43 protein-coding genes (1 of these 43 running past the window's edge) are annotated in these 57,671 nt (G+C 64.0%); 24 read left to right on the top strand and 19 right to left on the bottom strand.

The features are described from left to right. The 3 genes from ACX80O_RS01800 to pxpA all read right to left on the bottom strand — a co-directional run. Window positions 1-1,057, bottom strand: the 5' portion of a protein-coding gene (locus tag ACX80O_RS01800; protein ID WP_459332310.1) for an acetyl-CoA carboxylase biotin carboxylase subunit. Its footprint begins 305 nt before the window's first position; only the first 1,057 of its 1,362 coding nucleotides appear in the window; it begins with the start codon at window positions 1,055-1,057; the stop codon falls past the left edge of the window. Beyond that, window positions 1,054-1,293, bottom strand: coding sequence for an acetyl-CoA carboxylase (locus ACX80O_RS01795; RefSeq protein ID WP_459305179.1), 240 nt, complete (start codon window positions 1,291-1,293; stop codon window positions 1,054-1,056). The genes ACX80O_RS01800 and ACX80O_RS01795 overlap by 4 nt, the downstream gene beginning before the upstream one ends. 80 nt (window positions 1,294-1,373) lie before the next feature. Next, window positions 1,374-2,126 (bottom strand): 5-oxoprolinase subunit PxpA, encoded by a 753-nt coding sequence (gene pxpA / locus ACX80O_RS01790; RefSeq protein WP_459332309.1) that lies wholly within the window; start codon window positions 2,124-2,126, stop codon window positions 1,374-1,376. Window positions 2,127-2,220: 94 nt separating this feature from the next. On the opposite strand from pxpA, the gene ACX80O_RS01785 reads away from it, so the two are divergent. The 4 genes from ACX80O_RS01785 to ACX80O_RS01770 all read left to right on the top strand — a co-directional run bounded on the left by ACX80O_RS01785 (window position 2,221) and on the right by ACX80O_RS01770 (window position 6,116). Further along, window positions 2,221-3,705, top strand: coding sequence for a PucR family transcriptional regulator (locus ACX80O_RS01785; protein ID WP_459305177.1), 1,485 nt, complete (start codon window positions 2,221-2,223; stop codon window positions 3,703-3,705). A 62-nt stretch (window positions 3,706-3,767) separates the two neighbouring features. Next, window positions 3,768-4,706 (top strand): acetamidase/formamidase family protein, encoded by a 939-nt coding sequence (locus tag ACX80O_RS01780; RefSeq protein WP_459332308.1) that lies wholly within the window; start codon window positions 3,768-3,770, stop codon window positions 4,704-4,706. Window positions 4,707-4,797: 91 nt separating this feature from the next. Next, on the top strand, window positions 4,798-5,841 hold the full coding sequence (locus ACX80O_RS01775) for an iron-containing redox enzyme family protein (RefSeq protein WP_459332307.1): 1,044 nt from the start codon (window positions 4,798-4,800) through the stop codon (window positions 5,839-5,841). Then, window positions 5,838-6,116, top strand: a complete 279-nt coding sequence (locus ACX80O_RS01770) for a CDGSH iron-sulfur domain-containing protein (RefSeq protein WP_459305174.1) — start codon at window positions 5,838-5,840, stop codon at window positions 6,114-6,116. Before ACX80O_RS01775 ends, ACX80O_RS01770 begins: the two co-directional genes overlap by 4 nt. Here ACX80O_RS01770 and ACX80O_RS01765 read toward each other — a convergent pair. Together ACX80O_RS01765 and ACX80O_RS01760 are read right to left on the bottom strand one after the other, a co-directional pair. Beyond that, window positions 6,113-6,769, bottom strand: a complete 657-nt coding sequence (locus tag ACX80O_RS01765; protein ID WP_459332306.1) for a GNAT family N-acetyltransferase — start codon at window positions 6,767-6,769, stop codon at window positions 6,113-6,115. The genes ACX80O_RS01770 and ACX80O_RS01765 overlap by 4 nt on opposite strands. A gap of 105 nt (window positions 6,770-6,874) precedes the next feature. After that, window positions 6,875-7,963: an alkene reductase gene (locus ACX80O_RS01760; protein WP_459332305.1), complete on the bottom strand. Its 1,089-nt coding sequence runs from the start codon at window positions 7,961-7,963 to the stop codon at window positions 6,875-6,877. Between the two features lie 105 nt (window positions 7,964-8,068). Here ACX80O_RS01760 and ACX80O_RS01755 point away from each other — a divergent pair, with 105 nt between their 5' ends. Continuing rightward, window positions 8,069-8,401: an ArsR/SmtB family transcription factor gene (locus tag ACX80O_RS01755; protein WP_459305171.1), complete on the top strand. Its 333-nt coding sequence runs from the start codon at window positions 8,069-8,071 to the stop codon at window positions 8,399-8,401. A 48-nt stretch (window positions 8,402-8,449) separates the two neighbouring features. Here the strand turns inward: ACX80O_RS01755 and ACX80O_RS01750 are convergent, their stop codons facing one another. Both ACX80O_RS01750 and ACX80O_RS01745 read right to left on the bottom strand, forming a co-directional pair. Then, window positions 8,450-9,283, bottom strand: coding sequence for an HNH endonuclease (locus ACX80O_RS01750; RefSeq protein ID WP_459332304.1), 834 nt, complete (start codon window positions 9,281-9,283; stop codon window positions 8,450-8,452). 154 nt (window positions 9,284-9,437) lie between these two features. Next, entirely contained in the window at window positions 9,438-10,016 is a 579-nt protein-coding gene (locus ACX80O_RS01745) for a DoxX family protein (RefSeq protein ID WP_459332303.1), read from the bottom strand. 119 nt (window positions 10,017-10,135) lie between these two features. Between ACX80O_RS01745 and ACX80O_RS01740 the strand changes: the two genes are divergently transcribed. Next, window positions 10,136-12,010 carry a Na+/H+ antiporter gene (locus ACX80O_RS01740; protein ID WP_459332302.1) on the top strand — a complete coding sequence of 625 codons (1,875 nt, stop codon included), beginning with the start codon at window positions 10,136-10,138 and terminating at the stop codon, window positions 12,008-12,010. Window positions 12,011-12,119: 109 nt separating this feature from the next. On the opposite strand, the gene ACX80O_RS01735 is transcribed toward ACX80O_RS01740, so the two are convergent. Then, on the bottom strand, window positions 12,120-12,785 hold the full coding sequence (locus ACX80O_RS01735) for a class I SAM-dependent methyltransferase (protein WP_459332301.1): 666 nt from the start codon (window positions 12,783-12,785) through the stop codon (window positions 12,120-12,122). Next, entirely contained in the window at window positions 12,782-13,804 is a 1,023-nt protein-coding gene (locus ACX80O_RS01730; protein ID WP_459332300.1) for an NAD(P)/FAD-dependent oxidoreductase, read from the bottom strand. The genes ACX80O_RS01735 and ACX80O_RS01730 overlap by 4 nt, the downstream gene beginning before the upstream one ends. Before the next feature lie 66 nt (window positions 13,805-13,870). Here ACX80O_RS01730 and ACX80O_RS01725 point away from each other — a divergent pair, with 66 nt between their 5' ends. Together ACX80O_RS01725 and ACX80O_RS01720 are read left to right on the top strand one after the other, a co-directional pair. Continuing rightward, the gene (locus ACX80O_RS01725) at window positions 13,871-14,458 is read left to right on the top strand and encodes a helix-turn-helix domain-containing protein (protein WP_459332299.1); all 588 of its coding nucleotides are present in this window, start codon (window positions 13,871-13,873) and stop codon (window positions 14,456-14,458) included. Between the two features lie 180 nt (window positions 14,459-14,638). After that, the gene (locus ACX80O_RS01720; RefSeq protein WP_459332298.1) at window positions 14,639-16,543 is read left to right on the top strand and encodes an L-lactate permease; all 1,905 of its coding nucleotides are present in this window, start codon (window positions 14,639-14,641) and stop codon (window positions 16,541-16,543) included. A gap of 243 nt (window positions 16,544-16,786) precedes the next feature. On the opposite strand, the gene ACX80O_RS01715 is transcribed toward ACX80O_RS01720, so the two are convergent. Next, complete coding sequence (locus tag ACX80O_RS01715; RefSeq protein WP_459332297.1) at window positions 16,787-17,701, bottom strand: LysR family transcriptional regulator; 915 nt, start codon at window positions 17,699-17,701, stop codon at window positions 16,787-16,789. A 71-nt stretch (window positions 17,702-17,772) separates the two neighbouring features. On the opposite strand from ACX80O_RS01715, the gene hisD reads away from it, so the two are divergent. Genes hisD through ACX80O_RS01695 form a run of 4 tightly spaced genes read left to right on the top strand, consistent with a single transcriptional unit; the run spans window position 17,773 to window position 21,484 of the window. Further along, entirely contained in the window at window positions 17,773-19,119 is a 1,347-nt protein-coding gene (gene hisD / locus ACX80O_RS01710; protein WP_459332296.1) for a histidinol dehydrogenase, read from the top strand. Continuing rightward, a complete protein-coding gene (locus tag ACX80O_RS01705) occupies window positions 19,116-19,925 on the top strand; it encodes an ABC transporter substrate-binding protein (RefSeq protein WP_459305161.1) in 810 nt (269 codons plus the stop codon). The genes hisD and ACX80O_RS01705 overlap by 4 nt, the downstream gene beginning before the upstream one ends. Window positions 19,926-19,968: 43 nt before the next feature. Then, the gene (locus tag ACX80O_RS01700; RefSeq protein WP_459332437.1) at window positions 19,969-20,622 is read left to right on the top strand and encodes an amino acid ABC transporter permease; all 654 of its coding nucleotides are present in this window, start codon (window positions 19,969-19,971) and stop codon (window positions 20,620-20,622) included. Continuing rightward, window positions 20,615-21,484, top strand: a complete 870-nt coding sequence (locus ACX80O_RS01695; protein ID WP_459332295.1) for an amino acid ABC transporter ATP-binding protein — start codon at window positions 20,615-20,617, stop codon at window positions 21,482-21,484. Before ACX80O_RS01700 ends, ACX80O_RS01695 begins: the two co-directional genes overlap by 8 nt. A gap of 149 nt (window positions 21,485-21,633) precedes the next feature. Here the strand turns inward: ACX80O_RS01695 and ACX80O_RS01690 are convergent, their stop codons facing one another. Further along, on the bottom strand, window positions 21,634-22,998 hold the full coding sequence (locus ACX80O_RS01690; RefSeq protein WP_459332294.1) for an FAD-binding oxidoreductase: 1,365 nt from the start codon (window positions 22,996-22,998) through the stop codon (window positions 21,634-21,636). 321 nt (window positions 22,999-23,319) lie between these two features. Here ACX80O_RS01690 and ACX80O_RS01685 point away from each other — a divergent pair, with 321 nt between their 5' ends. Together ACX80O_RS01685 and ACX80O_RS01680 are read left to right on the top strand one after the other, a co-directional pair. Next, on the top strand, window positions 23,320-23,568 hold the full coding sequence (locus tag ACX80O_RS01685; protein WP_459305158.1) for a helix-turn-helix transcriptional regulator: 249 nt from the start codon (window positions 23,320-23,322) through the stop codon (window positions 23,566-23,568). Further along, window positions 23,565-24,785, top strand: a complete 1,221-nt coding sequence (locus ACX80O_RS01680; protein ID WP_459332293.1) for a type II toxin-antitoxin system HipA family toxin — start codon at window positions 23,565-23,567, stop codon at window positions 24,783-24,785. The genes ACX80O_RS01685 and ACX80O_RS01680 overlap by 4 nt, the downstream gene beginning before the upstream one ends. Before the next feature lie 57 nt (window positions 24,786-24,842). Here ACX80O_RS01680 and ACX80O_RS01675 read toward each other — a convergent pair whose 3' ends face one another. Genes ACX80O_RS01675 through ACX80O_RS01660 form a run of 4 tightly spaced genes read right to left on the bottom strand, consistent with a single transcriptional unit; the run spans window position 24,843 to window position 28,740 of the window. Continuing rightward, window positions 24,843-25,607 carry an SDR family NAD(P)-dependent oxidoreductase gene (locus ACX80O_RS01675; RefSeq protein WP_459332292.1) on the bottom strand — a complete coding sequence of 255 codons (765 nt, stop codon included), beginning with the start codon at window positions 25,605-25,607 and terminating at the stop codon, window positions 24,843-24,845. Beyond that, window positions 25,604-26,326 carry a FadR/GntR family transcriptional regulator gene (locus ACX80O_RS01670; RefSeq protein WP_459332291.1) on the bottom strand — a complete coding sequence of 241 codons (723 nt, stop codon included), beginning with the start codon at window positions 26,324-26,326 and terminating at the stop codon, window positions 25,604-25,606. The genes ACX80O_RS01675 and ACX80O_RS01670 overlap by 4 nt, the downstream gene beginning before the upstream one ends. Beyond that, a complete protein-coding gene (locus tag ACX80O_RS01665; RefSeq protein ID WP_459332290.1) occupies window positions 26,304-27,275 on the bottom strand; it encodes an NAD(P)-dependent oxidoreductase in 972 nt (323 codons plus the stop codon). The genes ACX80O_RS01670 and ACX80O_RS01665 overlap by 23 nt, the downstream gene beginning before the upstream one ends. Beyond that, the gene (locus ACX80O_RS01660) at window positions 27,265-28,740 is read right to left on the bottom strand and encodes a four-carbon acid sugar kinase family protein (RefSeq protein ID WP_459332289.1); all 1,476 of its coding nucleotides are present in this window, start codon (window positions 28,738-28,740) and stop codon (window positions 27,265-27,267) included. Before ACX80O_RS01660 ends, ACX80O_RS01665 begins: the two co-directional genes overlap by 11 nt. A gap of 164 nt (window positions 28,741-28,904) precedes the next feature. Between ACX80O_RS01660 and ACX80O_RS01655 the strand changes: the two genes are divergently transcribed. Further along, entirely contained in the window at window positions 28,905-30,392 is a 1,488-nt protein-coding gene (locus ACX80O_RS01655; RefSeq protein WP_459332288.1) for a GntP family permease, read from the top strand. 94 nt (window positions 30,393-30,486) lie between these two features. Here ACX80O_RS01655 and ACX80O_RS01650 read toward each other — a convergent pair whose 3' ends face one another. The 3 genes from ACX80O_RS01650 to ACX80O_RS01640 form a co-directional block, all read right to left on the bottom strand. Then, complete coding sequence (locus ACX80O_RS01650; RefSeq protein ID WP_459332287.1) at window positions 30,487-30,747, bottom strand: Txe/YoeB family addiction module toxin; 261 nt, start codon at window positions 30,745-30,747, stop codon at window positions 30,487-30,489. After that, window positions 30,744-30,986 carry a type II toxin-antitoxin system Phd/YefM family antitoxin gene (locus tag ACX80O_RS01645; protein WP_459332436.1) on the bottom strand — a complete coding sequence of 81 codons (243 nt, stop codon included), beginning with the start codon at window positions 30,984-30,986 and terminating at the stop codon, window positions 30,744-30,746. The genes ACX80O_RS01650 and ACX80O_RS01645 overlap by 4 nt, the downstream gene beginning before the upstream one ends. Before the next feature lie 138 nt (window positions 30,987-31,124). Continuing rightward, complete coding sequence (locus tag ACX80O_RS01640) at window positions 31,125-32,135, bottom strand: zinc metalloprotease (protein ID WP_459332286.1); 1,011 nt, start codon at window positions 32,133-32,135, stop codon at window positions 31,125-31,127. A 263-nt stretch (window positions 32,136-32,398) separates the two neighbouring features. On the opposite strand from ACX80O_RS01640, the gene ACX80O_RS01635 reads away from it, so the two are divergent. From ACX80O_RS01635 to ACX80O_RS01625, 3 genes are all read left to right on the top strand, one after another. Continuing rightward, entirely contained in the window at window positions 32,399-33,895 is a 1,497-nt protein-coding gene (locus tag ACX80O_RS01635; protein ID WP_459332285.1) for an S-layer homology domain-containing protein, read from the top strand. 63 nt (window positions 33,896-33,958) lie between these two features. Continuing rightward, the gene (locus tag ACX80O_RS01630; protein ID WP_459332284.1) at window positions 33,959-34,402 is read left to right on the top strand and encodes a DoxX family protein; all 444 of its coding nucleotides are present in this window, start codon (window positions 33,959-33,961) and stop codon (window positions 34,400-34,402) included. Between the two features lie 178 nt (window positions 34,403-34,580). After that, window positions 34,581-35,588 carry an HNH endonuclease gene (locus tag ACX80O_RS01625; RefSeq protein WP_459332435.1) on the top strand — a complete coding sequence of 336 codons (1,008 nt, stop codon included), beginning with the start codon at window positions 34,581-34,583 and terminating at the stop codon, window positions 35,586-35,588. A 97-nt stretch (window positions 35,589-35,685) separates the two neighbouring features. Here the strand turns inward: ACX80O_RS01625 and ACX80O_RS01620 are convergent, their stop codons facing one another. Continuing rightward, window positions 35,686-36,789 carry an EcsC family protein gene (locus tag ACX80O_RS01620; protein ID WP_459332283.1) on the bottom strand — a complete coding sequence of 368 codons (1,104 nt, stop codon included), beginning with the start codon at window positions 36,787-36,789 and terminating at the stop codon, window positions 35,686-35,688. A gap of 278 nt (window positions 36,790-37,067) precedes the next feature. Between ACX80O_RS01620 and ACX80O_RS01615 the strand changes: the two genes are divergently transcribed. The 6 genes from ACX80O_RS01615 (at window position 37,068) to ACX80O_RS01590 (ending at window position 57,592) form a co-directional block, all read left to right on the top strand. Further along, window positions 37,068-39,980 carry a helicase-related protein gene (locus ACX80O_RS01615; protein WP_459332282.1) on the top strand — a complete coding sequence of 971 codons (2,913 nt, stop codon included), beginning with the start codon at window positions 37,068-37,070 and terminating at the stop codon, window positions 39,978-39,980. Then, entirely contained in the window at window positions 39,980-44,650 is a 4,671-nt protein-coding gene (locus tag ACX80O_RS01610; protein ID WP_459332281.1) for an Eco57I restriction-modification methylase domain-containing protein, read from the top strand. Before ACX80O_RS01615 ends, ACX80O_RS01610 begins: the two co-directional genes overlap by 1 nt. A gap of 2 nt (window positions 44,651-44,652) precedes the next feature. Continuing rightward, window positions 44,653-51,057, top strand: a complete 6,405-nt coding sequence (locus tag ACX80O_RS01605) for a DEAD/DEAH box helicase (RefSeq protein WP_459332280.1) — start codon at window positions 44,653-44,655, stop codon at window positions 51,055-51,057. A 4-nt stretch (window positions 51,058-51,061) separates the two neighbouring features. After that, window positions 51,062-53,299, top strand: a complete 2,238-nt coding sequence (locus ACX80O_RS01600) for a 3'-5' exonuclease (protein WP_459332279.1) — start codon at window positions 51,062-51,064, stop codon at window positions 53,297-53,299. Window positions 53,300-53,372: 73 nt separating this feature from the next. Further along, window positions 53,373-56,417, top strand: a complete 3,045-nt coding sequence (locus ACX80O_RS01595; RefSeq protein ID WP_459332278.1) for an McrB family protein — start codon at window positions 53,373-53,375, stop codon at window positions 56,415-56,417. Window positions 56,418-56,422: 5 nt separating this feature from the next. Further along, window positions 56,423-57,592 (top strand): McrC family protein, encoded by a 1,170-nt coding sequence (locus ACX80O_RS01590; protein WP_459332277.1) that lies wholly within the window; start codon window positions 56,423-56,425, stop codon window positions 57,590-57,592. Window positions 57,593-57,671: the final 79 nt, after the last annotated feature.

The following is a 57,671-nucleotide window of genomic DNA, read 5'->3' as shown; positions in this document are numbered from 1 at the left end:
GGCTGGGCATGAACCCGTTTTCGGGGTCCTCAGCGTTGATCCGGAATTCGAAGGCGTGACCGGTGAACCTGATGTCCTCCTGCGCGAGGCGAAGTGCGCCGTCGCGTGCCACCAGGATCTGCTCACGGATCAGGTCCAGACCGGTGATCATCTCGGTAACCGGATGTTCAACCTGCAGGCGGGTGTTCATCTCGATGAACGCTGCCTCCTGGGTGTCAGGGTTGTAGAGGAATTCGACGGTGCCAAGCCCGCTGTAGTGGCATTGGCGGCCGAGCTCGATGGAGGATTTCAGGATGGTCGCCCTGACGTCGTCCGGTAGTCCGGGTGCCGGGGCTTCCTCGACGATCTTCTGCTGTCGCCGTTGGAGGGAGCAGTCGCGGTCGCCCAGGTGGATGACCCGCTCGCCGTCGCCGATGATCTGGACTTCGACGTGGCGGGCGCGGTGGACAAACTGTTCAAGGTACACGGTGGGGTCTCCGAAGGCCGCCTGGGCTTCGGCCTGGGCGATCTCCACCGTGGACAGGAGGTCCTGTGCTGCGGTGACGAGGCGGATCCCCCTGCCACCGCCGCCTGCGGAGGCCTTGACCACGAGGGGATAGCCCACCGTCTCGGCGATGCCGAGGATGTCGCTGTCCGGGGTGAGAGCGCCGTCGCTGCCGCGCAGGGTGGGCACGCCCGCTTCCTTGGCTGCCTGCCGGGCGCGGGACTTGTTGCCCATGAGCTCGATCGCAGCGGCGGACGGGCCGATCCAGGTCAGCCCGCGATCGACGACGTCCTTCGCGAAGCCGGCGTTCTCGGAGAGGAAGCCGTAGCCGGGGTGCAGTGAGTCGCACCCCGTGGCTTCGGCTGCCGCCAGGACTGCTTCCGCATTGAGGTAACTCTTTCCGGCGGGGGCCGGGCCGATGATGTGGACCTCGTCAGCCAGGTGCGCGGCGTAGGAGTCTTCATCGGGCTCGCTGGCCGCCAGCACTGTTCGGATGCCCAGCTCGCGGGCGGCCCGGATGATCCGGACAGCGATCTCTCCCCGGTTTGCGACGAGCAGCTTCTCCACGGTCATCCCTCGGTCACCGTCGCAATGACATCGCCGGGGTTGACGGTCCCCGAATCTTCGATGGCGAAGCTTTCGAGGGTCCCCGAGACGTCGCTGCGCACCTCGGAGAACTGCTTCATGATTTCGACGACGCCGACCGTCTGGCCTGCCTCGATCCGGTCGCCAACGGTAGCGTAGGGCTCCTTGTCGGGGCCAGGCTTGCGGTAGAAGATGCCGGGAAGTGGGGAAATGATGTCGGTCATGGGTCGCCTTTCAGGGCTCTGCTCGGGACTGTTGGATGGACTGCTGGATGAACTGTGGGGATCGGGTGGAAACGGTGGAGCTACCCGGAAAGGGCGGCGCGGACGGCGGCGGCGACGTCGGGGGCGTTGGGCGCGTCGGAGTGCACACAGATGCTGTGGAACTCGATCTGCAGTTCGGTGCCGTCTGACGCCTCGACGATGCCGTCCGCCACTGCACGGCGTACCCGCGCGGCGGCCTTGGCGGGGTCGGTGGGTTCGGGGCGGCGCTGGATCAGCAGCTGGCCTTCCGGACCGTAGTTGAGGTCCACATACAGCTCGCTGACGAACTGCACCCCCAGCTGGTCGCAGACCGTCTGGTGTTCGGTGCCGGCCAGACCGTAGAACGGCACGTCGTAGAGGGCGGCGACCTTGGCGGCGGCGGTCATCAGGGCGCGGTCCCTGGACAGCATTCCGTACAGCGACCCATGGGGTTTGATGTGGTTCAGGGTCGCGCCGGCGGCGGTCAGGAAGGACTGCAGTGCTCCCACCTGGTACAGCAGGATGTTCTCCACCTCGTCGGGGGTCAGCTTCATCTCGCGTCGGCCAAAGCCCACGAGGTCCGGCAGCCCGGGGTGGGCGCCGATGCCCAGTCCCCGTTCGGCGGCAGCGGCAACGGTTGCCGCCATGGTGTCTGGGTCTCCGGCATGGAATCCGCACGCCACGTTGATGACGTCGACGGTGTCCATCAGCGCCAGGTCATTGCCGAAGGAGTGCAGGCCCAGCGACTCACCCATATCCGAGTTCAGGGTGGGGGTTGACGTGCTGGTGGTGTGGGTCACAGCTGGCGAAGTCATGCGCTTCACACTAGTGGCCCCTACGGTGGCCGATATAGTGGACTTCCGCCCTCGGATAAACGGATTCGGAGGGCACTTGCACAGGTGGGCCTTGATGATTATTGCGGATCTGCTGTCCGAAGACACCTTGCAACTTCGGTTGCATACCCCCAGTTCGAGTGACCGGCTGGCACGGGAAATCAGCTGGTGCGCTCCCGCGGAAACCATCGATCCCACACCGTTCCTGAGCCGGAACGTCCTCCTCCTGACCAACGGAATTGGCTTGAATATTGAGGATGACCGCACCTGGTCGGCGTATGTGGAACGGCTGGTCTCCGTGCAGGTAGCCGCCGTCGCGTTTGGTACCGGATTTGCCCACCGCCTGATCCCGCCGGGGCTGGTGCGTGCAGCCGCAGTCCATGATCTGCCGCTGCTGGAGATTCCCAGGTCTGTTCCGTTTCTGCAGGTGCATCGCCATGTCACCAACGTGTTGCAGTCCGAGCGTTTCACGGCGATCACCAGGTCGTGGGAGCTGGCCCAGGCGTGCGCTGGTCTCGCGTCATCGGGTGCCGGACTCCCGGTCATCCTTGATGCTGCCGCTGCGGCGGTCCAGGGCGAGGTGGCAATTGTTGACGCCGTCGGTGTAGTGATCGCCAGGTCGCCGGAACGTTCAGCGTGGAGCCAGGAGGACCTGGAACGGGCAGCGTCGGCTGGGATGGACTCGATAGTTCCGTTGCCGATGGGGACCGGGGATTCTTTCCAGCTAGTGGTGCGGGACGCCGAAGTGGAACATCCCATTTCCACTCTGCTGGCGCCTGTCGCGTCGATCATTGCCGTGCAGTTGCAGTCCGCGTTGCTGACCACCACCTCCAAGCAGTCCGAGCTCGAAACGCTGCTGGGTCAGGTGTCCGACTGGAACGGAGTCGCGTTGGAGCAGTTCGCGAGGACAGTGGTATCCACCGGACTCCTCAGCGAGGAGGCAACAACCGTGATCGCCGTCCGCACGGGCCACGGCACCTTGTCGGATGCCTGGAAGACCCGGCTCATGCTGCAGTCAGTGTTCGACGTCGTCAGGGTCCAGGTGCGCGACGGCACGCTGTTCGCGTTCGCCCAGCAGCCGCGGAAAGGGAACGATCCGGGAGCGACAGCTCCGGAGTCGCTTCTTGCCTGGTTCACCGAAGAGATGCCAGACCAGGCGGTGGTGCTGAAGGGGCCGTGCGCGAGCACCGATGAGCTACGGCTCGGCGTCTACCAGTCCCAGGAATTGCTCGCGAACGTCACCAGGCCAACCCTTGCCCCCGAGTTGGCCATCAGCGCACTGATCGCGTCTACCGCCACCCATGGCGCGCGGGCTGGCGCACGGAAGCTACTGGCTCCGGTGATCGCCTACGATGCAACCCATTCCCTGGGCCTGCTCGACACTCTCGAGTGCTTTTTGGCCCACGACGCGCAACCATCCCGGGCCGCGGCGAGTCTTTACATTCATCGGAACACCCTGAGTCAGCGGATCGCCAAGCTCGAAGGACTGTTGAGATTGTCCCTGTCAACCCTTGAGGGGCAGGCGACCTGCCTGCTGGCGCTGCGGATCCTCAAGGGCTGACACCGCTCACGCCGGAACAAAGCTGACACCGCGCTCACGCCGGAACCTCGTAGGCTGAGCCAATGAGCATCCCCTTCCTTGAGCCCGGCCTGGCCACCACGACCCAGGTGTTCTCCCGCGACACCCCACCGGTGCTCACGGTCAACCCGGGGGACACCGTGCGGGTCCGCTCCCTCGACGCGTGGGGCCACCTGGAACGCCAGACCGTCCCCGGCGAAGACAAGCCGCAGCTCTTCACCGAACGGAAAGGCCACTGCCTGACCGGGCCCATCGCGGTGGCCGGTACTAAGCCTGGGGACATGTTGACCGTCACCTTCGTCTCCCTGACGCCCGATCCGTGGGGATTCACCACCGCGGGCCGCAAGGATGATGCGTTCACTCGACAGCTCGATGTCGACGGCGGTGTCCCGCACTGGTTGCTCTGGGACATTGACGTGGAGCTGGGGAAGGCGACCAACCAGCTGGGCCAGAGCGTGTCGCTCAACCCGTTCCTCGGCGTCGTCGGCGTACCGCCGAACCGTCCCGGAGACTTCACCACCACCCCGCCGCGCGCCGACGGTGGTGGCAACATCGACTGCAAGGAACTGACCGTTGGGTCCACCCTCTTCCTGCCGGTGAGCGTACCCGGTGCACTGCTGTGCGTCGGCGACGGCCATGCGGCGCAGGGGGACGGCGAGGTGGGCGGCACGGCGATCGAGTGTGGGATGACCACTGAGCTGGTGCTCGACGTCGTGGTGGCTGCCCCGCTGCGGACCATCCACGCCATCACCCCGACGGCGAGGATCACCTTCGGGTTCAACGCCGACCTCAATATCGCGACAGCCGAAGCGCTTAAGGCGATGCTCACCTGGATGCAGGACCTTTACGGCGTGGAACGCACTCAGGCTTTAGCGCTCGCAAGCACTGTTGTCGACCTGCGGATCACGCAGATTGCCAACGACACCTGGGGTGTGCACGCGGTGCTGCGCCGCGACGCGGTGCAGGAGCCGGCGGACGTCTGACCGATGCGGCGACACCCACCCCGCCAAATAGCAAGTATGCTGAGGACTAGTTCTGTCAAGTGTTTCGCTGCCCAACGATAGGGGTCCCGTCATGAAGCAACCTCAGCCTCGCGGCCCAGCGAGCACGCTGCTCCTGGACATCCTGAATGACCCGGAACGCAGCACCCCCGATACCGTGCACCCGGCCAACGATCTGACCGCAGCCGTGCACGACGCCATCGCGGCCACCCCCGATCTCGCTTTTGACGAAGACCTCCAGCTGACCCTGTTCTGCCTGTTCGAGCTGCATTACAGCGGCATCGATGGCCCGGGCGGCGACTGGGAGTGGAGTCCCGAGCTGATCGCTGTCCGGCGACTGTTGGAGCGGGCCTACGAAGCGCAGCTGCGATCAGTAGTTACCCTTCCGGAGTTGCCGGACATCACCAGTGCCGGCGTCGCCGCAGGCCTGTTCGAGCTGACGGGCGCCGACGGCGGTCCGAGTATGTCCCGGTATGTGGCCAAGCAGGCGACCAAAGACCAGGTCGGCGAGTTCCTGATCCAGAAATCCGTCTACACGCTCAAGGAAGCCGACCCGCACACCTGGGCCATTCCCCGCCTCACCGGCCGGGCCAAGGCAGCCTTGGTGGAGATTCAGGCCGACGAGTATGGCGGTGGGGTGGCCAACCGGATGCACTCAGCCCTCTACGCCCAATCAATGAGGGAAGCGGGGCTCGACGACCGCTATGGCCACTACCTCGACGCGGTCCCTGCGATCACCTTGGCGTCGTCGAACCTGATGTCAATGTTCGGCCTCAACCGCCGCCTCCGGGGTGCGATTGTTGGCCACCTGGCGTCGTACGAGATGACCTCGTCGCAGGCGAACCGGCTGTACGCGCGGGGTTTCCGGCGCCTCGGATTCAGCGACGCGACCGCCGCCTACTTCGACGAACATGTGGAGGCCGATGCCGTCCACGAGCAGATCGCCGGAAGGGATCTCGCGGGAGGGCTCATTGAAGCCGAGCCGGACCTGCTGGAGGACGTGTTCTTCGGTGCCGTCGCGGCGATGACCGTTGACACGTGGATGACTGAGCACATCCTGAACGCCTGGAACGCGGGCATCTCATCGCTGCGTTCCTCGGCTACGGTCACGGCATGAGTGCCGTAATGGACGACGACGGCGACGGTGTCGCCGAAGAGGGTGCCGGAGACGAGGTCTCCGCGGTATCGACCGGACCGCGCCAGACGATCGTCGCCTTCCCTGATGGGCCGCTGCTGGTGCGCGGGGATTTCGACATCGTCGACCCGGATGGAAATCAGCTGCGCCGCAGTCGCAAAACCGTTGCGCTCTGCCGGTGCGGGGCCTCGGTGATCAAGCCGTACTGCGACGGCAGTCACAAGCTGATTGGCTTCAAGACCGAACCCGAAAGTTAGCTCCGCTCAGGCAGTGTCAGTTCGAGGATGAAGTCATTTTCGACGCCGGCGCCCAGGCGGAACGTCTTCACGCCCACCTTGGTGAAGCCGTGCTTTTCGTAGAATCGGACGGCGCGGTGGTTTTCGTCGTTGGTTCCCAACCAGACCGCCGCCCCGCCTTTGGTCGCCGCGATCTCGAGGGTCGCCTGCATCAGGGTGGCGGCCTGACCGCGCCCGTGATGGTCCGGGTGGACATAGAACTTGCTGAGCTCGATGGTGGGGAACCTTGAGAGGGATGACCGCACCCCGGCATCAATGGGGTCGCCCTCGACGAGCATGCTGTAGGCAATGAGGCGGTCGCCGTCACGCAGGCACAGCAGCGTCTTGCCTGGATCGGCGACGTGCTCAAGGAACCGTTCCGGTGAGAGTTCGGTTGCGATGTGGTGCTCGATGTCCTCGGGTCGCGAGGAGGCAGGGCAGGCGAGCGGGAAGGTGACGGCAGCCAGCTCAGCGAGCCGCTCTGCGTCGTCGGCGGTTGCCTGGTCAATGAGGAGATCCACGGGATCCATAATTCCATGCTCGCGGGCGCTTGCTAGTGCGAGCGGGCCTGCGGCCGCACTTTGTGACGGCTCGGCTCCGGGATCGTACGTGGTGCTTTCAAAAAGTGCATGCATTGCCTGCAGTGCATGCACTTTTTGAAAGGGCTAGGTAGACATCCCGCCCGCCTTCCGCCTGCCTTCCACCGCGCGGGAGCAGCAGAGGGCAGGCGGGGTGTGGTGCTAGGAACTGGTGACGAGGGTGGGGTAATCGATGTAGCCCACCTCGGTGCCGCCGTAGAAGGTGCTGCCGTCCGCTTCGTTGAGGGGGGCGTCGGTGGCGAGCCGTTCCACGAAGTCGGGGTTGGCAATGAACATGCGGCCGAACGCAATGAGATCTGCGCCCCGTGCCAGCCACATGTCGGCGCGTTCCTTGTCAGCGGCGTCCTGGTTCTGGACGAGGGGGGACGGGTTGACGATGAGCGTTCCCTCCCACAACGCCAGAATGCGCTCGTTGACTTCGTCCTCGCGGGCTTCGATGATGTGAAGATACGCGGGGCCCAGCGGTACCAACTGCTCGAGGAGTGACGTATAGGTTTCCAGGACGTCGTCCTCGGAAATGTCATTGAAGTCGTTGCCGGGGGAGAGGCGGAAGCCCACCCGTTCGGCGCCGATGGCCTCCACGACCGCCTGCATCACTTCGACCAGGAAGCGGGTGCGGGCGACGGGAGAGCCGCCGTATTCGTCGGTGCGCTGATTAGTGCCGCTCGCGAGGAACTGGTGGGGAAGGTAACCATTCGCGCCGTGGATTTCGACGCCGTCGAATCCGGCGTCGACAGCCATGCGCGCAGCGGCGGCGTAGTCGGCGATGGTGTCGGTGATGTCCTGCAGAGTCATTGCTTGGGGGACCACGAAGTCCTGCATGCCGTCGGTGGTGAAGACCTGGCCGGCGGGGAGGACGGCAGAGGGTGCCAGCGGGGTCTGGCCGTCGGGGAGCAGGCTGGGGTGGCCGATGCGGCCGGTGTGCATGATCTGGGCGAAGATCTTACCGCCTTCAGCATGCACTGCGTCAGTGACGGAGCGCCAGCCGGCAACCTGCTCGGCGGTGTGCAGTCCGGGGGTGAAGGGATAGCCCTGGCCCAGGGCGTTAGGCTGCGTGCCCTCGGAAATGATCAATCCGGCCGACGCGCGCTGCGCGTAATAGGTGGCCATCATGTCGGTGGGGACGCCGTCGTCGTCGGCGCGGGACCGGGTCATCGGCGCCATGACGGCGCGGTTGGCGAGCTCGATGCCCCCGACGGTTGCGGTGTCAAAAAGTGTGGTGTCAGCCATAGCGATGCCTATCGGTTGATTGGTTGGTACGATAAACAACGTACAACGATGGAAGCCTTAGTACAACTTTTGTCGTACTAGATGTCGATCCGAAGGAGCTCAGCCATGAGTGCAGAACCCCTCCCGCGGCACGTGGGGCACCCGCTGGTCGAGGAGCTTCGCCTGACCGAGGTGTTGCAGGCGCTCTCGGATCCGCTTCGGCTGAGTATCGTGGCAACGCTGGCGGAATCCGGAGCCGAGCTGTCCTGTAGCGCTTTTCACCTTCCGGTAACAAAATCGACCAGCACGCACCACTTCCGGGTGCTCCGCGAGGCCGGCATTGTGTGGCAACGGTATGAAGGGACAGCACGGATGAACAGTCTGCGCAGGGAAGACCTGGACGCCGTCTTCCCGGGGCTGCTCGCGTCGGTGCTCGCGTCGGCGGATCGGCAGGACTAGGGAAGAGGTCGGTCAGCCGGATCGCACGCCCGAAAATAGGTAACGGGGTCAGCTGGGTCCCAAAATCCGGCGGGCATCAGCTTGGGCCCGTAACTCCGCCGGGCTGACAACTGCGCCCTCCAGATGCACCGACCCGCGGATGAGCCGTCGAAGCTCGGCCGGTGAATAGGGGTCGGGTGTCCGCCGGTGCGCCATCGCATGACAGTTGGGGCAGAGTGGAACCAGATCGGTGACCGGATCCAGCACATAGTCCGAAGTGAGCTGCGATCCCGGCACGATATGGTGCACCTGGATGAAGCCGGCCCCCAGCTCGCCGTAGGTCTCCTCGAAGTTGAATCCGCAGACCGAGCAACCGGTCCCGTGGTGGGCAACGCAGAGCCGGCGCGCTTCGGGATCGCGCTCGTAACGGTTCGCCACGGTCCGCGTCATCGCGCTGGCGGGGAGAGTCCCGGGGATGGGGCCCACGGGATCGGTCACCGACGGCGGGACGTAGTCTGCCCACACCGCGCGCAGCAGGTGCTCATCGGTCGCGGCGAGCGGGGTTCCGGAAGCGGGCGGGGCATCCCCGACAAGATTCGGGACCCGGCTGAGCAGCACCGACTCGGGGATGTGTTCTCCGCGGGGGAGGAGCAGGTCGACGTCGACGGTCAGGGAGGCGCCGTCGTCGTCGGCTGGCGTGGCGACGATCCCGTGACCGAGCAGACCGCGTTCGGTAGTCCCTTGCACAAGTATCCACGCGTCAGTGCCGGGAATCGCCCCGGAAGGGACAGGCCAGGTGACCGTCGCGAATCCGGTGGCGTGCAGGGTATCGAGGATCGAGGTGTAGGCGAACTGCCACCCGTCCCGCCGATCCGGATCCCAGCCGAGCACGATTGCCGTCATGGCACTCATTGTGTCATTGGCCGATCAGACCAGGGTCCGTTAAAGCGGGCGGCTGATAAAGCCAGAGTCCGTTAAAGCCGGTGGACGTTAAAGCCACTGGCCGCACACCGGTTCCCCGGTGCACGGCCAGTGAAGGTACCAAACTGGTGCTCGGTTAGGCGGGGTCGGTGGAGCCCTCGGCTACCGGAGTGGTCGCCGACTCCGACTTTGCGTCGGCCGCCAGGGTCTGGCGACGACGGTACAGCTGGATGCCGATTGCCACGGGAATGGCTGCCAATGCGGTCGCGCGCATCCATGGCCGGTCCAGGACATGCCCGGTGACCGAATCCAGCGACACCGCGCCGGCTCCGGCAATCGCGAACGACGCCGCAGCGACGCCCAGGACGGCCGGGTACTCGAACCCACCATCCGTGGCAAAGAAGCCGTTGGGGGCATGAACGCTGGCAGCGACGCCCATGGTGGTTGCTGCGGCAGCACCGGCGACCGGTGTGCCCAGGCCGACGGCGAGAGCCAGACCTGCGCCAGCCTCACCTAATCCGGCGAGGACGGCGCTGGTTTTGGCCGGGCGGAAGCCCATGGCCTCCATGCCCTTACTGGTGCCGTCGATGCCTCCGCCGCCGAACCAGCCGAACAACTTCTGCGAACCGTGGGCCACGAGGACGCCGCCCAGGGCAACCCGGAAGATGGTCTGCGCGGTGGTGGCCGCGACAGGTGTGTGTACGTGGTGCGTCATGGAATTCCTTCAGTGGGGGGTGCTGCTGCGTGCAACTCCTCTTCTACAAGGCACGAAGGGGCTGGTTTCTTCCCGCGGTCACAATTCCCGTTGATCGGCGGGACTGTCAGACTGTGAGCATGGACATCGCATTCGGTCTACTCGCCCTGGTTTTGGTGGTGTGCGCGGGTAGCGCCCTGGGCCGCCGACTCAACATCTCAGTTCCGCTGCTCCTGGTGCTGGTGGGCGTTATTGGTTCCTATCTTCCCTTCATTCCGCCGGTGGAATTGAATCCCGAGCTGGTGCTGATCGGCATCCTGCCGCCACTCCTGTATGCGGCGGCCCTGCGCACCTCGGTGGTCGACTTCCACGCCAACAAACGCAGCATCGGCCTGCTCTCCGTGGGTTATGTCATCTTCGGGACTGTCGCTATTGGGCTGCTGGTGTGGTGGCTGATTCCCGAGGTCCCCCTGCCGGCGGCGCTGGCGCTGGGCGCCGTCGTCGCACCGCCCGATGCGGTGGCGGCCACCTCCATTGCACGCCGGGTCGGGATGCCGCGACGGGTGGTCTCCATCCTTGAGGGCGAGTCGCTGGTGAACGACGCGACGGCGCTGGTGCTGCTGCGGACCTCGATTGCCGCACTCACCGGCAGCGTCACCCTGTTCGACGTCGCCACCGAGTTTCTGCTCGCGGTGGCCGGTGGGCTGGTGATCGGGGCCGCCGCCGCGTGGATCATGCTGCAGATCCGTACCCGGGTGCGCAACGTGGCAGTGAATACGTCGCTGTCGCTGGTGGCGCCCTTCGTTGCCTTTATCCCGGCCGAGGCGATCCACGCGTCGGGGGTACTCGCCGTCGTCGTTGCAGGCCTGATTCTGGGCACCAAAAGTCCGGCGATGCCGGGCGGAGCCTCCAGGGTGAGCGAACGCAGCAACTGGGCCACCGTGCAGTTCCTGCTGGAGAACTCGGTGTTCCTGCTGATCGGGTTGCAGGTGCGGTTCATCATCGAGGCGGTCAATGACGACTCGCTGGGGGCCGGCCGGATCTGGTGGACCTGCGCCGCGGTGGTGCTGGCGGTCCTGGTGCTCCGGCCCATCTGGGTGTTCCCGGCCACCTACCTGCCGCGGCTGATTCCCGCGGTGGGCAGGCGGGACCCAGCTCCCGCATGGCAGCTGCCAGCGATCGTTTCATGGGCCGGGATGCGCGGAGTGGTGACCCTCGCCGCCGTGTTCACCCTGCCCGAGGACGTACCCCACCGTCCGGTCCTGGTGCTCGCCGCGCTCAGCGTGGTGGCCGGGACGCTCGTCCTTCAGGGCTTCAGTCTGCCGTGGCTGGTGCGCAGGCTCGGCGTCCGGGGACCCGACCCGCAGGAGGACGCACTGACCCGCGCGTCCCTCATGCAGCAGTCCACCACCGCAGGGATGCAGCGGTTGGAGGCGCTCACGCTTCCCGACGACCCGCCCGAAGTGCTCGCCATGCTCCAGCGCCGCACCGAGGAACGGAACCTTGCGGCGTGGGAGCGGCTGGGCCGGCCCGAGGCCGAAGCCCGCACCCCCAGCCAGCGCTACGCCGAATTGCGGATCCAAATGCTTGAGGCCGAGCGTTCCAGGATCCTCGAACTGCGTCGCACCGGGACCTACGCGCACGAGGTGATCGACGGGGTGCTGAACCACCTGGATGTGGAGGAGTCCATCCTCGACTCAGTGCTCGACGACGACGGTCCCGGCACCGACGCCTCGACAGCCGCCGCTCCGTCGGGCGACGGAGACTGCGTGGAGCTGAGGGCAGCCCCCGACGGTGATGCCCCTGGTGACCTGCGATGCCTTGACTGCATCGCCGAGGGAACCGAACCCGTGCACCTGCGGATGTGCCTGCAGTGCGGCAGGATCGGCTGCTGCGACTCCTCGGCCGGGCTCCACGCGTCGCGCCATGCACGCGACAGCGGACACCCGGTAATCCGTAGCGTGGAACCGGGTGAGGCCTGGAAATGGTGCTACGTCCACGAACTGCTCGGGTAAGGCCGGCGCGTCCGGTCTTGATGCCCGAGCTTGGGCGCCCGGTCTAGGTGGCCGGTTTTGGTGCCCGGGCTTAGACCCCCGGTCTTGGACGTCCGGGCTAGGAGGCGGGTTACACCGTGCGGTGCGCACGCAGGACGGTGTCGTGGATGGTGAGGCTGGCGCCGTCGTGATTCTGGGTCCTCTCGCGGGACTCGGTCGCAATCTCCCACTGCGCCGGATCGAGGAGGAGGGCAATCTCTTCGGCGGTATAGAAGAGGTCCGTCCGGGGTGGCCGGTGCGCGCCCGATTCCATGTCCGTCGGATGGTGGCCCACGATCAGCAACGTGCCGCCGGGTGCCACGGCTGCCGCCAGCCGGGTGAACAGCGGTTCGCGCTCCTCCTTCGGGAGGTGCATGAACTGGGCCGAGATGAGGTCAAACGAGAACTCCGGCGGTGCCCACTGCAGCAGGTCCTGGCGGGTCCAGGTGATCCGGGCGGCCGACGCCTCATCCGTTGCAGCATGAGTAGCACCTCGGGTGAGGGCCACCTGGGAGATATCGACGGCGGTCACCGTCCAGCCGTGGCGTGCCAGCCAGATGGCGTCAGCACCTTCCCCGCTGCCGACGTCGAGCGCCGTACCCGGCGTCAGGTCAGCAACCTCGGTAACCAGCTGCGGGTTGGGTTGTCCGCTCCAGATAGAGGGGCGTTCGTTGTAGAACGCATCCCAATAGGTTTGGTCGAACTCGGGGAGTGCCTGCTCGTGGGCGTCGTGCGAATGGTGGTTGTGGGAGGTCATGAGGCGGTCACCTTCGAGGTTGAGTCGGTTGGGGAGGGGCCGGTCTGGGTGAGGCCGCGGTGCGCAGCGAGGTCGCGCTGCAGTTCCTCTTCCATGAGGTTCATGTTAATCATCGCGCCGGTCCACGAGCCATCGGCCGCCGACGCAAGCACCTGGGCCATCAGGTTCGCCGCGTTGCCCACCGCCCAGACGCCGGGAACGTTCGTGGCACCCGCGTCGCCCGTGGGGATGAAGGTCCCCAGGCCAGATTCGTGAGCGACAGTCGCAACACCGAGTCCGGCGAAAGCCTCGGCGCGCGCCGTGAAGGTGGGCCCGACCACGAGGGCGGTCAGCGGAACAGTGCGGCCGTCGTCGAGCACTACGCCGCGCAGCAAGTCCTCCTCGATGCTGAGTTCCTTGACGGTGCCCTCGACCACGCGGGTGCCGCGGGCGGCGAGCTTCTCGAGCTCCTCGCCGGTGGGTGAGGGATTGGTGTGGAGGAAGAGGGTGATGTCGTCGCTCCACTGCCGGAAGAGCAGCGCCTGATGGGACGCCATCGGGCCGGTGGCGAGGACGCCGATCCTCTGGTCGCGGACCTCCCACCCGTGGCGGAACGGGCAGTGCAGCACGTCGCGGCCCCACCGTTCGCTGATGCCCGGGATGGCGGGCAGACCGTCGACCAGGCCGGTGGCGATCAGGAGCCGGCGGCCGGTGATCACCTGGCCGCTGGTCAAGGTGACGGTGAAGTCCCCGCCGTCGCGGCCCGTGCTGACGACCTGGCCGTCGACGATGGTGCCGCCGTAGGACTCGACCTCCGCCCTGCCGATCGTGAGCAGCTCGGAGGGCTTTATGCCTTCGCGGGTGAGGAAGCCGTGGACACCCTCGGCGGGAGCGTTGCGAGGCTCGCCGCCGTCGACGACGACGACGGAGCGCCTGCAGCGTCCCAGCATTAGCCCGGCGCTCAGGCCCGCGGCGCCGCCGCCGACGATGACGACGTCGTACTTATCTGTGAATGGATGTGTGCTGGTCAGTGTGGTCATGTTTTTCATCCTGAACCCGTTCGCGATAACGTGCAAACATCTTTGCTAAATTGGCAAACTAGGGTCATGGACAAAGCAATTGACGATGCACTGGCCGCCGTCGGGCCACGCCTTAAAGCTCTGCGCCTCCGGCGGGACATTACCCTGACGGCGCTCGCCAAGGCGACAGGAATCTCCGTGAGCACCTTGTCGCGGATGGAGTCGGGGCAGCGGAAAGCCACCCTTGAACTGCTGCTACCCCTGGCGAAGGTGCACCAGGTGCCGCTGGACGAATTGGTGGGTGCGCCCGCCACCGGTGATCCGCGCGTCCATCTGCGGCCGATCGAAAACAGATGGGGAACTGTGGTGCCGTTGACGCGACGGCCGGGTGGTATCCAGGCCTACAAGCACATCCTGCCGCCCGGAAAAGCCATGGAAGAGCCAGACCAGCAAGTGCACGCAGGGTATGAGTGGCTGTACGTGCTGAATGGCAACCTGCGGTTGGTGCTCGGCGACAGGGATCTGGTGCTACCCGCAGGGGAGGCCGCCGAATTCGATACCCGGGTGCCGCACTGGTTTGGGCGGGCCGATACCGGGGCCGTCGAGTTCCTGAGCCTGTTCGGGCGCCAGGGCGAGCGGATGCACCTGCGGGCAGTGTCGGACGACGACGACTAACCTCCGGCAATTTCGGCCGCCTGCCGCTCGTCGCGCCAGAGCCGCACGCCGGCCCAACATGCCGGTGAACCATTGACTGAGCCTGTGGTCACACCTAGTGTCGTATTCACTAGAGGAAAATCTTATTCCACAAGGTGGAATTAGATTCATGCGGGAATCACAGTCAAAGGGGACTGGATCATGGACAATCTTGCTGTACTCAGCCTGTTGGCGTTGGCCCCGATTCTGGTAGTGGGGGTGCTGCTGGCGGGATTCCGCTGGCCCGCGAAGTACGCTATGCCGGTCGGCTACGTTTTGGCGGTGCTGGTGGCGCTGCTGGTCTGGAAGATGGACTTCACCGGCATCATCGCGGCGTCGCTTGAAGGGCTGATCGTCGCGGCAACCCTGCTCTACATCGTGTTCGGTGCGCTGCTGCTGCTCTCGACACTCACTGTCGGCGGCGCCATGGTAAGCATCCGGGCCGGGTTCAACAACATCTCGGCCGACCGACGGGTACAGGCGATCATCATCGGCTGGTTGTTCGGTAGCTTCATCGAGGGTGCGTCGGGCTTCGGCACGCCGGCCGCCGTCGTCGCCCCCTTGCTGCTGGCGATGGGCTTCCCGGCGATGGCCGCGGTCATGGTGGGGCTGATCATTCAGAGCACGCCGGTGAGCTTCGGCGCGGTGGGCACGCCCATCCTCGTCGGTGTGACCAACGGGCTGGGCGGCGATCCGGCGGTCGAGGAGCGCATCGCGGTCCTCGGGCTGACGATGCCTGAGTTTGTCTCGAACATCGGCTTCCAGGTCGCGGCGATCCATGCGATTGTGGGCATCCTGATTCCGCTGATCCTGGTCTGCATGTTGACCGGGTTCTTTGGGCCGGAGCGGCGATTCCGCGATGGACTGGTTGTCTGGCCGTTTGCGATCTACGCGTCGCTCGCCATGACCGTTCCCTACGTCATCGTTGCGCGTTTCCTGGGCCCGGAGTTTCCGTCGCTCTTCGGCGGGCTGCTGGGGCTCATGCTGGTCATGTTCACCTCCAGCAAGGGCTTCCTGATGCCGAAGGACACCTTCGACTTCGGGCCACGGTCCTCCTGGTCCGACCGCTGGATGGGCACCATCGAACCCTCCGAGGCAACCGACGCCCGCACCCACATGAGCATCATCAGCGCATGGTCACCCTATGTGTTGATGGCCGTCCTGCTGGTGGGCACCCGCGTGATCGCCCCGTTGAAGGAGTTCCTGACCGGTATCCAGATTCCCTTCGAGAACATCCTCGGCACCGGAATCACCACCACCGTGCAGCCGTTCTACTCGCCGGCGTTCCTGATGATCATCGCCGCCGTCTTCGGGTACCTCCTGCACCGGATGAACAAGCAGCAGATCGCCGAAACCATCAAGGTGTCCGGCAAGCAGCTTGCCGGGACCGCCGTTGCCCTGCTATTCGCGGTTCCGCTGGTGAGGGTGCTGATCCAGTCGGGTCCGGATCTCAACGCCTCGGGCCTGTCGAGCATGCCCGTAACCCTGGCCGAGGGCGCCGCCGCCATCTCGGGTGTTTCCTGGCCGGTCATCGCTCCCTTTATCGGTGCGCTGGGTGCGTTTGTTGCCGGATCCAACACCGTCTCCAACCTGACCTTCGCCCAGTTCCAGTTCTCCACGGGCGTGGCCATCGGTGTGCCACCGGAGCAGGTTGTCGCCGCTCAGGCGGTCGGCGGTGCTGGTGGTAACCCGATTGCGATCCACAACATCGTGGCTGCCGCTGCGACGGTCGGCTTGCTGGGGCGTGAGGGTGACCTGTTGCGCAAGACCATACTCGTGACCCTGTACTACTGTCTGGCGGCCGGCGCCGTTGCGTCACTGTTCATCTTCGGCTTCGGCCTGAACCTCGGCACGTTGGTGCTGGTGGCTCTGCTGATCGGGCTGGTCGTCCTGGCCCGGTGGATGATGCGCTTCCAGGGTAAGGATGCGCTGTCGCTGGTCGGCGGCGGTGATCCTCGAGACGGTTACGATGGTCGGGACAACGTCCGCAGCCGTGACGACGACGTCGATTTTCGGGGTAACGACATTGACGACATTGACGACGTCGACTCCCGAGACCGCGTCTAGACGCGACTCTCAGCTACTAGGGGCGATGTCCCCAGACGCCGGACGCCGCCCCTAACCTCAGCTCCGCGCGTAGAAAAGTGCCGAAGGTGTAGGAAAGTGGTTGGACAGCCACTTTCCTGCGGCCAACCCACTTTCTTGGGGTCCAAAGTGCAGTTCGGCCACTTTTCTGGCTTCGGGGCTGCGGCTCGGCCACTTTTCTCAGCCCGACGCGAAAGCTTGGGCCGTGCTCCAGCGGGCGGATCGCTAAACGAGGCTGGTCAGCCCGCTCTGGGCGGCGACAGCGTGCTCCGCGAAGGCGGAGAACCGACGCGTGGCGGGTGAGAGGTAGCCGTTTTTCCGTTGAATAAGGGCGATCGTGTCGTAGAGGGGCTCGGCGAAAGGGAAGCTCCGCACGTTGTCCTCGCGACGCAGCGAACTGAGGATGCCGCGGGCCATGAACGAATCTCCTGCTCCGGCCGCCACCAGGCTGTACGCCGTCTCCGCGTGTTCGACTTCCATCTGGGCCTCGATGGAAAGCCCCGCCAGAGTGGCTCGGTCCCGCAGTTGGCGGCGCGTAGGATCCATCCATCCGGCGTGTGCATCGTAGAGGACAAGTTTTGCAGCGGCCAGCTCCTGAATGCTCACCGGACCAGCATCGGCGGGCCTGGTAGAAGAAATGTAATGCACCTCGTCACGCGCAAGGTGCCGAATTTGAAGGTTGTCGCTGTCTACCGGAAGCACGACCAGGCCACACTCGATTTCCCCGCTCGCTACCGATGCGGCCACGACGTGGGAATTCAAGCCGATCATGCGCACTCTCACACCGGGATACTTCTGGTTGAACTGCACAACGAGGTCTGCGAGGTCATAGTTGGCGGCGTACCGGAGAACGCCGAAAGTTGATACGCCACCGGTCAGCGTCTGTAGCGCCCGCACGGCTTCGACTCCGTGTCGAGCTGAATTGACGCATTCGAGGGCATGAGGGCGCAGTTCCTCCGCCGCCGGCGTCGGAGAGAGGCCTTTGGAGGTTCGAAGGAACAGCGACACCCCGAGTTCCTCCTCGAGACGCGAGATCAACTCGGATGCCGATGCCTGGCTGATCCCCAATTCCCTCGCCGCAGCGCTGATGGAACGGCAGCTGTAGCCAGCGAGGAAGGCTCGCAACTGATTCAAGGTCATAGGGCAACCCTATATCTTCTATCGGCAAAGGGAGGGTTCCCCTATGTAAAAGCATGTCCTAAGCTCGCCCAATGGAACTCAACGCGCACTACGCATCCTTCATTACGGGATCATATGAATGTCTGAAGAGCGCCGCCATCGGTGGAGTACCAGCACAGCGACTCCCCAAGGTTGTCGAGACGGTATCAGAGATGCTGGCGACCATCGAGAAAGGCGGGCGCGACGCCGTCGCCGAGTACTCGCGAGTCCTGGACGGCTGGGCGGGCGGCGACATCGAGATGGACGCCGATTCCCTTCGACGGACCGGTGACGCACTGAAACCTGAACTACGGGCAGCCCTTGAGTCAGGGGCTGAACGCACCAAAAGGTTTGCGGGTCTGCAGCTCGAGCATTTGCAGGACTTCGAAACGGAGATGATGCCCGGGGTGGTGGTTGGCCAGCGATACATCCCGGTGAAGCGGGTCGGGGCGTACCTTCCCGCCGGTCGCTTCCCTATCCTCGCCAGTGCGTTTATGACTGTCGGTGTGGCGAAAACGGCTGGCGTGCCCACCGTGATCGCCTGCTCACCACCGACCTCGTCGACAGCTGGTAATCCGGCAGTGTTCTACTCGGCGTACTTATCGGGCGTCGACCGGGCGTTCGTCGTCGGCGGCGTTCAGGCACTGGCCGGCATGGCCTTCGGGCTGCTCGGCGAACAGCCAGTGGACATGCTCGTCGGTGCAGGCAACGCCTATGTCACCGAGGCGAAGCGGCAGCTTTTCGGTCGGGTCGGCATGGACCTGCTGGCAGGTCCGTCCGAGGTCGCCATCATCGCCGATGACACCGCCGACCCGGTCATTGTCGCCGCCGATCTGCTGGGGCAGGCCGAGCACGGCCCGCAGTCTCCTGCTGCACTCGTCACGACGTCGCGGGAGCTCGCCGTCGCAGTCATCGCTCAGGTTGATCGCCAGCTGATCGACCTGAGCACCCGGGATATCGCCGGGGCCGCCTGGCGGGACTACGGAACGGTTTACGTCACCGAGAACAACGCCACCGCCGTCGAGCTCATGGATATCCTCGCACCCGAGCATCTGGAGATCATCACCGCCGACGACGACTACTTCCAGAAGAACCTGACCAACTACGGATCGCTCTTCCTGGGGGAATGGTCAACGGTGGCCTATTCCGATAAGGGCATCACCGGAACCAACCATGTGCTACCTACCGGTGGTGGGGCACGATCCTCGGCTGGCCTGTCCGTGTCGCGGTTCCTGAAACCCCTGACGTTCCAGCGCATCGAGCGTGCAGCGACCATGGACCTGGCACCCCAGGTGTCCGAAATTTCCGCCTATGAGGAGATGGCAGCGCACCAACGTACCGCTGACCTCCGCATCACCCGATTTGAGACCGAAGCAGTATCAATCAAGGAGCAGGCATGAACAGCAAGCACACTAGAGCATCGTTCGTAGCGGGGGCCCTCGGGATCGCCCTCACCTTGGCAGCGTGCGGGGGAGGGTCATCCAGTGAGGGCGAGTCCGGGGGCGGGGAGGGCGAAGCCATCGAGACGATCACCATCGCCACCTCGAATGATGCACCCTTCTCGTTTACCGACGACGCCGGGGCGCTACAGGGCATCGACGGCGAAATGATCAACTGGATTGCGGAGAAGAAGGGCTGGGAGGTGGAGGTCTTCGTTTCCGAGTTCGCCACATTGATTCCGGCCATTCAGGCGGACAAGGCCGACGCCGTCGTCGACGCCATGTACATCACGGATGTCCGCAAAGAAGAGGTGAATTTCACTGACACCTGGTACCAGCAAGGTGAAGGCATGGTGGTGCCCGGCGATTCCACCATGACCAACCGTGACGATGCCAAGGGCACGGTCATCGGTGTCCAGACCGGCACCACCTTCATTGAGCTGGCAGAGTCGCTTGAGCCGAAGGAGATCAAGTACTTTGACTCGCAGGCAGCGCTGCTGACGGCGGTGGAGAACAAGCAGGTTGATGTCGTGTTTACCGACGCCGCTGTCGTCGCCTATAGCCTGGTGCAAAACCCGAACGATGCCATCAAGATCGTGGACCCGTATGAGCCTTTCTTCCCGGGCCTGATCGGCGCGGCCGTGCCGAAGGACAATCCACAGCTGCTGGAGGAACTGAACTCCGGTCTCGCCGAGCTGAAAGCCTCACCCGAATACATGGAGATCCTGACCAAATACGGGCTGACCGAAAGCAACGCCGTCGACTGACCGTTCCTGATTGCTCCACCCAAGTTGAAAGGGAGAACCGGCCATCGATTTCATCCAAGGCACGCTCAGCTACTTCCCACGACTCCTGGCAGCCTCGCCCATTGTGATCCAGCTTGCCTTGGGGGCGATGGTGCTGGCCCTCGTCCTCGGGCTGCTGCTCGCTCTCGCGCGGATCTCGAAGTCGAGGATCCTCCGGGGAATCGCACTGGTTTACGTCGAGATCATGAGGGGAACGCCGCTGCTCGTGCAGTTGGTGTATATCTTCTTCGTCTTGCCGGCAATCGGTGTGAATATCGATCCGATACCCGCGGGGATCCTCGGTCTGGGGCTGAATTATGCGGCATATCTGTCGGAGGTGTTCCGCTCGGCCATCCTGTCCGTCGAGGCAGGCCAGACGGAAGCGGCGCTGTCGCTGGGCTACACGCCGAGCAAAGCGCTGCGGAAGGTTGTTCTTCCGCAGTCGTTCATCGTGTCGCTGGGGCCGATCGGCAATTACTTCATCGCGATGGTCAAGGACACGGCCCTGACCTCGGTCATCGCCGTGACCGAGATCCTGAAAACGGCGAACATCATCAACGCCCAGACCTTCGAGACGACACAGATCTATACGGCAGCCGCGCTGCTCTACCTGTTGATCAGTCTTCCGCTATCCCGCATTGTGAGCGCACTGGAGAAGAGAGCGAGGGTCCATGTCTGAGGAAGTGATCGTCAGTGTCCGGGACGTCCACAAAACGTTCACTGTGACCAAAACCCCCGGCCTGCTGCAGCGCCTCCAGGGGAAGCGGCGGGAGGTCAACAAGATCGAGGTCCTGAAGGGCGTTGACCTGGACGTTCACAAGGGTGAGACGGTCGTCATCCTGGGTTCCAGCGGCTCCGGCAAAAGCACCCTTCTGCGCTGCATGAACAAACTCGAGACGATCGATGGCGGCCGGATTTTGGTCAATGGACACCTCGTGGGTTACGAGGAGCGTGGTGGAAAACTGGTCGATGAAAAGGCGTCGATCACCGCGAGGAAACGAACCGACCTCGGCATGGTCTTCCAGCAGTTCAACCTTTTCCTGAACAAGACCGCGTTGGGCAACGTCATGGCGCCTCTGCAGGACGTCAAAAAAATGTCCAAGAACGAGGCGCAGGAGCACGCCCTGGAAAACCTGAAACGGGTTGGATTGCTCGATCGTAAGGACAACTATCCTTCAAGGCTGTCCGGTGGCCAGAAGCAGCGCGTCGCGATCGCCCGAGCCCTCGCCATGGATCCAAGCGTCATGCTGTTCGACGAGCCGACGTCCGCCCTGGACCCGGAGCTCGTGGAGGAGGTTCTAACGGTGATCAAGCGCATTGCCGCTCAGGGCACCACGATGGTGATCGTCACGCATGAGATGCAGTTCGCGCGGGATATCGCGGACATCATTGTGGTCATGGATCAGGGCATTATCGTCGAAAAGGGCACGCCCGACGAGGTGTTCTTCAGGCCTCAGCACCCGAAGACCTACGCGCTGCTCAAGCGGTCCGGGCTGACCGTCGAACCTCCCGGAGGGAACGGCGCCGCCCCGCCTTCGTAGTAGTCGGCTCGACCCATTGTCGCGGAAAAGTACCGCAGGTGCAGGTGCAGGATCGTGGTTCGGCAACCACTTTCCTGCGGCTCCGGCACTTTCCTGGCGCCGGCCGGGCACCCCGTGGGGCACCCAAGGCCGGGCACCCCCGGGGAGGGCTAGATGGCCTTGCCCGGGTTAAGGATGCCATGGGGGTCGAGGGCGTCCTTGATGGACCGCATGACGTCGAGGGATACCTCGCCGAGTTCGGGCAGCAGCCAATCGCGCTTCAGGAGCCCGATGCCGTGCTCGCCGGTCAGGGTGCCTCCGAGGCTCTTCGCCAGGTAGAACATCTCCCCTAGCGCCACCTTGGCCGGACCTTCGGTGACCGAATCCTCAGGGTTCAGGACCAGCATCGGGTGCAGGTTCCCGTCCGAGGCGTGGACTACCGAGTAGATGCGCACTCCGGTACGCCGGGTGATCTCGTCAAGCCCCACGGCCACCTCGGCGAGCCTGCCCCGCGGCACGCCGATGTCACCGATGGACACCCGGCCTAGCTTCTCCAGGCAGGGAATGGCTTCGCGGCGAGCGGTGATCAGCTGAGCGGCGTGTTCGTCGTCGGTGGCTTTCTCGATTGACGTGGCGAACGGCCTGATCGCCTCGATCAGCACATCCTGTTCGAGGTGGGCGCCGTACCCGTCGGTCTGGCCCAGCAGGAAGGCTCCGCCCTGGGAGCGGTAGGTGGTGCCCATCGCCATGTCGATCGCTTCGAGTGTTTGCCCGTCGATCAGCTCCAGCATGGAAGGCTGGATCCGTGACGCAATGACGGCGGATGCCGCCGCCGCTGCGGTGGCGAAGTCGGGGAAGAATGCCGCGACGGTCGCCGTCGCCACCGGCAGCGGGCGGAGCCGCAGGGTGGCTTCGGTAACGACGCCGAGCGTCCCCTCGGAGCCGACGATCAGAGCATTGAGATCGTACCCGGAGACGCCCTTCATGGTTTCGCGGCCGGTCCGGAGTTGGCGCCCATCGGCGAGCACCACGTTCAGTGACAGCACCGCGTCCCGGGTGACCCCGTACTTGGCACACCGCATCCCGCCCGCGTTGGTGGCCACGTTGCCGCCGATGGAGCAGATCGCAGTGCTCGCGGGATCGGGCGCGTAGAACAGGCCGTACTCGCCGGCGGCCGCGTTCAGCTCGGCGTTCAGCACGCCCGGCTCGACGACGGCGAGCTGCTCCACCGGGTCGATCCGCAGGATCTTGTTCATCCGGGACACGTCGAGGACGATCTCTCCCGACCGCGCAGAGGCACCGGCGGCCAGTCCGGTACCTGCCCCGCGGGTCACGATCGGCGTGAGGTGGGCGGCGGCAAGCTTCAGGGTGGTGACGACGTCGTCGGTTGTTCGCGCGAAAACCACCCCATCCGGCACCGACTCTGCAACGTAGCCGGACCGGTCGGTGCTGGCGTCGAGACGATCTGCTTCGGAGACCGAGGTGCCGCGGCAGCCGTCCAGAACGGCTGAGGTCGAGCTGGTGTGCAGTGACATGTCGTAGAACCCCTTCGTTGTACGGACCAGCGATGGCTTATTCCATCATTGAATCTCACATGGTGGAATAACACTTCTGCTGATTGGATAAAATTCTAGGGGGTCTCGCGAGGTGGGTCAATGGACGAATATTGTCACCATCACCCGGGAGAGGTGCGATCGTGCCGATTTGGCCTAGCGGGCGCGGAAATGAGTCGTTCGTCCCTCGATAAAATGAGAATCGGCGCGATCGTGCCGAACCGAACAATCAGACCTTGATTGCACCGACACTGCGGGCCATACTTATGTCATAACGGCAAGATCGTGCCGGAAAGGATGGACATGGACTCGGGATTCGAGGTAAGGCTGGCGCAACGGGTGCGTACACGCCGTGTCGCCGAGCGTCTTACCCAGGCGGACCTTGCCGATCTCTCCGGAGTATCCGAACGGTTCATCCGATCCGTAGAACATGGAAAGGCGACTCTCCGCCTTGATTCCGTTTTGGCCGTCCTGCGAACCCTGGGCCTCACCCTGGAGGTGACATCACGTCACGGCGGCGCTGGTCAGCAGGAACCGGTACGCGACCCATGATGACACCCACGGGGTCATCCGACGCCGGCCAGCAGAATCGGCAGCGGGCGGACGTCTACAAACAGGGGGTGCTCGCAGCACGGCTGGAACGCCATGAGGGTGGCACCCGCTTCAGCTACCTCCCGGAGTACCTTGCGACACGCGGGCCCGCCGTAGCGACGACGCTCCCCTTGGCATTCGACCCGGTATTCGCCGCCAGCGGGTCTGTTCCGCACTTCTTTACCGGGCTGCTCCCGGAGGGTCGGCGCCTCACATCCCTTCGTCGGGCTGTGAAGACCTCAGCCGACGATGAGTTGTCCCTGCTGCTCGCAGTCGGCGGCGATCCAGTAGGTGATGTGCAGATTGTGAGGCCGGGGTCGGTCCCCGCTGACACCCCCGCCGCGGTCCTGATCGATCCACGGGCCCCCCTTGATTTTGACGAAGTACTTGGGAGTATTGGCATCGATCCGAGCGCCCTCGCGGGCGTCCAGGACAAGGTCTCGGCGGGAATGATTACCGTCCCTGTTGAATCGTCCGGCCGACGGTTCATCCTCAAACTCGATCCGCCTGAATTTGCGCACGCAGTGGAGAACGAGTTCCTGATGTACTCGTACGCCCGGCGACTGAAGCTTCCAGTGAGTTCTGTGCGGCTTTTGCACGACGCCGGAGGTCGTCCCGGTCTCCTGGTGGAACGATTTGACCGCCTCGCCGGAGAGGCGAGAGAGCTTCGCCGGCTGGCAGTCGAGGATGGCACCCAAGTGCTAGGGCTCTACCCGGCGGACAAATACGACGTCCCGTATGAAACGGTCTGCACCCGGTTGACGACGCTGTGCGATGCCCCGCTTCCTGCACTCCGCAACATGGCACTCCAACTGGTGTTTGCCTGGTTGACGGGAAACGGGGATCTCCACGCGAAGAACCTCTCAGTGGTGGAAGGCGCAGACGGGAGAGTTTCTATTGCTCCGATGTACGACCTCCCCTCAACAGTGGTTTACGGTGACAAGTCCCTTGCGTTGCCGGTCGGGGGAAAACGGACAGGGATTTCCCGGAAACACCTGCTGGGGTGGATGGTTCAGCAAGGATTGCCGGAACGGGCCGCAGATCGTGTGCTTGCAGTTGCGCTCACAGCGACCCGGACCCTGACCGATGACCTAGCTGGCGGCGCGTCGCCCTTCCCTGACACCGAGACCGGGAGTTGGATCAAGGAGCTACGGAACCGGCGGCGGTTGCTGGACTAGCGGGTGCTTCATGGAGGAAGGCGCGGACCCGTAAAGGGGTCCGCCCCTCATCAACTGCTAGGAGATCTGCAGCCCACCATTGATGTCGTAGGTGGCGGCGGTGATGTACCCGGCGTCGGGGCCCACCAGGAAGCAGATCAGGGCGGCGATGTCATCGACGGTGCCGACGCGTCCCATCAGGATGTCCTTGGACATGTCCTGCTTGCGTTCCTCCGTGAGGGTGCCGCCCATGATGTCGGTGTCCACCGGGCCGGGAGACACGGCGTTGACGGTGATGTTGTGCTCGCCCATTTCGCGGGCCAGCGCACGGGTGAAGCCGATGATGCCGGCCTTCGACGCACTGTAGGCCACCTTCGAGTAGGTGCCGCCGCCGCGCTGCGCCGAGATGGAGGAGATGCTGACCACGCGGCCAAGTTTCCGTTCGATCATCCCGTGTAGGGCGCGCTGCGTGACCAGGAAGGTGCCGGTCATGTTCACGGCGAACACCCGGTCCCAGGCGGCCTTGGTTTCCTGCATGAACTCGGTGGGGGAGCTGATCCCGGCCAGGTTCACGACGGCGACGATCGGCGGCACCGAGCTCTCGACAGTGGCGATCGCAGCGTCGACCGAGTCCTCGTCGGACACGTCCGCGGCGACGCCGACCGTCTGCACGCCGTGGCGCTGGGCAATATCGTCGGCAGCTTCTTTCGCGGCCACCCCGTCGATGTCGAGGATGGCGATGGACCAGCCGTCGCGGGCCAGTCGGTCGGCTGTAGCGCGGCCGATGCCGCGGGCCGAGGCTGCACCGGTGAGGACTGCTGTGCGTTCAATCGGAAAGGTCACTGGATCTCCTGCTGTTGTTTTTCTGGGTGAATGAAGTGCTCGTAGTCGTCGTACGTCTGGTTGATGTGGGCCTGCATCGCTTTGCGTGCGACCTCGGGGTTGCGGGTGCGGATCGCCTCCAGCACCAGCGAGTGATGCGCGATGGCGTGCTGCTGCACCTCGTGGAACGACGACGTTTCGCGCCGCATCGCATACAGCAGGTGGCTGAGCGGTCCAAGGATCACTGGCACAAAGGGGTTAGCCGAGGCGCGGAAGATCGCCTCGTGGAACGCGATGTCCGTGGCGGTGACGGCGTCGAGATCCTTCGCCTCATGGGCCGCCTGCAGCGCAAGGTTGGCTTCCTCCATCTGCGCGATGTCCTCATCGGTGGCGTGCAGGGCGGCCAACTCGGCGGCACCCGTCTCCACCATTCGCCGGATCTCCAGGAGGCGCAGCGAGATGTCGGGGGAGTCGGCGGTGGTCGACGCGTACCTGACGATGGCCTGCAGATCGGTCCACTGGGCCGCGGGGTTCACATAGGTGCCAAGACCACGTTTGATCTGCACGATGTGTTGCGCCTGCAGTTGCTTGAGCGCCTCGCGCACCGTCAACCGGCTTACATCGAGGGATGCGGCTAGGTCGTTTTCCGGGGGCAATGTTGCGCCGGGCGGGTAGGTGCCGTCGATGATCCGTTCCAGGAGGTCATCGAACACCGATTCAGCGAGTGGTTTCCGTGTCATCGGTGTCCCCTCCTCCGGTGTTCTCTAAAACAGTGTCCATTCCTGCGGAGTGGATACCAACAGTGCGCCGCTGCGGTGCGACCACCTTGATCACTGCCGAATCGTCGGCGGTGCTCAGACCCTGGGTCTGTCCGAGAAGGAACAGTTGTTCGGCCGCTGCGGCTACGGGGGCAGCGAGTCCGGCGCTCCGCGCGGCCTTGCCCACAATGCCGAGGTCTTTGACGAAGATGTCCAGCCGGCTCAGCACGTCGGCGTCGGCGTCGTACCCCTCGATCATCCGTGGCCCGCGGTTGGAGAGCATGAACGACGACGCCGCCCCGGTTTCCAGCGCAGCCAGGGCCAGCCCCTGGTCGAGTCCGAGCGCATCCGCGAGGGCCAGCGCCTCCGCCGCTGCGGCAATATGCACGCCACACAGCAGCTGGTTCACCGTCTTCATGGCCTGACCGTCACCGGCTTTGTTCCCCACCACGGTCAACGTCGAAGCAAGACGTTCCAGCACGGGTCGCGCCGTCTCCAGGGCGGAGGGTTCGGCGCCGACCACGATCAGCAGGTCGCCGTCCCCGGCTCGCACCGGGCCGCCGGACAGGGGTGCGTCGACCAGCTTCACGCCCAGCGCGCTGAGCCGCTCGGTCCAGGAGGCGACGGCGTCCATCCCCACGGTGCTGGTCATGACGACGACGGCGCCCGGCGTCAGCGCGGGTGCAATGCCGTCCTCACCGAAGAGGACATCCTCCACCTGGGCGGCATCGCGGACCGCAAGCAGCACCAGTCCGGCACCGCTGACGGCGTCAGCGGCGGTCGAGGCGCAGCTGAGCCCGGTCTTCTCGGCCTTTTCCCGCGATGCTGGCATCGGGTCGTAGCCAGTAACGGTGAAGGCGCCGGCCAGGCGGGTCGCCATCGGCAGGCCCATGGCGCCGAGACCCAGAACCGCAACAGTTTTAGGAGTCATGGGTGGATCCTGTCGTTCCAGGGGAGGTGACGGGGGAGCGGAGGATGTCGACCACGTCTGCAAGGGAGTCGTCGGTGCCCACGTTGCCGGCGAAGACCACGAACGGGATGGAGCGTGCCGGCCCGTCGGCGGGCTGCCAGAGGGAGACGATGCCGGGCAGCATTGGCCCGTGCACCAGCGCGTGGCGGATGGACAGCCCGTGGGCGGCGACGTCGGAGGAGGTGATCCCGCCCTTCGCGATCACAAAGCGGACAGGTGCGGCAGCAATGGTGGACCGGACGACGTCGACCACTGCCTGCGAGATGGTCCGCGCAATGTCAAGGCTCTGCTCCGGATCGTCGGAGCGGATCAGGGTGCGGCTGGTGTGCAGGATGACCTCGCCGGTGGGGAGACCGTCAACGACGGCGCGCACCGCCTCGGCCACGCCGGCGTCCCTGCGTTCCGGGTCAAGGACGGCTTCGACGTCGAGCTCCACGAGCTTCGCTTCGGGTCGCCGTGCCACCAGGGCATCGAGTTGCTGCGTGGTCAGTCCCACGTGGGAGCCCACCACAATCAGCCCGCCGGACTCGGGAGCGTCCAGGCCGGTGAAGACTTCCTCAGCCGTCAGGGGTAGGCGCTCCCTCTGGCCGATCCTGGCCCGGACAAACGGCGGACCCACCCGGTAAAGGAGGTTTTTGCCCCGGCTCTCCGCTTCCTCAAGGCCCAGGGCCAGGGCGCGGAGGTCGTCCTCGGTGACGGCGTCAACCACGATCGGAACGGCGTCGGCCGCTTGATCGAGTGCGTCGGCAATGCCCTGCGCGCCACCGCGGATGATCGAGAGGTCCAGCCGGATCACGGCCTCCGCAGACCCGCCGGTCTTCTCCGCCACGTATTCGCCGAGGTCCGAGGACACGAACCCGAAGGTGGCGTCCTTGGCGAACTCGGTGTCGGCCACGGGGGTGAGGGTGCCGTCGTTCCCGCGCAGGTAGTGGACGCTGCCGATGGTGACGCGGCCGGCGTCGGGAAAGGCCGGAACCATGACGACGCCGTCGGTCTCGGTGCCAGCCAAAGATAGCAGGGTGGCGCCGATGACGTCGGTCTCCAGCGGGAAGTGACCGCGGAGCGTGGAGTCGCTGCGGCTGACGAACCCGATGGTGACCCCTGCCTCAGTGGCGGCGTTGAGGGAGTTGGTGACGATCTCCCGGTTGCGCGACGCCGTGGTTTCCGGGTCGAGGCTGCGGGTGTTGGTGAGGACGTAGACCGCCGGTGCCGGTGCGCCGCCGAGGCGCTGGGAGAAGGCCCACGCGAAATCGCGCGGCTCCCAGGAGGTGAGGACCGGCAGGTCGGAGACGGATTGGGTGCCGGTGGGATCGTCGTCGAGGACGATCAGGATTCTTCCGGAGGCCTGGACGGCGGCGGCGATCACCTCCGGCTTAATGGCCTGGACAGCTGGGTAGCCGCTGAGCAACTCTTCTTCGAGTATCACTGGTCCGCACTTTCGTTACTGGGTCTTCGTCACAGGCACTTGTCAGATGTCTTATGTCTTCTGCTAGTGTGACAGGCAGCACAGTGCCCGTCAAAAGTACCGACCAGGCCGGTGTGAACCCCTGAGATGGCAACGAGGCCTGCTCAGTGACCAAGGAGCAGTACGTGGATATACAACTTCTTTTGGCGCTCGTCCTGGGTATCGCCACCATTATTGTTTTGGTGCTGAGGACCCGGCTCGATGCGTTTGTAGCACTTTTGATTGCCGCGCTGGTGACCGGTCTGGTGGCCGGGCAGGCGCCGCTGGACATTGTCTCGTCGATTACGACGGGCTTCGGCAACACCCTCGCGTCGATCGGCATCGTGATCGGCTTGGGTGTCGCGATCGGCAAGATCCTCGAAGTCTCGGGAGCCGCCAACTCGTTGGCGCTGGCCTTCCTGAAGCTCTTCGGCAAGGGCCGCGAGCCCTGGGCGCTGGGTAGCGTGGGCGCACTCGTGTCCATCCCGGTGTTCTGCGACTCCGGCTACGTCATCATGAACCCGCTCGCCCGGTCCATCGCACGGGTCAAGCGCGCCGGGTACATCACCCTCGCCCTGGCCCTCGGTTGCGGCATGACGCTGACCCACCACCTGGTCCCACCGACGCCGGGCCCGCTCGCCGTCGCTGGCATCCTCGGCGCTGACCTGGGCGCATTGATCCTCGCGGGTCTGGCCTTTACCGTGCTGCTGCTGCCGATCGTCATTGTCTACGCGAAGTGGATCGGGCCGAAGATCGAACCCTCCATGAGCGAGGAAGTCCGCGAGGCCGTGTACGGCACGGTGCACGCCCAGACCGGACGTCGGAGCGGCGGTACGGCTGTTGCCGATCACGACGGCGGCGCTGGTGACACTGACGCGTCGGACCTCGACGTCGACAACAGAGTGCTCGGCACGCCTCCTGCGGGTGCCAAGCCCCACAAGGTTGGTGCCTTTGTAGCGTCGCTGCCGCTGCTGGTGCCGCTGCTGCTCATCATCATGAACACCGTCAGCGGTGCTATTGACCAGGAGAACCAGGGTGTTGTAGGAACCGGCGAATACACGCCGTCGTCGTGGGCTGCTCCGCTGGCGTTCATTGGTAACCCGGTCGTCGCTCTGGTCATCGGTGTCATCCTGGCCGTCTACGTGCTGCTGCCTCGCTGGACTCCGCGCAACAAGGTGCAGGGCTGGTTCGCTGAAGCCGCTGCGTCGGCCGGTCTGATTCTGCTCATCACCGGTGCCGGTGGAGCACTCGGCCAGGTGCTGCGTAGCTCGGGTGTGGGAGACGCCCTCGCCGAGGCTATCGCCGGTACACCGTTGCCAGCATTCCTGGTTCCGTTCCTGGTGGCCACTCTGGTTCGCATTGCGCAGGGTTCAGGCACTGTCGCAATGATTACCGCAGCCTCCGTGACAGCACCACTGGTCACCACCCTGGGCATCGATCCAATCGTTGCGGCCATGGCTTGCACCGCCGGTTCGATGGTGTTCAGCTACTTCAACGACTCCTACTTCTGGGTTGTCACCCGATTCTCCGGTCTTGAGGGTATCGCTGCACTCAAGGGCTGGTCAGGCATCACGACGGCGGTGTGGCTCGGCTCGATCCCGCTGCTGTTCATCGCCAACGCAATCCTCGGCTGACCTAGCGAGTTCTTTCCAACGGTGGCCGGGCGGCTCGGGTTTATCTCCGAATCTCCCGGCCACTGCTGTTTCCCGTGGCAGGCGGCGCTGAGGGCTATCTGCTGTAGTAGTAGCGGCACTGCGCGATGCGGACGTCGTCCGCGACCACCTTGTAGACCAGGCGGTGCTCGTCATTGATTCGACGGGACCAATACCCTTGAAATCCGTACTTGAGGGGCTCGGGCTTACCCATACCCTCGTTCCCATTTCGCTGAATGTCTTTGATGAGAATGCTGATCCGCTTCAGGATTCTGCGGTCTTCGGTTTGCCACCAGACATAGTCCTCCCACGCTCTCTCATCCCAGAGCAAGGTCATTCGGCAAGCTCGCGGGCGACCCCATCTCCCCGTTCCAGGTTTTCGATGGCACCAAGGAGACGGCGAGCATTCTCTGGGCTGCGGAGCAAGTATGCAGTTTCCTTCAGCGACTGATAGTCCTCAAGGGAAACGATGACTACCGGGTCCTTGCCCGCGCGGGTGATCACCACTTCCTCGCGGTCGTCGAGCACTGCATCGAGAGTTGCGGCGTAGTTGGCACGTGATTCTGAGTAGGTCATCGTTTTCAAAGCGCTCTCCTTACGTACATAATATTGTACGCTCCGGGTTTCGACCTGTTGTCGCAGGTTCCCGCTATGCAATCACCAACTCGATCCGTGGCCGATATAGCTATTCCTGGACGACCTGATCCGCGGCGTTCACAACTGTGGAACGCAGGGCCCGGCGCCGAGCAGCGCAAGGCCCGCTCTGTCGCCGGCGCCAAGGGTGGTGAGGCCGTTGTTTCCCGCATGCATGAGTTGGCTGGGGTCATCGACATGATCGAGGCCGACGACGTGAGCTAGCTCGTGCACAATTATGGCCCGAACGTAATCGCGGCCACCCGGATACTGGATGATTTCGTTCAGGTCGGGTGCGTCGAGTTGCACCTGACCGGCAACGTAGACAAACGGTTTACCAGGGGTATGTGCGTAGGGGCTACCGCCAAGACCTGCGGTATCCCCCTCCAGTTCGGGAATTTCCGCCGGGCTGGTCCAGGTGACGAGGATCGGAGCCCATCGTTTGCCGTAGCGATCTGGTTGGTAGGTGTCCCGGTCTTCGCTGGGCGCCTCAGTAGTGATTCCCCGATGGACGAAGGTCAGTCCGGTAGCAGCCGATATCTCGGCGACGGCTTCCTCAATTAGTCCGTCTGTCCCAGCTGGCGCGAAGTCAGGCCGAACCACATAGTCCACGGGTCGGCAGGGGTCGTACGCAACAAAGTCCTGTGAATCGTCGGGGGATTCCAGGAGGACGAAGGAGGTGGCACCGTCGCTCGCCGGTGGCAGGCCGAGTGGGACATCCGATGCATCCACGCCGGGAGGGGGAACTGGCGAACCCGGGAGGTAGGGAAGCGCCGCAGCGAGGATGTACCGGTCGAAGATGGTCGGCGTCAGGTACAGGCCCACCACGAGGGCAATGACTCCCACCGTGCCCATTCTCAATCCGCGGCCGGACCGTCGACGTCTTTGCCTGCGGATGCGCTTCGGTTTTCGACCGCGCGTCGTGCGATTCGGCGCATACTCGAGGAGCTGTCCGTTCAGGGATTCTTCAAGCGCCCACAGGGGCACCCGGCCCGAAGAGGACCGCTGTCCACCGGATCCAACTCCCTGTCCGGACGCCGGACGACTGACAGGCTTGGTGTCGTTCTCCTGATAGAACCACTCACGATCCATCGCCCCCATGGCACTGCTTTCCCCGTACTTGTGGATGTTCCAGGTTCAGCATCACCTATGGTTCCCCACGGACGGCGATTCTTTCGGCAATCCTGACGCAATGCTGTGCCAAGTCACCGCCCAGCTGGACCGGAGCGCCCGTAAGCTTCAGTCACGAGCATGAGCGGGGGACGTCATGCGCTGGGGGTCCAGGCGTTTAAGTTCTTCTACCTGTGTATCGCGTTGTGCCCAATCCATTCGCGTTATCAGTCCACGGAGAACAAGTGAAAACAATCAGAGCTGCCCTCATGATGTTCGCGGTGCTGGTGATCGGTGCCGGCACCCTGGTGGCGCCTTCCCAGGTCAGTGCGGCCACTACTTTCAAAGACGTTCCTTCGACCAGTCAGTTCCATCAGGAGATCACCTGGCTTGCCGATCAGGGTATCTCGAAGGGGTGGTCAGACGGCACGTTCCGCCCGCTGCAGTCGGTCGCGAGGGACGCCATGGCGGCTTTCCTCTACCGACTCGCTGGCTCGCCCTCCTACACAGCGCCATCGCAATCATGGTTCACCGATGTGCCGGTGGGAACCCAGTTCTACAAGGAAATCCACTGGCTCGCGTCGCAGGGCATCACCACCGGGTACCCGGACCGGACCTTTAAGCCGCTCAACTCGGTCAAAAGGGACGCCATGGCAGCGTTCCTCTACCGGTTCTCCGTCAAGCCCTCATTCACTGCGTCCAAGTCCAGCGCGTTCCGCGATGTTCCCACGGCAAACATGTTCTACAAGGAGATCAGCTGGCTCGCAAACACTGGAATCTCCACCGGCTGGTCGGATGGCCGCTTCCTGCCCCTGCAGCCGGTCAAACGTGACGCCATGGCGGCCTTCATGTATCGGACCAAGACCGAACTTCCACTGAACCGTCCGGCCGCCTACGGCTCGACGGCGGTCCAGGTGCTGCAGACCATCCCGGTCAAGGGCCGCGCTCCCAAGACCGGCTACGACCGGGACAACTTTGGGCCCACCTGGTTCGACACCGACAACAACGGCTGCGACACCCGCATCGACATGTTGAAGCGCCAGCTCACCAACATCACCTACACCTCCGGCAACTGTCAGGTCGCTACCGGCGTTCTCAACGATCCCTACACCGGAACACTGGTCAACTTTGTGCGGGGAACCACCACCAGCACCGCAGTGCAGATCGATCACGTCGTTGCGCTATCCGATGCCTGGCAGAAGGGCGCCCAACAGCTCAGCGCCGATCAGCGGCTGATGTTCGCCAATGATCCGCTGAACCTTCAGGCCACCGACGGTCCGACCAATGGTCAAAAGGGCGACGGCGACGCCGCCACCTGGCTGCCGCCGAACAACTCCTACCGCTGCACCTACGTTTCCCGGCAGATCTCGACCAAGGCCATCCACGGCCTGTGGGTCACCCAGGCAGAACGCGACGCCATGGCCAGTGTGCTGAACAACTGCGCCGGTCAGCCAGCCGCAGTTACCCAGCCAGCTCCAGTGGTCATGACGCCGGCGCCGAAACCAGCGCCGGCTCCAGCGCCCGCCCCGAAACCGACGCCGAAGCCCACCCCTAAGCCGACTCCGAAGCCCACGCCTGCCAAGCCAGTGAACCCTAGTGATACGAAGAACTGTTCAGACTTCAAGACTTGGCGGGAAGCTCAGAACTGGTACGAGAAGTACTTCCCCTATTACGGCGATGTGGCGAAGCTCGATGGCAACAACGATGGCATCGCTTGCGAGTCTCGTCCCGGCGCCCCGTAACTAGCATCGGTAGTACGGCGCCCGAGGGCCCAGGTCGTCAGGCGCCGCTGTTAGGCTTCCCACGTGAGTGACCTTCCTGCCCTGTCCCCATTCCGAACCATCGCCCGTATCGTACTGGGGGCCTTTTTGCTCTTCGCCGGGATGGCGCACCTGTTCTTCGCCCGCGCCGAGTTCGCGGCACAGGTCCCTTCATGGATGCCGCTCGATACCGACTTTGTCGTTGTAGCGTCAGGCATCGTCGAGGTGGTTCTGGGCGCAGCGCTGGTTTTCCTCCCACGCTGGCGCGTCCACGTCGGCTGGATCGTGGCAGCCTTCTTCGTAGCTGTGTTCCCCGGAAACATTGCCCAGTACGTTGACGGCGTTGACGCCTTTGGCTTAGACACGGACAGTGCCCGCCTGATCCGCCTCTTCTTCCAACCGGTCCTGGTGGCGTGGGCGTTGTGGTCGACCGGAGCATGGCGGGACCGCGGCTTGTTGCGCAAATCCAGCGAGCGCCGCGGCCAGTAGGTCAGCGGGTCAGAAGGCCTTCCACCTGGTTACCCATCTGCTCACCGTCAGATCTATCCAATACCGACGAGGAGGTGCAGCCCCGCATAGGTGTCGATTGTCTGTATGGGCAGCGCACCAATCTCATCGGTGGTCACAGCGTTGAGACGGGTTCTGAGGATAATCACCATTGAATGCCGTGGCAGCGGCCGGTCAGGTAAATGGCTATGGATTCCCGACATACTCTAAACATGTGAATGTTCATATGGGGATGGATGAAAATCAGCGCGATGAGTCCTTCGATGCGCGGCTCCGCCGCGAAGCTATGGCATGGTTGGCGATGCGGACCAACGACGGAGCGGACGAACTTCACTGGAGCGACTTCGAGGATTTCACTCTTGATGGTGAATCGTTCAAATTGCGCGACCGTTACAAAGGAATTTGGAAACCTCGACAGCTAGATGCGGCGCTCTCCTTCAGCACTACCTTCCGGGCTCCAGGTCAGTCGCGCCCGTACGAAGACGACACTGGGTCAGACGGATTGTTTCGCTACAAATGGCAGGGTGATAACCCTGACCACGCTGACAACCGGGCCTTGAGGCAAGCTAAAAAACTCGGACTTCCTTTGATTTGGTTTTTTGCGGTTCGCACCGGGTGGTACTTGCCCGTTTTCCCAGTCTTCCTACTGGATGAAGAACCTCACCTGAAGCAATTCGTCGTCGACCTAGATCCGTTGCGGGCTAGCGTGGGTAACTTACCGTTAGAGATCAACTTCCCCTTACATTTCGAGCGTCGCTACCGGAACCAGCAGGTAAAAAGGCGGCTTCATCAGGGACTATTTCGGGCCGATGTGATGCGTGCTTACGCCACGAAATGTGCTGTGTGTTCCCTGGGGCACAGACAGTTACTGGATGCTGCTCACATTGTCCCGGACTCGCACGAAGGTGGCGTCGCTACCGTCGCCAACGGATTGGCACTCTGCAAGATTCATCATGCGGCCTTTGATGTGAACATTCTTGGCATCCGCCCAGACCATGTAGTAGAAATTCGGGCCGACCTTCTAGAGGAGATTGACGGTCCTATGCTCCAATTTGGGTTGAAAGAACATCACAATACGAGGTTGATGAACGTTCCTCCACGACGGGCGGACCTCCCCAGCAGAGATCTGCTCGAGATTGCTTACGAACGGTTCCGAAGCGCAGGGTGAGCCATCGGTCCGTCAACTTGATCGCGACCTCGGTCACTGGGTAACCCTCATACGTACATTTCCACTACTTGGGAACTCCGGCATACATTGTCCCGATTCAGCGGAGGTCGGGTCCGCCCGCCTCGGCGAGTTCGTCAAGCACGCTAATGGCTTCATCGGCGTCGTTTGATACATCGTCACTGAATGTTTCAGGTACTTCTTCGTTTGCGAGATGCGGATACTTTTCAATAAGAAACCGTCGCCGGTATTCGACGTCCGCGACATCGACAATTGATTCCAGGGTTGCCCAATTAAGTGTGAACCCTACGAGCACGCCTACGGCAGGCACGACTTTACCGAGGCCCTGCTTAGTTAAGCGTGTTCCAAACGCCTTCGCGAACTGCTTGGAGACCTGCGAGATGACTGACTTGTCTAGAATTTCCCAGGTCTTACCGCGTACCAGCGATTGGGTAAGGCGGGAAATATCAGCCATTGCGGCGGTCTTCGCGCTGGCCGAGGCTGCTGTACCTGCATTGACGACCGACATGATGAAAAGCTTCTCCGCGGGGTCCTCAGGATCGTACCCGTAGAGCAGAGAGACGTGACCAACCGAGCGCGACGCCAGTCCCAGAACAAAGGCAGCATCTCCGACGAATGCCCCGGCAATTGCTGCTCCCGACGGCGCTGCAGCTGCGCCTGCGGAGGCGGCTGTGACGAGTTCGCCTCCCGAAATGACGAGCCCAGCAGTTGCTCCCGACATTGCTGCAGCAAGGGGGTAGTACCAGCTCGTTCCTCGCCCACGAACCGCGTCGATCTGCTCAAGATCGAGATCGCGTAGGTCGAGAAGTTTCGCTACATCGTGTCCGCGCTTTTGATGGTTGGTCACAACCCACCTGGGTGAGAGTCCGGCTCGTGAAACTCTTCCTGCCGTCTGACGCATCGACCCAAAAGCAGTGTCGCCCCAGTTTGGGAGAGCATCCGCCGCCTTCCGGGCGCCGGCTCCAATCGCCTGAGTCCCCTTGGACACAACCGACTGGCCGCGAGAAACGGCTGACTGGGCCGCGGGCCGGCTCTCCAGAAACTGCGTTGCGCGCTTGCCGATGCTTGCTACTCCAGTAGAAACATGCTCGCCTGCACTTCTTACCGCTTTAGAGAGTGGGCGGCCTTGAAACCGTTGAATGTTGCGCCACGCGTTGAGCTCATACTCAGAGGGTTCAATCATTTCGCAATTATGCCTTACTACTAGGGATGGATTTGCCGCATTAGCGGCTCTTCCGGAGGTGATTCCAAGCAAAGAATCTGCTTTGGGTATTTTATGAGTTTCTACAGTTAGTGATTAGCCCGCCATCCGCGAAGAGGTCCGTGCTGAGCATCAAACAAGTTCAGCCCCGCTCAGCTCGTCATCCGGCAGCCCTGAATCACTCCCTAAACTGTGAGTACTATGGCATATGGTTGCCATTGGCTACGTCTCAGTGCCGATGAAACTCAGGGGGGTTTACCGTGTCGCTTGAAGCGCCGGTGAAAGCAACGGACATCAACGTCGCGCCGGGCTCGGTAATCCGTGTCCGCGACGAGGATTGGCTCGTCACGTCGACGAGTTTTACCTCCTCCGGCACGCTCGTGAAGGTCCAAGGTCTCAGCGAGCTGGTCCGTGACACCGAGGCGGCGTTCTATTCCGACCTCGACAACATCGAAGTCGTCGACCCCCGCCTGGCCCGCGTTGTCGCGGATGATTCGCCCAACTACCGTAGGGCGCGCCTCTTCCTGGAGACCACGCTGCGCAAGACGCCGATGCCTGCCACCAGCAATGCGCTGTCCGTGAGCACGCGCATGTTGTCCAAGCAGTTGAACTACCAGCGCATCGCCGTCGCCAAGGCGCTGGACCCGGCCAATATCCGCCCGCGCATCCTGATCGCCGACGCCGTCGGCCTGGGCAAGACGCTGGAGATCGGCATGATCCTCTCCGAGCTCGTCGCCCGCGGACGGGGGGACAACATCCTGATCGTCACGCCCCGCCACGTCCTCGAACAAATGCAGCATGAGATGTGGAGCCGCTTCGCGCTTCCGTTCGTTCGCCTCGACTCCGTCGGTATCCAACGCGTCCGGCAGACCATCCCCGCCTCGCGTAACCCCTTCACCTACTTCAAGCGCGCCATCATCTCCATCGATACGCTCAAGACTCCGCGCTACCGTGAGCACCTGAAGAAGCGTCGCTGGGACGCCGTCGTAATCGACGAGTCCCATAACCTCACCAACGCCGGCACGCTCAACAACGAGCTGGCGCGCATCCTGGCACCCCGCACGGACGCCCTGATCTTGGCCAGCGCCACCCCGCACAACGGCAAGAAGGAGTCCTTCGCCGAACTCGTCCGGCTGCTGGACCCCACCGCGGTCCGCCCCGACGGCTCGATCGACCAGGACGCCGTCCAGCAGTTGATCATCCGCCGCCACCGCTACAGCGATGAGGTCGCCATGGAGGTCGGCGCGGACTGGGCGGAGCGGCCGGAACCGCGCAACAAGCTGGTCACGGCGAGCCCGGCCGAGGACGCCGTCGCCAACGAGCTATCCAAAACGTGGATCCATCCGCTCGGCAACAGCCCGGCCGGCCACCAGCTCTTCGGCTGGACGCTCGCCAAGGCCTTCCTGTCCAGCCCCGCCGCCCTCATCGCGACCATCACCGAGCGCCTCCGGAAGCTCGGCCGCGCCGACGGCCAGCAAGGCGCCACGACCGCCACGAATCCGCTAGCCGCCAAGGAGGCCGATGCGCTGGAGTGTCTCCTCGCCCTCGCCCAAACGGCCCGGACACATAAGTCGGCGAAGTTCGCGGCCCTCGTCGAGCACCTCAACGGGGCCGGCGTCGGCAAAGGGCAGCCGACCCGCGCCGTCGTCTTTGCCGAACGCGTCGCCACCCTCCGGTACCTCGAGACGGAACTGCCGAAGGCCCTCGGCTTGAAGCCGGAGAACATCGGCATGCTCCACGGCGGCCTCTCGGACGTCGAACAGCAGCAGATCGTGGAGCAGTTCAAGCGCGGCGGATCACCGCTGCGTGTCCTTGTCACCGGCGACGTCGCCTCCGAGGGCGTGAATCTCCACGCCGAATGCCACCACCTGATCCACTTCGACATCCCGTGGAGCCTCATCCGCATCGAGCAGCGCAACGGCCGTATCGACCGCTACGGACAGAAGCACCCGCCCCAGATCGCCACGCTGGTCCTGGACCCCTCGGACGAGAACTTCTCCGGGGACGTTCGCGTGCTGACCCGCCTGATCGAGAAGGAACACGAGGCCCACCAGGTCTTCAACGACGTCGCCGCACTCATGGGCAAAAACTCGGTGGACGCGGAGGAGAAGGCCATCCGCGAACTCCTGCTCACGGCCGGGGATGTGGAGGCCGTGGTGCCTGGTGCCGCCGATGTGGACCTCGATGAGCTGGAGCTGTTGCTCCGCGCGGAGTCCTCGGCGAACAACAACCAGTACGACGCCGGAGCGGCCACGGGTGCGGGAGCGCCGGCGGCCGTCGGGGCGCAGTCGGTGACGCTCGAGAAGCGGATCGACCTGTACCCGACGGAGCTCGCCTTCCTGCGTGAGGCGCTGGAGGAGGCCTTCGGGGATCCCCACCAGACGGTGGGGTGGAAGGTCGACGAGAAATACGGCATCGCGTCCCTGGAACCGACTCCGGACCTGAAGAAGCGCTTGCGCTTCCTCCCGCAGGACTATCTAAAGGAGCGCGGCGTCATGGAACGGCTGCAGCTGGCCACCACCGTGACGGCCGGCCAGACGGCACTGGACGCCGCCCGGAAGTCGGACGAGACCAACTGGCCCGCCTCCCACTACCTGGGACCATTGCACCCGGTGCTGGACTGGGCGAGCGACCGCGCCTTGGCATCGATGTCCCGCAACGAGGTGCTCGCGGTGCGCGGGGACGTCGAAGACCCGACTTTCGTGATGCTGGGAACCATCACCAACAAGCGCGGCCAACTGCTTAACCGCACATTTATCAGCGTCTCCAACGGATTCGCCGGCGGGATCGCGGATCTGTCCGGCTTCCTGGCGGAAGTCGGACTGTTGGGGAAGCCGTCCAACCCTGGACCCGTCGCCGCAGCGGCGTCCCAAGCCGAATTGCCCGCCGCGGTGGATGCCGCCGAACGGCATCTCGGGATGACTTCCCAGCTGCTCTCCGCCGACGCCGTCTCTCGTCTGGACGCTTGGTTGGAGCGGGCCGCGAAGTGGTCCGCCGAATCGCAGGTCTTGATCCAGCGCTCCGACGTGCGCGAACGGCAGGACCGGGTGCGAGCGGAGCAAGAACTCGCCCAGGACATGCGTCCGGAGCAGCAGCTCGTGCGGCCACTGCTCGTGATTCTTCCCCGCGAAACACCCATCGTGGCCGCCACCGCCGGCTTAGAGGAGAACTGATGCCCGCGTTTGAATCGATCGTCGTCGTTGAGGACTGGATCAGCGAGCACTACTTCACCACCGACGGCAAGGGTGCCACGTTCCAGAAGCAGGTCGTGGAGCTACGCAAGGGCTGGGACGCCGACGCGAAGGAGGGGCACCCCACCATCGCCAAGAGGTTCTCCGCCGCACGCGGCGAACTGGTGACGGAACTGGCCGCTCTTGATGAGCTGGACGACGCCGAAGCGGCCAGCCGGGCCCGGGCCGCCTACGCCCGCCTCCGGGAGGCGCTCGGCATCGCGGGGGTGCTCGGCATCGCGGGGGTGCCGGCGCCGCTGGGGTTCGAGCGCGGTTCCGCCAACGCGGAGGTCGACGGCCTCTGGGTGGGCGACACGCAGGACGTCCTGTGGCTGGAGGGCATGCCCGCCGGGGGAGACGATGCGCTGACGGAGTCGCGGCTTCTGGGGCTGAACCGGTTGGACGGCAAGGAACGCGTGGAGCAGCCGCTCGCCAAGCTGATCTCGGAGCTGTACCTGTCCGATCCGTCGCCGAAGTACATCGTGGTGTCGGCCGGTAGCAGCCTGTTCCTGACCGAGCGGGAACGCTGGCCGGAAGGCCGCTACCTCGCGGCGGACGTGCAGCTCATCGCCGACCGCAATGACGCGAAGAAGGCCGGGGAGACCGACCGCCTGCTGGCCATCTTCGGCCGCCAGTCCATCATGCCGGGCCCGGACGGGACCATTTGGTGGGACGAACGCCTGGAGGAGTCCCGCCAGCACGCGGTCGGGGTCTCGCAGGACCTGCGGGACGGCATCCGCGAGTCGATCGAAATCATCGCTAACGACGTCCTGACGCGACGGACCGCCGCGGGTCTGGACAACGACGACGTCGACGGTCAGGTGCTTGCGCGCCAGTCCTTGCGCTTCCTTTACCGGATCCTGTTCCTGCTGTACGCGGAAGCCTCGCCGGAGCTCGGCGTCCTTCCCAAGAACCAGGGGGAGTACGACGCCGGCTACGGCCTGGAGCGTCTCCGCGAGCTGGTGCAGGTGGAGCTTCCGAGCCTGAAGGCCCAGCAGGGAACGCACCTGTTCGATTCACTGGACCTGTTGTTCCGGCTCGTTAACGGCGACCATGCCGCGCAACGGCGGAGCCGCGGCAACGACGACGTAGCCGACGCCGACGCCGAGCATGCCGATGATGCTGACGCGCGGGATGAGGGGCTGGCCTTCGAACCACTGGAGGCGGACCTTTTCGCTGCATCGGCGACCGGCCTGATCGGCGAGGTCGGCCTCAGCAACGCGGAGCTCCAGCACGTGCTCGAGCGCCTGCTCCTGAGCAAGGCGGGCAGCAAGGGCGAGCGCGGCTTCATTTCCTATGCCAACCTCGGCATCAACCAGCTGGGCGCCGTGTATGAGGGCCTGATGTCCTACACGGGATTCATCGCCCAGGAGGACCTGCGGGAAGTCGCGAAGAACGGTGACTCCTCCAAGGGCTCGTGGGTGGTTCCGGTGGATCGCATCGACGGCATCGAGTCCAAGCACTTCGTCACCCGCAGGGATGAGGAAACCGGCCTCTCGGAGCCGGTCCACCATCCGCGGGGCAGCTTCGTGTTCCGGCTGGCCGGCCGGGAGCGCCAACAGTCCGCGTCCTACTACACCCCCGAGGTGATGACGAAGTTCGTCGTCTCGCAGGCCCTGGAGGAGCTCCTGCAGGAGGACACTCCCGCGGACAGCATCCTGGAACTGAGCATTTGCGAGCCAGCCCTCGGCTCGGGCGCGTTCGCCATCGAGGCCGTGCGCCAACTGGCTGGCGAGTACCTGAAGCGCAAACAGAAGGAACTGGACCGCGAGATCCCTGCGGACGACTATCCGCAGCAGCTCCAGCGGGTTAAGGCGCAGATCGCTTTGCACCAGGTGCACGGCGTCGACCTCAACGCCACGGCCGTCGAGCTGGCCGAGGTGTCCCTGTGGCTGGACACCATGCAACCGGGACTCAGCGCGCCGTGGTTCGGCCTACGACTCAAACGCGGCAACTCGCTTATCGGTGCGCGCCGGGCCACTTACTCGGTGGACGCCGTAAGGTCGAAGAAGTACCTCACCGACGAACCTCAAGCGAACCCGATGTCCGGTCTGGTTGACGCCCTGGCTCGTGATGCCGAGGACCCGGCGGTCGTCGGACGGATCCACCACTTCCTGCTGCCCGGCGAGGGGTGGGGTGCGGCGGCGGACGCCAAAGAGGTCAAAGACATCGCGGCCGAGGAGCAGAGGCAACTCAAGACGTGGGCGAGGGGCACGCGGATCGCGTTGAAGAAGCCGCAGATCAATCGTCTCAAGTCGCTGTCCGAGCGCGTCGAAGTCTTGTGGAAGATCGCGCTACGGCGCCTGCAAATCGCCGATTCCCAGGCGCGTCGATTCGTCGATTACTGGCCGCATGAGCGGGCGCGGGAGACGACAGCGATCACGCGCGCGGAGATCGAAGCGGCGTTGCATGATCCGAATGGCGCGTATCAGCGCCTTAAGCGGGTGATGAACGCATGGAATGCGCTGTGGTTCTGGCCCCTGACCGAATCCGAGATAGAACCGCCGGCCGTCGATGAATGGATCGACGCGCTCGAAGGCATCCTCGGCCTCCGTGGCAGGGTCAACAAGTTCGAGGGTCAGAAATCCTTCGTCGGGGACAGCGATTGGCACGAGCTCAACGCGTATGAGGACCTCGAGTTGGGTCTGGCTACCGTCGTATCTTATGAGCGTTTGGCGGAGCGCCACCCGTGGCTAGCGGTCAGTGACCGAATCGCCGACGAGCAGGGGTTCTTCCACTGGGAGCTGGACTTTGCTTCCGTGTTCGGTGGCGGGGGTTTCGACCTGCAGGTCGGTAATCCGCCGTGGGTCCGTCCGCGATTAGACGAGCCAGCTATCCTCGCTGAGCTCGATCCTTGGTGGCAACTCACGGACGTGCCAAGCCAGGAAACGCTTCGGGAGAAAAGGCTCTCGACCCTCGAGCATCCGAGGGCGAGGGTCTCGTACATCGAACTCGCCGTGCAGATGCAACTACTCAGCGAACGGATCAGTGCCCGAAGCCAATTCAGTTTGCTTTCTGGGCTGCAGCCGGATCTCTACCGGGTATTTATGGTCCGGACGTGGAAGTCGGCCTCTACCAATGGCGTGGTTTCACTTCTACACCCAGGGAGCCATTTCACCGAGAAGGGGGCAAATAATCTTCGTGCGGAAACCTACCACCGATTGCGGAGACATTGGGCGTTTCGAAACAAGCTCAAGCTCTTCGCAGATTTAACAGACCAAATTGAGTACGCCGTTCACGTCTACGGTTCGTGGCGGGAGCACCCGAAGTTTGTAATGGCCGCGTCAATCTATACGCCTGATACGGTGCAAGCATCTTTCAAGCACGACGGCAGCGGACTAGCTCCCGCTCTGAAGACCAACGAGGGGTCGTGGGACGTGCGAGGCCACTCGGAACGTCTCGTACACGTCGATTTGGATGTCTTGGGAGTTTGGGCGCGACTCCTTGATGAACCGGGAACGGCTCCAATACACGCTCGAATGGTCTACGCAGTGAACCGTGCCAGCATGCGAGTGTTGCAGAAAACGAGCACTGCGCCACGTGTGCGGGAATTAGGGCTCCAGTATTCTTCCGGCTGGCATGAAATGGCGGACAAGAAAGCTGGGTACATCGAGGTCAGATCTCAAATCAATGAGACGTCGGAGGACGTAATCCTCCAGGGGCCACACTTCTCGGTGGCGAATCCATTTGCCAAGGTCCCTCGTGAGAACCTTCGAAGCAATAACGATTGGGATGAGATCGATCTCGAAGCAATGCCGAAGGATTTCATTCCGCGGACGGCATATCAGCCGTTGAGGCAGGAACGGGGCGGATACGAAGCCGCCTTCGGTAGGTGGAAGGATCCGAACGGACAGGATTTCGACGTTCTCTCTAAGTTCCGGCTAGTGTGGCGGAAGATGGCCGCGACTGCGAGCGTCCGAACGTTCTACCCAAGTATCGTTCCGCCTACGGTGGCGCATATCGAGGGTGTACGCGGTGCTTGGGGCCAAACTATCGATGACCCGCTTCAACTTCTAGGTTTGATGGGGCTCTGGTCGACACTTCCGGTCGATTTCCTCGTGAAGGTAAATGGCGCCGCAAACATACCGCCTTCAGTTGTCGAGAGTTTGCCTCATTCCGTTGGTGGACCGTTTGTGCTAAACCTCGCAACACGAAGTTCAAAGCTGGTATGTCTCACCGAGGCGTACTCGAGTCTCTGGAACTCAGCAATGGGTTGTTCTTGGACTCCCTCGTCCCCTGTACGTGTAGCAGCGGACCGACGCCGATTGCAGGTTGAACTCGATGCTATTGCGGCGTTAAGCCTCGGGCTGACCGTCGACGAGCTGTCCACGATCTACCGAACTCAGTTTCCGGTCCTACGCGGTTACGAGCAGAACGATCTGTACGACGTCAACGGACGCAGGGTACCGGCCGACATGAACAGATTTTATCGAAAAGCTGGCGAGGAAGGCATGACGCTGGGCGATCGTCAATGGACGCACCCGCAGAGCGGTGTCGGGTACACCTTCGAGTTCCCCTTCCGCGGTTTCGACCGCGAGGAGGACATGCGCGCCGCCTATGCCAAGTTCTCGACCATGCTCGAAGAGCACGGCGAAATCATTGAGGAAGCCTGACCATGACGGAACTGCTTCCCACCCGCCAGGCCCGCGACCTCGTCGAAGGTTTGCGGGACTACCTGACCACCACGTTCGCCCTGTCTGACAAGCGTGCGCAAGAAGCCATCGGAGAGTTCCTTACCCACCCGGACAACGGCATGTTCAAGGGCCCCTACCTGCGGTTGCGGCTTCCCTTCGAACCAGCGGCCGACGGCTGGCGGGACAGTCTGGACTTCTACGGCGTCGACTTCCCTCCCTACGGGCACCAGGACCAAGCCTTCAGGCGGTTGACCACCAAGACGGTCGACTCAGTCAGGTTCCGGCGGCCGGATCCGACGCTGGTCACGACCGGCACCGGATCCGGTAAGACCGAAGCCTTCCTCTTCCCGATCGTCGACCATGTCCTCCGCGCCCAGAAGGCCGGCATTACCGGGATCAAGGCCCTCATTCTCTATCCGATGAACGCCCTGGCGAACGACCAAGCGGGGCGGTTGGCCACGTTGCTGACCGAGCACACGGCGTTGGGCGGAATCCGGGCAGCCCTCTACACGGGCCAGCAGGATGCTCCGCGCAAGCGGGTCACCGCCGACGGACTCATCACCGACCGCCACGAGATCCGCAAGAACCCGCCGGACATCCTGCTGACCAACTACAAGATGCTTGACATGCTCCTGCTCCGGCACGACGACGCCAAACTCTGGCAAGACTCCGCCACCAGCCTCCAATACTTGGTCCTCGACGAGTTCCATACCTACGACGGTGCCCAGGGAACCGACGTCGCCATGCTCCTCCGCCGGCTGGGCCTCGCCCTCAAGTCCCACTGGCCTGAGGACCCAAGGAGCGTCGGCCTGACCGAGGAGGATACTCGCCGGCCCCTCGGGCGCATCACGCCCGTGGCGACCTCCGCAACTCTCGGCGGATCGGCCGGCGCCGGAGCCATGCTCGCCTTCGCCGAGACGATCTTCGGCGAAATGATGGACGAGGACGCACTCGTCACCGAGTCACGTATGTCCTTCGAGACGTGGCGCGACCTCAGCACCCCGGATCCCGGCGTCGTCCCGCGGGATCTCGACGATCTGGCCGATCAGATCGAGCCGACCAACCATGCGGTCCGCGCGGACGACTCGCACGCATCGCTGATGTCGGCCGCGCTGCAGGCGCTGTTCGTGGAACCACCCGCCGACACGAGCGACGCGCTGCTCGGGGCCCTCCGGCACCACTCGCTGACGGAACGGCTCGTCGGGGTGACCGGCACCGCCCGCGGACTGCGGGACCTCGCCGCCGGCATCTTCCCGGCCGTGGCCGTGGATGAGGCCGAAGAGTTCCTGAGCCACGTGATCGCGCTCTACTCGCACGCCCGGGCGATCGCCGGACGCGGGGCGCTCACGGTGGAAACCCACCTCTGGGTCCGCGAACTCAGCCGGATCGAGGCCGCCCTCGATACCACCAACACCTACCGTTGGGGCGACGACGGCGTGGACGAGGACGAACTCGAGGCCGACCGCGTCTACCTGCCCGCCATCTTCTGCCGCCACTGCGGCAAGAACGGGTGGGGGGCCAAAATGGCACCCACCGGGACCGAACTGGAGCTGGAACCGGCGGAGATCCGCGCGGCCTCTCTCAACCGGGACTCGTCCTTCCGGGCCCTCATCCACGCCGCCTATGAAGCCGAGGCCGTGTGGCGGGGCACGAAGTCCGCTCAAGAAGCCAAGGACGAGGGGCTGCGGTTCTTCCACACCGTGCAGAAGACCCTGAGCGCCGATGCCCCGGACGACGACGACGAGGACTTCCAGCAGGGCCGCATCATCCCCGTGCTCACGCATACGGGCATGGAGGCGGACGACCAGTCGCGAAAGGACGTGTGCCCGTCCTGCATGGCGACGGACGCCATCCGGTTCGTCGGTAGCGCCATTGCCACGCTCACCTCGGTGGCGGTGTCCAACCTGTTCGGTGCGCGCGGCCTGGACCCGCGCGAGAAAAAGGCCCTCGTCTTCACCGACTCGGTGCAGGATGCCGCGCACCGCGCCGGATTTATCCAGGCCCGCTCGCACACCTTCAACTTGCGCAGTGCGTTGCGCAACGCGTTCGGGGCCGAGCCCGGCGAGACCGTGACGCTCAGCCAGCTCGTCGACCAGGCCATGCTCACACCCGCAGGGGAGGGGGCGGCGGTGCAGCGTTTCAAGCTGGTGCCCCCGGAGCTGACGGAACGGGACGGATTCCGGGAATTCTGGGACGACTCGGCCGCCCCGAGCATCCGTGCGAGGGCCCGCGAGAACGTCAAGCGGCGGCTGCGCTTCGACGCCGCCCTGGAGCTGGGCCTCCAGGGCCGGCTGGGACGCACCCTGGAACTCACCGGCTCCGTCACAGCGGAGGTGGACGCCGGCACGGCCGCGGCCATCACCGCGTCGGCGCGGCGCGTCTGGGAGGCGAAGCTGCATGTCCTGACCGGCATCGGCGAGCCGACGGACCAGCAATTCGTCGCGTGGGTCCGCGGCGTCCTGGTCCGCATGCGCCTGCAGGGCGGGATCCACCACGAATGGCTTGATCGGTACATCACGCACGACGGCGCCCGCTACCACGTGTGGGTCGGGCGCGCGCGGCACCAGGGAATGCCGGCGTTCCCGTCGGGGAGGCCGGCCCCGGCGTTCCCCGTCGTCGGGCAGACCAAAGCCGAGAACGGGCTGGATCCCGTCACCCCGAAGTCCAGCTGGTACTCGATCTGGACCAGCCGCGCGCTGGGGATCAGCCCCGACGACGCCGGCTACCTCGCCAGGGAACTCTTTGAGGACCTCGCCCGGCACGGCGTCCTCAACGAACACCTGACAGACCAAGGATCGCGGGTCTACTCGATCCACCCGGACCGCCTGCTGCTGACCACGCCGACCGACGACGCGCTGCTCAAGCAGCGCCACGCGCTCGAATGCGAGGCGTGCAAGACCCGGGGCTTCGGCACCGAAACCGTGACGGACCAGCTCGACGGCGCGCCCTGCCAGCAGGCCAAATGCAGGGGCCGGATGAAACGCGTCAGCGTGGCACCGTACAACTTCTACCGCACCATGTACGCCGAGGCCGACGGCAAGCGCGTGGTGGCCCGGGAGCACACTTCCCTGCTCGATGAAACCTTGCGGCTGGAGTACGAGAACGCCTTCAAGGCCACCGAGCAGACGCCCGATGCTCCCAATGTGCTGGTCGCCACGCCGACGCTCGAGATGGGCATCGACATCGGCGACCTCTCCTGCGTGATGCTGGCCTCGATGCCGGGATCCGTGGCGAGCTACGTGCAGCGGGTCGGCCGCGCCGGGCGGCTGACGGGCAATTCCCTGGTCATGGCCTTTGTCCGGGGGCGCGGCGAACACCTGCCGAAGCTCTACGATCCGCTTTCCGTCATCAACGGCGAGGTCCGGCCCCCCAGCACGTACCTGCAGGCCGAGGAGATCCTCTCCCGGCAGTTCGCCGCGTTCCTCGGCGACCAGCTGGCCCGCGACCCGAAGGCGCCGCACCCGCGGTCCGCGCGCGAGGCGTTGAAGTCCACGGAAGCGGACTCTTATCTGGGGCACATGTTGGGGCTGGTCCAGGCGCGGGGCGACGAGCTTCTCCACGCGTTCCTCGAACAGTTCTCCGCGGAGCAGGTCACTACCGAGGGGCGGGCGCGTTTGGCGGCTTGGCTCGCCAACGAGCTGCCCGTCGAGATCGGCCGCGTGTCCCAGCAGTGGCAAGAAGACTACGAGGGTCTGCAGCGGCGTATCAGGGACATCGAGGACGCTGTGGAGGAGCTCAAAGTCGAGCATCAGCGCCGGCTCCACGAGTATGCGAACGACGCTGAACACCCCAAGGTCCAGGAGGCCGCGCGGGACCTGCGTTCCGGGGAATCGCAGCTCAAGCGCCTCTACCGGGAGGCGCAGGAGGAACGGAGCGAGTACTGGATCTCCAAGATCGAGATGTACGGTCTCTTCCCCAACTACACGCTGATTGGGGATCCCGTGACGCTAGACGTCGGCGTTTCCTGGCGCAACGAGGAAACACAGGGGTTCGAGGCGCGGACCGAATCGTTCGCCCGCAGCTCCGGCATCGCCATCCATGAGCTCGCGCCCGGCTCCACCTTCTACGCGCAGGGCATGGAGATCCAGGTCGACGCCGTGGATCTGGGTCCCGATCTCCGTGAGGTCCAATACTGGCAGCTCTGCCCCGTCTGCGGGTGGAAGAACCCGGTCCACCGGGCCGGCGAACAGCCGGTCCAGTACATGGGCCAGTCGTCGACGTGCCCGCGGTGTCAGTCCACCGGCATCGACGACGTCGGGAACGTCCACGCCGTCGTCGTCCTGAAAAAGGTGACCGCCGAGATCAAGCGCGACGAGGCGGCCATCAACGACTCGCGCGACGACAGGAAGCGGGCCAGCTTCCACGTGGTGCCGGTCGCTGACATCAATCCCGCGGGCGTGGAGGCGCGCTGGTTCGTCGAGCACAATGGCTTCGGCGTGGAGTACCTCGCCGCCGTGGACTTGACCTGGCTGAACCTCGGCCAGCGGGGCCGCGGGGGAGCGTCGCTGACCATCGCCGGCCAGGAAGTGACCACGCCACGGTTCCTATTGTGCGAATACTGCGGGAAACAGGACACGAAGGTCCGCTCCAACAACTTCGACGAGCACCGCTTCTGGTGCCGACACCGCAAGAGCACCGACGAGCACACCCGCGCCCTCCTGCTGGCACGGGAACTGCGGACGCAGGGCGTCAAATTGCACCTCCCCGCGGCGGCGACCTCCGTGGACGCGTTCGCCCTGCCCACCCTGAAGGCGGCCCTGCTATTGGGGCTGCAGGAGCACCTGGGCGGGACACCCGGACACCTCGGCGTCATGACGGTTCCCGATGCCTCCAGCGGAGCCGAACGGCAGGCCCTACTCATCCACGACGCAGTGCCAGGCGGCACGGGGTACCTGGCGTGTTTCAAGAGTCCGCGCGACGTCTTTGACGCACTCGCGGCCGCGCTCGCGAAAGTGGTCGGGTGCACGTGCGGCGACGAGGGACGCAGGGCGTGCCACCAGTGCCTGCTGCCGTTCGCCGAGCACGGCACGGAGGACTACGTCTCCCGCGTGGAGGCCAAGCGCCTGCTGGAGGACCTGTTGGGACTGGAACCGGACGAGGAACCAGCGTTCGCGCGGTGGACCGTCCGCGAGGAACCAGTGGTTCTTGCCAGCGGCGAATCTGTCCTGGAGATCGCGTTCCGGCAGGCGCTGAAGACGCGGCTGGCCGCGGTTAACGCCGAGGTCACCCCCAAGCCCGGTCCAAAGGGCGAACGCCTGCTCATCAAGCTCCCGTCCCAGGCGCACAGGTGGACGCTGGAACCGCAGGTCGACATGTTCGGCGCGCGGCCGGACTTCGTGTTGAGTTACGAGGGACCGGACGTGCCGGACCTGGCGATCTTTACCGACGGACGGGCCTTCCATGCCTCGCCCAAGGCGGGTATGAACCGCGTTGGCGACGACGCGGTCAAGAGGTTCGGGTTGAAACTCGCGGGAGTGGTTCCCTGGGCGATCACCGCCCGGGACCTCGACGTCTTCGCCGACACGCAGGCGGCGGAGGACAATGCCCACGATGCCTGGATCTCCCAGGTCATGCTGTCCAGTCTGACCAAGAAGTACTCGCTGTCGCCGGAAATCATCGCATCCTTACGCGACGGATCCATGGGCATGCTCTGGACCTGGATGACGTCGCCGGACCTACCGAACTGGAGGAAGCTGGCGGATGTGGCCGCCGCGCTGGCGATAGGGAACCTGACCAAGACGGATGTCGCGGACGCCACGGTCCCCGGTTACCAGTTCGGGGGCACGGGGGCGCTGCCGGAGCTGTTGGTCGGAGACATCTGGTGGTCGCGTGAGACGGAGCACCTCCACTTGCTCGCCGCCGGCCATCCGCTCGAGGCTCCGAACGGCGCGATTCCCGCCGTGATGGTTCTGGACGACCGGGCCGAAGCTGTGGCGTCCGGCGGCTTCGCCGATTCGTGGCGGCGCTGGCTCTTCTGGAGCAACGTCTTGGCGTTCCGCGGGTCCCCGAAGGGCGCACTGGTCGGCACCACGACCTCCCGGGCCGAGATCCTGGAAATGGCCGGCCTCGTAGCCGCCCCAATCGACGTGGTTCACGTTTCCGGCGTGTCCATCGACTGGGAGCCGGTGCTGGAGGTGGCCGACGACGAGGTGGAACGGGCGTTTATCGGGCAATTGGCCGCGGCACGGCTGCCCGTGCCCCAGGAGTGGGGCGAGGAACTCGACGGCATCCCCGCCCAGCTCATCTGGACGGATGCCAAAATCGTCGTCGTCTACGAAACAGACCACAGTGCCGAGCTGGCGGCCGCGGGGTGGACGGCCGTCGTCACGGGGGACGTCGACGGACTCGTGGACGCACACGGTTCCGGCGCCCAGGACAGGAAGTAGGAACATGCCATACGTATCCATGGCCTCGGCCAAGAACAAGGTCGACGGATCGGTCAAGAAGCAGGTGCTGGACTTCCTGCAGAAACTGCAGGTCGACGACACCGCTCCAGGGCTGCACATCGAGCCCATGGCCAAGCCGCGGGACAAGCGTGTCCGCACCGGTCGCGTCAACGATTCCTGGCGTGCTGTGCTCTACAAGATGGAGGTTAAGGGCGAGGCGCACTACGTCTACTACGGAACCTGGCACCACGACGACGCCATCAAAGTCGCGCGTTCGACCGTCCTGAAGCTCAACCTCGCGCTCGGCGCCCCCGAATTCGAGGACCACGGCGTCCCGGACGAAACTCCCGCGGTCGAGCCGCAACCCGAACCGACGGAAGGGGCGGGAACAGCTGAGGACGCCACGGCCGTCGTGCCAGCATGGGACAACCGGCTCTCCGCCGCGTGGACCGCTGACCGGCTGGTCTCCGAAGCCGGCATCAAGGAGGAGGGGGCGGCGAAGGCCCTCGCCGCCCGCACTCCCGCAGAGCTCAACGCGGTCATCGATACGCTCCCCGAGGCGCAGGGACTGGTGCTGCTGGGGTTGGCCAACGGCGAGGACCTGGACGCCATCCGCGACGAGCTGGGACTCGCGCCGGTGGCCCCGGACGTCCCCGAGGACGAACACCTGGACCGCGTGCTGCGCGAGTCCAAGGGAGGATTCCTCTTCGTGGGCGACAGCCCGGACGAGTTGCGCGAGGCCCTGGAGTCCATGGAGATCGACCGCTGGCGCGTGTTTCTCCACCCGGAGCAACGAAAATACGTGCACGGCCGCTGGAAGGGTTCCTACCGGCTGTCCGGGGGTGCGGGCACCGGAAAAACCGTGGTGTTGGTGCACCGGGCACGCGACCTGGCGCGGGAGAACCCGCGGGCGCGGATCCTGCTGACCACGTTCACGCGGACGCTCGCCACCTCCCTTGAAAAGCAGATGACCAAGTTGGATCCCGACGTGCCGCAGATGGGGCTCAACGATGCCGGCGTGGCCATCCTGGGCATGGACCAGGTGGCGTGGCGCGTCATGCAGGAGGCAACTGCAGCCGAAGCGGAGGCGGCCGCTGCCGCCGTGCTTGGCCCCGGCCGGAACCTGATGAGCCACAAGGTGGGGAGCGCCGTGCAGGACTTCCGCAACGCCGCCGACCTGAGCGACCCGAGCCTGCCTGCGGACCTTCTGGAGCCCGCATTCCTGGAGCAGGAGTACCAATCGGTGGTGCTCGCCAACGGAGTGACTGACGGCCAAGGCTATCTCCGGGCGTCGCGGCAGGGCAGGGGAACGGCCCTGAACCGTGCCGCACGGAAGGAACTGTGGAAGGTGTTCGCGCAGTTCCGTCGGACCTATCAGATGACGGATTCGGTCACCTTCCCGGAACTCGCGGCGGTGGCCGCGGCGGTCCTGCGGGCGCGGGTGGAACGCGGCGAACCCCTGCCGTGCGACCACATCCTGGTGGACGAAGCCCAAGACTTCCACGCGGCGCACTGGATGCTGCTTCGCGCGCTGGCGGTGGAGGGGGCCGACGACCTCTTCATCGCCGAGGACTCGCACCAGCGGATCTATGGACAGAAGGTCCCGCTGTCGCGTTTCGGGATCCAGATCCGCGGCCGTTCGCGCAGACTGCGGCTCAACTACCGGACGACAGCGGAGAACCTGGCCTACGCGATCTCGCTGCTCGAGGGCGCCGAGTACACGGATATCGAGAATGACCGGGAGGCCACCAGCGAGTACCGCTCGGTCCGTTCCGGCCCGGTTCCGGTGCTGGTCCACGCGGAGGATTCGCAGGGCGAGGTCTGGGCCGCGGCAGGGCACATCCGTCGGTGGCTCGACGACGGGGTGAAGCCGGAAGCGATTGCGGTCCTGGTGCGTTCGGACCCGCGCCTGCGCTTGGCGACGGCGGGGTTGACCGCCGCCGGGATCGGCAACAACAGTGCGAAGGCGGGGACCACCGCCGGCCGTGGCAAGGTGACGGTCATGACGATGCACTCGGCGAAGGGCATGGAGTTCGAACGAGTGGTCGTGATGGGCGTGGGCGCGGACGAGATGCCGGCGAAGTGGAGTTTCGATCGTCTGCCGCCGGTGGAGCAGGAAGACGCGAAACTGCGGGAGCGTTCCCTGCTCTACGTGGCCGCGACGCGTGCGCGCGACGCGCTGGTAATGACGTCGTCGGGCGAGGAAAGTAGCTATCTGCGACCGAAAGGCAAGGCTGAATGATGGGCCAAGCGAGAAGCGCATTGAATCCGCCGCCCGGGCACGGGCCACGACGCCCCGCAATGGAGGTAGCTGCATGAGCAACGAACAGTGGAACGAATTCATGGAGTTTGCCGCCCAATTCGCCAAGACGGTCGACCTCGACACTGAAGAGTACAACTACAAGATCGTCTTGGCAGATCGCCTCCGAAAGACCAGGGAGGGATACCTGAGCCGGGACCCGGAATGGTTCGAAGCTCTAAGGCGTGACATTTCCTCGTCGAACCTGATGAACCGGTACTTCATGATGCGGCTGATCGATCTCGGCCGTTCGAAACCCGGCGACCTGCGTCAAGTCATGGACCTGATTTGGGACGGGGAGCCGGACGTCCGGCGCATTGATTCTTTTGCTGCGCTGCTCCGACCGCACAATCCTGAACAGTTCTCTGTGGGCGGGATTGTCGGCTTTGCTTCGATTCTTCTGCTTGGCAGGGATCCGCATCTCTACCCCCCTTATCGTGCCCGCGCCGTCAAGAAGTTTCTCAAGCTGGTTGGGTGGGAAGATCGGGGTGCCAATGGAAACCCGGCACGCAGGTACGAACTGCTCCTTGAGTCACTTGACGAACTCCTCCGGTTAGCGCCCGAGCACGGCATCAAGCTCCGCGACCGGTTGGACGCGCAAGGGCTGATGTGGACAGTGATCAATGTGGACCCTGGCTCCACCTGGGGCGCCGACGAAGCGAAGCGATTCCGCGACTGGCGAGGAGACAAGGCGACGGCGCAAAACGCAGAAACAGACCTACTGCGGGGTAGTAGCAAAGCTCCTGACGTCGAGACAGCTGCATGGCTGGTTCTGGGCGCGGGACTACGTGGGGAACCTTCCGCGCTGGACAACAGCACTACCACCTGGACCGCCGAGGCGGCGGCGGATTTAGGTAGCCGCAGCGCCCGGACAGACGTTGGTCCGGGAAGCTTCATGGCTAAGCTTGAGCGCCAGCTAGCAGGTGCCAGCCGTGCCACGGTGCTCCTAGCCGCTGAGCTCCTCTATCTGCAGGTGGTGCCACTGGCAAACGTCACCCCGGCAACCAAGATCGCCCGCATCGAGAAGGTCCTCTCGTGGGTGCCTGGCGAGCCAGCGAAGCTTACCCCCGAACTCGAGTATGGGCTTGAAGCGGCAGGGGCGTTCAATGGTGGGGTCGGTTTCAACATTCAGGTCGCCGACCACGTCGCGTGGCTCACGCGCTTCGTTCAACACGTCGTTGCTCAGCCTTTGAGCCTGATTGAGGCCGCGCTCGCCGATCCGTGGAACTTAATCAGGATCACCCAGGCTGTGGAGAGCGATTGGCCCACAATCCGCTACAGCATTGAGTACCTTGCATGGCCTGGATACCTCCAACCCGTCGTGAAGAAGGATCACCGTATCCGTATCCGCAACGCTTTCGCTCCAATCATTGGCGGACCTAGCGGCGGATCAGAGACGGACATCGCGAAAGATCTTCACGCCATTCTCGAAGCGCAGCAAGGCGACTCTGGTGACTACGTGGAATGGTACCGCGAGCCTTACCTCAGCGAATGGCAGACGCCCGGCGAGGACGTAGGACAGCGGGCATGGCTGGTGCGGCAGAGTCAAGCAGGGGTAGCGATGTTCGACACCTGGCTGTCGAACGGCTTCGTGTCGACCCGCGCCCAGCACCTTGGATCGCCAGTACCCGGCGCCAGCTTCGACGAGATCCAAGCTGCCGTGAATGCGGGCTACCAACACATCGACTACTCCGAACGTAGAGCTCGCGCATACGAGTACTACCGCTTCCTCAGCCAGATGAAGGCCGATGACTTCATCCTCACGCAGTTCGAGGACAAGCTCTATTTGGGAGTCTTAACTGGTGGAGCTGAGTATGTCGATGACGAAACGTCGAGGCTGCGTCGGAGCGTGGCCTGGCGCAAGGCGCCGATCAGCAACGCCGATTTGACCGCGCCGTTGCCGCGTCTGTTGGAGGAGCAGGGCTCCGTAGTCGATCTCACTGACGGGCTATCTGCCATCGCCGTCTGGTACTCCGAGGAGAATCCGTCTGAGCCAAACACTGAGGAGGAGCCGACCACCAAGACGCAACCCGCCGTCGTACCTGAACTTCGCTCGGCCTCGGTTGAGTCGGCGGCAAAGCTTCACGTCGATCTGGGGAGCCTGCAGGAGGTGGTTCGGCTCCTGCAGACGCGGCAGCAGATCGTGTTCTATGGACCGCCTGGAACGGGTAAGACCTACCTTGCCGGAAAGATCGCGCGCTACCTCGCTGGCGAAGAGCACGGTGACCACGTCAAGACTGTGCAGTTCCATCCGTCGTACGCTTACGAGGACTTCTTCGAGGGGTATCGGCCGGCGCAGACCAACGGCGATTCGGTGGGATTCAGTCTGGAGCCTGGTCCGTTGCGTCGGATTGCCGCAGAGGCGTCGCTGGACGGGAATCGGGATAAGCCGTATTTCCTAATCATCGATGAGATGAACCGAGGCAACCTGGCCAAGATCTTCGGTGAACTTTATTTCCTCCTCGAATACCGGGACCAGGGAATTAACCTGCAGTACAACCCCGAAAAGACCTTCGTACTTCCGCCGAATCTGTTCATCATCGGGACGATGAATACGTCGGATCGCTCGATTGCAATGGTGGACGCAGCTATCCGCCGTCGCTTTGCTTTTGTGGAACTCCATCCTCAGGAGGGCATGATTTCAGGGATGCTTGAACGATTTCTCGACGCTAAAGGCAAGCCTCGGCTGAGAGCGGACCTTCTCGACGCCCTGAACAGGGAAATATCGTTGGAAGCTGGTAACCGGGATCTGATGATCGGCCCGTCCTACTTGATGAAGTCTCATGCCGAGACTGACCAGGGGCTGGAAGAGATCTGGAAGTACGAGCTTCTTCCCCTTCTGGAGGAGCAGTACTACGGGCGACTTACCCGGGATAAGGTTCGGGAGAAGTTTGGACTCAAGGCAATGCTCCGCAAGTCCGCTCTCGAAACCGGACCGGTGGATTTGGTATTTGCCGCTGAAGCGCCGGCGGAAGATAAGAATCCAGAGCCGAACCGCGGCCCGGGAGAGGACCCGCAGGATGAGGCCGGGGACCCAGCTTTCCGGCAGCCTGGCGCGTAACTCTGATGATTCGCACGATCGTCCTTGACGAACTGCAATACGCGGGCGAACTCGTTGAGATTAGTTCGGAAGAGGCCGCGACACTACGCGAGACGGGGCTTGTCGCCGTCGCGCCCGCTCACAACAACCGCATGCATATTACCCCCGCGGGCAGAGTGGGCGCCGTGCAAGTTGGAGACCTCTTGGTGGAGGTGAAGCCGAAGCAAAAGGTTGGGCTGAGCCGGCTGCTGTTTCTGCTCGGATACGCGAGCACCCCGGGTTTCCGGCCGGACGACGTTCAGGGCGTCGAAGACGCGGATTTATTCGCTGCGCTGGGGGAGTCACTGGCTCGACAAGGTGAGCGCGCATTGGAACGAGGCGCGCTATGCGGGTATGTCCATGTGGAAGAGGCGCTGAGGACCGTTCGCGGACGGATTCGCGTTGGGGATCAAATGTCACGTCGACCGGGAATGTTGTTACCGCTAGAGGTTTCATTCGATGACTTCACAGCGGATATCTCGGAGAACCGGATCCTACGGGCAGCCATCCGTTTGATGATGCAGGTTCCAAGGCTTTCCGAAGCCATCCGATGGCGGCTGGCGCATCTAGATTCGAAACTTGATGGCGTGTCGGCGCTGCGTTTCGGGGCGCCGCTACCGTCATGGACTGAATCTAGAATCAACGAGCGGTTTGTACCCGCGCTGCGTTTGTCCGAGATCATTTTGCGGAATATGTCGGCCGAAGCTGGAGCCGGGCGCTATTCGGTCGCTTCATTTGTCGTCAACATGGCCACTGTCTTTGAAGATTTCCTAACTACGGCGTTGCGGGAAGCACTGGACCAATTCCCTGGCGAAACCGTAGGGCAGCATGACGTATGTATGGACGAGCTTGAGCCGCAACGTCCTCGTGATCGAGTCCAAATGTACGTGGACATCGTGCATTCTGTGGCAGGGCGACCGGCGTTGGTATTCGATGCCAAGTACAAAGCGGCATCACCCTCTGGTGCATACCCCAACGCGGACCATTACCAGATGCTCGCGTACTGTACGGCGCTGGAAGTTCCGCGAGCCTGGCTTGTTTATGCGGGATCAGGCCGACCGCGGGAAAGACGGATCCGGAACACCGACATTTCGGTTGTCGAATTCCCCATCGACATCGCGCAATTGAACCGCCCCGGGTTTAATGGAGGGTGTTGATTCCTTGAAAGGATGAGCCTTTATGGCAGCACCGAGGAAGTATCCGGATGAGCTTCGTGAGCGCGCGGTCCGGTTGGTG

It is taken from the genome of Arthrobacter glycogeni (assembly GCF_054511155.1).
Note: the sequence above shows the minus strand (reverse complement) of the source record. Positions and strands in the feature narration are given on the sequence as shown.

Excerpts from the sequence above, each read along its gene's own strand:
- ACX80O_RS01795 (WP_459305179.1), bottom strand. The coding sequence starts at position 1,293 with ATGACCGACATCATTTCCCCACTTCCCGGCATCTTCTACCGCAAGCCT.
- pxpA (WP_459332309.1), bottom strand. The coding sequence starts at position 2,126 with ATGACTTCGCCAGCTGTGACCCACACCACCAGCACGTCAACCCCCACC.
- ACX80O_RS01785 (WP_459305177.1), top strand. The coding sequence starts at position 2,221 with ATGATTATTGCGGATCTGCTGTCCGAAGACACCTTGCAACTTCGGTTG.
- ACX80O_RS01780 (WP_459332308.1), top strand. The coding sequence starts at position 3,768 with ATGAGCATCCCCTTCCTTGAGCCCGGCCTGGCCACCACGACCCAGGTG.
- ACX80O_RS01775 (WP_459332307.1), top strand. The coding sequence starts at position 4,798 with ATGAAGCAACCTCAGCCTCGCGGCCCAGCGAGCACGCTGCTCCTGGAC.
- ACX80O_RS01770 (WP_459305174.1), top strand. The coding sequence starts at position 5,838 with ATGAGTGCCGTAATGGACGACGACGGCGACGGTGTCGCCGAAGAGGGT.
- ACX80O_RS01765 (WP_459332306.1), bottom strand. The coding sequence starts at position 6,769 with ATGCATGCACTTTTTGAAAGCACCACGTACGATCCCGGAGCCGAGCCG.
- ACX80O_RS01760 (WP_459332305.1), bottom strand. The coding sequence starts at position 7,963 with ATGGCTGACACCACACTTTTTGACACCGCAACCGTCGGGGGCATCGAG.
- ACX80O_RS01755 (WP_459305171.1), top strand. The coding sequence starts at position 8,069 with ATGAGTGCAGAACCCCTCCCGCGGCACGTGGGGCACCCGCTGGTCGAG.
- ACX80O_RS01750 (WP_459332304.1), bottom strand. The coding sequence starts at position 9,283 with ATGACGGCAATCGTGCTCGGCTGGGATCCGGATCGGCGGGACGGGTGG.
- ACX80O_RS01745 (WP_459332303.1), bottom strand. The coding sequence starts at position 10,016 with ATGACGCACCACGTACACACACCTGTCGCGGCCACCACCGCGCAGACC.
- ACX80O_RS01740 (WP_459332302.1), top strand. The coding sequence starts at position 10,136 with ATGGACATCGCATTCGGTCTACTCGCCCTGGTTTTGGTGGTGTGCGCG.
- ACX80O_RS01735 (WP_459332301.1), bottom strand. The coding sequence starts at position 12,785 with ATGACCTCCCACAACCACCATTCGCACGACGCCCACGAGCAGGCACTC.
- ACX80O_RS01730 (WP_459332300.1), bottom strand. The coding sequence starts at position 13,804 with ATGACCACACTGACCAGCACACATCCATTCACAGATAAGTACGACGTC.
- ACX80O_RS01725 (WP_459332299.1), top strand. The coding sequence starts at position 13,871 with ATGGACAAAGCAATTGACGATGCACTGGCCGCCGTCGGGCCACGCCTT.
- ACX80O_RS01720 (WP_459332298.1), top strand. The coding sequence starts at position 14,639 with ATGGACAATCTTGCTGTACTCAGCCTGTTGGCGTTGGCCCCGATTCTG.
- ACX80O_RS01715 (WP_459332297.1), bottom strand. The coding sequence starts at position 17,701 with ATGACCTTGAATCAGTTGCGAGCCTTCCTCGCTGGCTACAGCTGCCGT.
- hisD (WP_459332296.1), top strand. The coding sequence starts at position 17,773 with ATGGAACTCAACGCGCACTACGCATCCTTCATTACGGGATCATATGAA.
- ACX80O_RS01705 (WP_459305161.1), top strand. The coding sequence starts at position 19,116 with ATGAACAGCAAGCACACTAGAGCATCGTTCGTAGCGGGGGCCCTCGGG.
- ACX80O_RS01695 (WP_459332295.1), top strand. The coding sequence starts at position 20,615 with ATGTCTGAGGAAGTGATCGTCAGTGTCCGGGACGTCCACAAAACGTTC.
- ACX80O_RS01690 (WP_459332294.1), bottom strand. The coding sequence starts at position 22,998 with ATGTCACTGCACACCAGCTCGACCTCAGCCGTTCTGGACGGCTGCCGC.
- ACX80O_RS01685 (WP_459305158.1), top strand. The coding sequence starts at position 23,320 with ATGGACTCGGGATTCGAGGTAAGGCTGGCGCAACGGGTGCGTACACGC.
- ACX80O_RS01680 (WP_459332293.1), top strand. The coding sequence starts at position 23,565 with ATGATGACACCCACGGGGTCATCCGACGCCGGCCAGCAGAATCGGCAG.
- ACX80O_RS01670 (WP_459332291.1), bottom strand. The coding sequence starts at position 26,326 with ATGACACGGAAACCACTCGCTGAATCGGTGTTCGATGACCTCCTGGAA.
- ACX80O_RS01665 (WP_459332290.1), bottom strand. The coding sequence starts at position 27,275 with ATGACTCCTAAAACTGTTGCGGTTCTGGGTCTCGGCGCCATGGGCCTG.
- ACX80O_RS01650 (WP_459332287.1), bottom strand. The coding sequence starts at position 30,747 with ATGACCTTGCTCTGGGATGAGAGAGCGTGGGAGGACTATGTCTGGTGG.
- ACX80O_RS01645 (WP_459332436.1), bottom strand. The coding sequence starts at position 30,986 with ATGACCTACTCAGAATCACGTGCCAACTACGCCGCAACTCTCGATGCA.
- ACX80O_RS01640 (WP_459332286.1), bottom strand. The coding sequence starts at position 32,135 with ATGGATCGTGAGTGGTTCTATCAGGAGAACGACACCAAGCCTGTCAGT.
- ACX80O_RS01620 (WP_459332283.1), bottom strand. The coding sequence starts at position 36,789 with ATGATTGAACCCTCTGAGTATGAGCTCAACGCGTGGCGCAACATTCAA.
- ACX80O_RS01610 (WP_459332281.1), top strand. The coding sequence starts at position 39,980 with ATGCCCGCGTTTGAATCGATCGTCGTCGTTGAGGACTGGATCAGCGAG.
- ACX80O_RS01605 (WP_459332280.1), top strand. The coding sequence starts at position 44,653 with ATGACGGAACTGCTTCCCACCCGCCAGGCCCGCGACCTCGTCGAAGGT.
- ACX80O_RS01600 (WP_459332279.1), top strand. The coding sequence starts at position 51,062 with ATGCCATACGTATCCATGGCCTCGGCCAAGAACAAGGTCGACGGATCG.
- ACX80O_RS01595 (WP_459332278.1), top strand. The coding sequence starts at position 53,373 with ATGAGCAACGAACAGTGGAACGAATTCATGGAGTTTGCCGCCCAATTC.
- ACX80O_RS01590 (WP_459332277.1), top strand. The coding sequence starts at position 56,423 with ATGATTCGCACGATCGTCCTTGACGAACTGCAATACGCGGGCGAACTC.